Origin of the sequence: Kribbella deserti, from assembly GCF_042434725.1 — a bacterium.
Lineage (GTDB): Bacteria > Actinomycetota > Actinomycetes > Propionibacteriales > Kribbellaceae > Kribbella > Kribbella deserti.
Genome location: NZ_JBHLTC010000041.1, coordinates 170819 through 226089, shown reverse-complemented (window position 1 = coordinate 226089; position 55271 = coordinate 170819). Strand labels below are relative to the sequence as shown.

Genomic DNA, 55271 nt, shown 5'->3' with positions numbered 1-55271 from the left:
GCTGACCCGCTGCCGAGTTGTTTGACCGCTACCCGGCTGCAGCCAGGTAGTCGTACAAAAAGTCGGTAGTCGGCTCAGGTGGACCGCCATCCGGCTCCATCGGGACCGCCGTACGGAAGGGGCGAGCGAATGCAGACCAATCAACGCCAGCGATGGGAGGTGGTCGCCACAAACCGGCACGCTCAAGGGGCTGGGTTATCTGCCGGTGAAGGTGGGGCGTTGTTTGGCTACGAAGGAGGCGACGGCGTTTTTGTGGTCTTGGGTGTCGCCGGTTAGGCGCATCATGTCGGCTTCGAAGGCCAGGGCCTCGTCGAAGGTGTGGGTGGCTGAGTACGCCAGCGAGAGGCGGACAGCGCCATAAGCGGCGGTAGGACCGTTGGCCAGCTTGGTCGCCAACGCGCTGACCTCCGTGGCGAAGTCGGCGGCCGGGACCACCCGGGTGGCGAGGCCGAGTTCCAGCGCCTCGGCGGCCGGGACCGTACGCGGGAAGTAGAGCAACTCCGTCGCCTTCGCCTGGCCGATCAGCCGGGGCAACGTCCACGAGATCCCCGTGTCACACGACAACGCGATCCCGGTGAAGGCCAGGTTGAACCCCGCCGTGTCCGCCAGCACCCGGAAGTCGCACGCGAAGGCCAGTGAGGCGCCCGCGCCGGCGGCGACCCCGTTCACCGCGGCGATGACCGGCTTCGGCATTTCCGCCAGGGCCTTGGCGATCGGCGCGAAGTGGTCCGGCACGGTGTTCCAGAGGGCGTCCATATCGTTGGCCTCGAGCAACTGGATGTGCTCCTTGAGGTCCTGGCCGACGCAGAACGCGCGGCCCGTGCCGGTCAGTACGACACACCGGACGGCGTCGTCCTCGGCCGCGAGTTGTACGGCGGCCTTGAGCTGCTCCTTGGTGGGCGTGTTCAGCGAGTTCATCGCCTCGGCCCGGTCCAGGGTGATGGTGCCGATGCCGTCGGCGACCTCGTACCGGACAGAGATGTCACTCATCGTGGCGAACCCCAAGCTTTCAGTGAGAAATGGACAGGCAGTGGTCCACGAAACGCCCGGCCGCGGGGCCGAGCCGATTCGCGTGATGATCGAAGAACGCGGCCGCGCGTGTCCCGGCCCAATCCGGCGGTAACAGCTCCGCCGGCAGGCCCGGATCGCGGAAGAGGAACTTACGCCACTCGTGCACGAGGTTCGACCGGGCGGCGAAGGCCTGCTCGTCGTCGGCTTCGGGGCCGGCGGCATCGACCAGGACTTTCGCCTCGTTCAGCCATGCGTCGTACGACGCGCCGAGCTCGTCGAGTTTCCAGACCCGCCGGGCGAAGGCCACCGCGTCGCCGTCGATCGGGGCGCGGAAGCGGTCCGCGGGCAGGCCTTCGATCTCCAGTACCTGGTCCACTTCGCTGTCGTGGCGCAGGCCGACCCAGGCGCCGTCGGACAGTGGAGCCCAACCCAGGAAGGCGAGTTGGGACTCGAGCTGGTCGCGGCGGCGGCGGTTCGGGACCTCGCGCAGGATGCCGAGATGCCAGTGCCGGTCCCACTCGCCGTCGCCGGTCCGGTAGATCCGCGCGGCCGCGTCATCGAGGCGGCGGCGCGCCCGGGCGGTCAGGCCGTATCCGGGCTGGCCGTCGATCCGGACCGGTTCGAGCCAGCCTTGCCGGACCATCCGGGACACGGCGGTGCGAACCGCTGGTGGATGCACTCCCAGCGGTGCGAGGAGCCGTACGAGGGCGGCCACCGGTGCCTGCGCGCCACGTGCGCGCAGGTGGTCGCCGTACAGGTCGAAGAGGGCTGAACGGGCGTGCACAGGCCCGAGTCTGCCGTATGGTGCACGGCTCTGGCCCGTGTTCGGGGATAATGGGTGCCGACACACACTGCGATACGCGCCCCAGGCGCATCACCGCACGGCGCCTGCACCCGGGAGGCCGCGTGGTGTCGTCGCTTTATGGATGAGGCTCTACCCGATGAAGAAAGGGGTGCGCGCATGGCGGCCATGAAGCCGCGGACGGGCGATGGTCCGCTCGAGGTGACCAAGGAGGGTCGGGGCATCGTGATGCGGGTTCCGCTCGAAGGCGGCGGTCGGCTCGTCGTTGAGCTGAACGCCGATGAGGCGACCGAGCTCGGGAACGCGCTGAAGGCCGTCGTCGGCTGACGCTCAGCGCGTCGGGCGGCACCCCGTATACCTTTCTTGTTGTGCCTGTGACTGTTCTGACGACCCCGGTGGGTGCTATCCGGCACCGGCCGGGGTCGTTACGGTTGGCTGCACCCGTTTCGTGACAGCTCTGGACATGTGAGGTTCCTGGTGGCCCGTCGTACCCCCGCACGCACTGCCGTACCGGCCGCTCCGGCCGTCGTCTGGCAAGCCGGACTGCCGGCCCATGGCGCCCGCACCTGGGTGATCCTGGTCGGCGCGGCGGGCCTGCCCGACGCCGCGAAGGATGCCGGTGAGCGGCTCGGGGTGGACCTCGAAAGGTTGCTGGAGGCACTGACCGGGACCGGTTTCTCGCCGGGCGCCGGCCGGGTCGCGGCGTACCCGTTGCTGGCCGGTGAGATCACCCAGGTGGTACTCGCCGGAGCCGGTGACGGCAGCCCGCGGGACCTGCGACACGCCGGAGCCGCGATCGCGCGTTTCGGTCGCGGGCACGACGAGCTGACCACCGTGGTTGCCGAGGGCATCGACGACGCCGGACTGCAGGCCTTTGCCGAGGGCGTCGTGCTCGGCTCGTTCACGTTCCACCGCAAGACCGTTGATCCGGGCAAGCCGGTGGCCGGGCGGATCGTTCTCACCGATGGCACCGACACCGACCGTGACGAGGTGGTCGAGCGCGGCCTGGTGATCGGCCGTACCGGGTGCCTCGCCCGCGAACTGGCGACCACGCCGTCGAACGAGAAGGACCCGGCCTGGCTGGCCGCGCGCGCCACGGAACTTGCCAAGGCCAACGGACTCGACGTTCGGGTCTGGGACGAGAAGCAGTTGGCTGCCGACGGGTTCGGCGGAATCCTTGCCGTTGGCCAGGGCTCGGTTCGGCCGCCGCGGCTGATCCGGCTGGACTACACCCCGCCCGGCGCCACCAAGAACACGCCGTACGTCGTACTCGTCGGCAAGGGCATCACCTACGACACCGGCGGTCTGTCGCTGAAGCCGCGTGAGTCGATGGTCTCGATGAAGCGCGACATGACCGGCGGCGGTTCGGTCATCGCGACGATGGCGGCGCTGCGCGATTTGGGTGCCAAGGTCCGGGTCACCGGTCTGGTTTGCGCGGCCGAGAACATGCCGTCGGGTACGGCGTACCGGCCGGACGACATCGTGCGGCATTACGGCGGGCGTACCACCGAGGTGAAGAACACCGACGCCGAAGGGCGGATGGTGCTTGCGGACGGTCTGGCTTATGCGGTCGAGGAGCTCAAGCCGGACGTGCTGGTGGATATCGCCACGTTGACGGGCGCGATCAAGATGGCGCTTGGGTCGATGTTGTACGGCGGATTGTTCGCTACCGATGATGCGTTGGCGGATAATTTGGTCGAGGCCGGGTTTGTGTCGGGGGAGCAATTGTGGCGGATGCCGTTGCCGGTTGAGTATGCGGATTATATTTCCACGCCGGTGGCGGATGCGGTCAATTCGTCGAAGGGGCCGGGATCGATCACGGCTGCGTTGTTCTTGAAGAACTTCAGCGGCGGACTGCCTTGGGCACATCTGGATTTGTCCAGCATCGCGGAATCCCCCCGAGACGAATTCGAATACACCCTAGGTGCCACCGGCGCCGGCGCCCGCCTCCTAACCACCTGGCTAACCTCCCCCAACCCCACCGCCGGCATCTAAACCCCGGCCAGCGATTGCTGGCACCACCCTTGCCATAGGCCGCGGGACTGCTCCGGCCATGATGGTCGATCAACCGGTGAAAGTGGCGCCACTCTCAATGGCTGATCGCCCTTCGTTACCGGGGCGGGGTTACGGGTTGGGGGTGAAGGTGCGGGTGATTTGGGGGTAGGCGGTTAGGGCGGTGGTGTTGTGGTCGGCGTGGGGGATGGGGTGGATGGTGACGCGGGCGCCGCGGTGGGTGAGGGTGGTGGCGCACTTGGTCGCGTTGGCCGGCACCACGTCGGTGTCGGCGGTGCCGGTGTGGAGGTTTACCGGGACGCGGGGAGTCCAGTCGCGGCAGATGCTGTCGGCTTCGCGTAATGCGCGCAGATACGCGCCCGACGGGTTCAGCAGCTTCGCCTTGAACGCCGGCGTGAGGAGTTGGTCCAGGGCCGACGGTAGGGCCATCGCGATCTCCTCGACCTGGTGGTAGCCGTCGAACAGTTCCTCCACGCCGTCCACCGTGAAGGCCTCGCGCGGATCGTCGTACAGGCCGACCGTGCGGTTCCACGCGGTGATGAAGTAGCCCAGGTACAGAACCGCCACCTGCGGATTGACCCTGCCGTCGAAGACGGCGGGTAGTTCCGTCTTCTCCAGGTCGTACGGCCCGGCGACGGCTTCGAGCGCGCCGAGGCGGAAGCCCGGCACCTCCTTGTTCTGCAGGGCCCGTCCGACGCTCAGGGTGGCCCGGCCGCCCTGGGAGAAGCCCGTCACCAGTACATCCCGCTTCAGCTGTACGCCGTACCGCCGGCTGAAGATCTTTGCCGCCAGCAACAAGTCGGTGGACGCCGTGGTCTCGCTGCGCGTGTCGATGTACGGATGCCGCCCGGGCCCGACCCCCAGCCCCAGGTAGTCCGGCGCGACGGCCACGAGGCCGGATCCCGCCAGCATCAGCGCGATGGTTCGATCCGGCCCGGCGGTCATCGAGGCGACCTGGTTCTTCGTGCCGTTGGTGCCGTGCAGGTATTCGGCCACGGACAGGCTGCCGCGCCGCCCATTCGGCAACACCACCAGCCCACTCGCGGTGGTCGGCCGCCCCTCGGGTGTGATCGTGCGATAAACCACCCGGTACGCCGTGACGCCGTTCCGTGCCTGGGGTGGGTTCACGAAGCCCATGGCCTTCGCGGTTTTGTCCACGGCCGCCGCGGACAACCGTTCGAGCTTGACCGCCGAAACAAGCTGTCCCCGGAACGCCGCCGGGACGACCTGGCTGGCAGAAGCCTCCGCAGGCAAGGTCTGCGGAGTCGCGAAGGCGGTGAGGGGCGTGAGGGCCAGTGCCGCGATCAGGGCGCCGGCGGTGGTCTTGGCGAGGAAGTTCGTCATGGCTCAACCCAACCGCCGCGCGGCGTTCGCCACGATCGGCTCAACTCCCCGATCGGGGTGGACCTAACTCCCCAACGGTTCAGCGCAAACTGTTGTACAGGGCCACGGTCTGCTCGGCGACGGCCTGCCAGGCGAAGTGTGTGACGGCCCGTTCGCGGCCGGCGCGGCCCATTGCCTCGGCCTTGGCCGGATCGGCGACCAGCGCGTTGATCGCGTCGGCGATGTCCCGCTCGAAGCCGGTAATGTCGTTCTCGTTGTACGTCACCAGCGTGCCGGTCTCGCCGTCGGTGACCACCTCGGGAATACCGCCGACCGCGCTCGCGACGACAGCGGTCTCGCAGGCCATCGCTTCCAGGTTGACGATGCCGAGCGGTTCGTAGACCGAGGGGCAGCAGAACGCCAGCGCGTGCGTGAGGACCTGGCGGACCTCTTCGCGCGGCAGCATCTCCGACACCACGAACACGCCGTCACGGGTGGCGGTGAGCTCGGCGATGGCCGCGTCGGTCTCGGCCTTCAGCTCCGCCGTATCGGCCGCACCCGCGAGGAGCACGAGCTGGACCGACGGATCGAGCCGCAGGCCGGCGCGCAGCAGGTGCGGTACGCCCTTCTGCCGGGTGATCCGGCCGACGAAGGTGACGTACGGCCGGTTGAGATCGACACCGAGCCGTTCCAGCACATGGGTCGCCGGATCCGGGTGGTAGAACTCCGCGTCGATGCCGTTGTAGATGACCTTGACCTTGTCCGGGTCGATCCCCGGATAGCAGGCCAGTACGTCGTCGCGCATGCCGTTGCTGACCGCGATCACCGCGTCGGCCGACTCGTACGCGGTCTGCTCGGCCCACGACGACAGGGCATAACCGCCGCCGAGCTGCTCGGCCTTCCACGGGCGGCGCGGTTCCAGCGAATGCGCCGTCACCACGTGCGGTACGCCGTACAGCAGCTTGGCCCAGTGGCCGGCCATGTTCGCGTACCAGGTGTGGGAGTGGGCCAGGCCGGTGCCCGCGATCGCGCCGGTCATCTCGAGATCGGTCGACAGCACCCGCAGGGCCGGATTCGCGCCGATCAGCCGGGCGTCGTCCTCGGAGTGCGCGACCGCGCCCAGGCGTGGTTCGCCCATGCAGTGCACGTCCACGGTCAAGAGTTTGCGCAACTCGCGCACCAGGAAGTCGACATGCACCCCCGCCCCGCCGTACACGTCCGGTGGGTACTCACGCGTCAGGATCGAGACATGCATGGCTCCGACACTAATGCCCGGGGCCGCGCCCGCGCGTCAGGTCGTGCGGGTCGCGACCCAGTAGCGCAGTTTGCCGTGCCGGTTGTCGTCGAATTCGCCACCGCAGGCCTCGATCACCTTGCGGGAGGCGACATTGTCCTCGTCGCAGGTGACCAGCGCGGGATCGATGCCGAGCTTGGCCGCATACGGCAGGGACTGCTCGAGCATCTGGGTGGCGTAGCCCTTGCGCCGGGCCGACGGCCGGACGACGTAACCGATGTGGCCGCCGAGTTCGTGCAGTTGCGGGGTCAGCTCGTGCCGGATCGACAACCGGCCGAGCCACTCGTCGTGCTCGACGAACCACAGCGAGGTCATCGGTACCAGATGCGGCAGCCGGGCCCGGAACGGATCGGCCTGCGCCTTCAACTCCGCGACCAGGTGGGCGAAACCTTCCGGGGTGGCGATCTGCGCGCGCGAGAGCTGTTCCTCGGTGAAGCTGTACGCGCCCATCCAGCGCTCGTCTCCCGGCTCCAGCTCGTCCCACGCGGCCAGGTATGACCGGTGCACACGGACAGTAGGCAGAACAAGGCGAGGCATGCCGCCATTGTCGCCGACACTCTCAAGCGGGTTATGGAATCCGGCTCGCGCGGCTAATGTCTGGGCATGGCGAAGGCACCCAGAGTTCTCGGAATCGTGTTGGCCGGTGGCGAGGGGAAGCGGCTGATGCCGTTGACCGTCGACCGGGCGAAACCCGCTGTGCCGTTCGGGGGCAGCTATCGCTTGATCGACTTCGTGCTGTCGAACCTGGTGAACGCGGGCTATCGCAACCTGTGCGTGCTGACGCAGTACAAGTCGCATTCGCTGGACCGGCACGTGACGCTGACCTGGCGGATGTCGACGTTCCTCGGCAACTTCGTCACCTGCGTCCCGGCCCAGCAACGCCTCGGCCCGCAGTGGTACCAGGGCAGTGCCGACGCGATCTACCAGTCGATGAACCTGATCAACGACCACAAGCCGGACATCATCGTGGTGTTCGGCGCGGACCACGTGTACCGGATGGACGCCTCGCAGATGGTCGCGGCGCACCTCGAGCACGGCGCCGGCGTGACGGTGGCGGGAATTCGGGTGCCGCGGGCAACCGCTTCGGAGTTCGGCGTGATCAAGACCGCCGACGACGGCATCACGATCGCGGACTTCCTGGAGAAGCCGGCCGAGCCGCCGGGTCTGCCTGACTCGCCCGACGAGACGTTCGCGTCGATGGGCAACTACGTGTTCAGCGCCGACGTACTGGTGGACGCGCTGCGCCGCGACGCGGAGAATCCGGCCTCCCGGCACGACATGGGCGGCGACATCGTGCCGATGCTGGTTGCCGAGGGCAAGGCCAACGTCTACGACTTCAAGGACAACGACGTGCCCGGCGCGCTGGACCGGGACCGCTCGTACTGGCGGGACGTCGGTTCGCTCGACTCCTACCACGAGGCGCACATGGACCTGGTCTCGATTCAGCCGGTGTTCAACCTGTACAACTCGGACTGGCCGATCTTCACCTCGCACCCGCAGCTGCCGGGCGCGAAGTTCACCGACAACGCGACGGTGGGTGAGTCGATCATCTGCGCGGGCTCGATCATCTCCGGCGCCTGCGTCGATCACTCCGTGCTCGGCGCGAACGTGCTGGTCCATTCCGGCGCGACGATCGAGCGCTCGGTGATCATGGACAACTGCACGATCGGCGCGAACGCCGTACTGCGCAACGTGATCCTGGACAAGAACATCGTGATTCCCGAGGGTTTCAAGATCGGCGTCGATCCCGAGCAGGACCGCGCCCGCGGCTTCACCGTCAGCGCGGGCGGCGTGACCGTGCTGGGCAAGGGCCAGGTGGTCGGCGAGTGACGGCTCGCACTGTCCTCGTCACCGGTGGATCCAGCGGCATCGGCGCGGCCGCGGTACGGCGCTTCGCCGCGGCTGGTGACGAGGTGTGGTTCACGTATCGCTCCGGCAAGGACCGGGCCGCGCGATTGGTGGACGAGGTCGGCGGTCAGGCCTTCGCGTTCGACCAGGGCGCACCGGAAAGCCACCAGGCGTTGCTCGCCGAACTGCCCGGGCCCGTCGACGTACTGGTGAACAACGCCGGTCTCGGCTCGAAGACGGTCGAGGCCTACGCGCCCGGCGATCCGCGTGCGCAGGACCTCGCGCTCCTGCAGGTGGATGCCGCTGGGCCGTTGTGGATCACGCAGGACCTGCTGCCCGGGATGCTCGCGCAAGGCCGGGGCACGGTCATCTTCGTTGCCAGCGTGGGCGGTGGCATCAGCCAGTTCCCGGGGTTCCGGCATGCCGACGGGATGGCCAAGGCCGCCGTGGCGTACCTGACCCGGCATCTGGCGGCGGAGCATACGCACACCCCGATCGACGTGTTCGGGATCTGCCCGGGCGCGGTCGAGACGCCGATGTTCACGGCTTCGACGCTGGAAGGGCTGACCGCCGAAGACCGGACCCAGTTGGAGCAGCGATTGCCGAAGGGCCGGTTGATCCAGGCCGCGGAGATCGCCGAGGTGCTCTGGTGGTTGAGCACGCCAGCCGCCCGGGTACTGCACGGAGCCGTGCTGGACGCCTCGATGGGCCTGGGGGTTCATCCGGGCCTGCTGACCGGAGGTTCCTGATGGGCCTGTCCAACCGTGGCCGGGCGATGCTCAGCGAGGGCTCACCCCTGGTCGAGGCCCACTTCGCGGTTGCGGCGGACCCTTGGTCGCCGGAGAACCCGGACGGCTACATCAATCTCGGCACCGCCGAGAACCACTTGTTGTTCGACCTGCTCGAGCCACGGCTCACGGCGGCCCGTCCGGTGCTGGAGGGCGATACGCACTACCAGCAGCTGTACGGCGCTGCCTCGTTCCGGGCGGAGCTGGCTCGCTTCCTCGGGCAGCTACAGGGCGACGAGGTCGATCCGGAAGACCTGGTGGTGGTCGGCGGGACCAGCGTTGTGCTGGAGATCCTCGCGCACGCCCTGTGCGACCCTGGCGAGGCGATCATCGTGCCGACGCCGTACTACGCGGGGCTGGATGACGACTTCGGCGGCCGCGCCGGCGTGCGGGTGTTCCCCGCGCCGCTGGACGGGTTCACCCTGACCGCGGACGCCATCGCCCGCGCGATCGCCTCAGCCCGGTCGGCAGGCCTGACCGTGCGGGCCGTGTGCCTGCTGTCGCCGGACAACCCGATGGGCCAGGTGTACGACGAGACCACTCTGCGGGCCGTTGCCGAAGTCGTGATGGCCGAAGGCCTTCAGTTGATCGTGGACGAGATCTACGCCGGATCCAGCTATGGCGCGCCGTTCGTCAGCGCCGCCACGCTCGTGCCGGACGTCGTACCGCCCGAGCGCCTGCACCTGGGCTGGGGTTTCGCGAAGGACTTCGGGTTGAGCGGCTTCAAAGTCGGCGTACTGCGCACGCGGGACCCGGAGGTGCGGGCGGTCGCTCGTCAGCTGGCCATGTTCGGCCCGGTCTCGAGCGATACCCAGGTGTTCCTGCGGGACCTGCTGGCCGACGAAGAGTGGACCGCCACGCTGCTGAGGGAGAACGTGGCCCGGTTGGCGGCGGCGTACGAGAACGTGGTGAAGGTTCTCGGCGAGCACGGCATCGACGTACTGCCCGCGGCCGCAGGCTTGTTCGTCTGGATCGACCTGCGGCCGTGGCTGGCCGAGCCGACGTTCGAAGCGGAGCTGGCGCTTTGGCGGCGGTTGTTCGACGAGGCGAAGGTCAACATCTCGCCGGGCGCGGTCTTCCACAGCTCGGAACCGGGCTGGTTCCGCCTGTGCTTCGCCACCTCGGCCGATACCGTGCGCACGGCCGTAGAGCGTCTCGGCCAGACGCTCAGTCAGGCTTGACGGTCGTTCAGTCCGGGCGCTTGACCGCTGCGAGCAGGCCGTCGCCGACGGGCAGCAGGGCCGAGACCAGATCGTCGTCCTCGCGGATCGCGCGGATCAGATCGCGGATCGCGAGCGTGTCCGGATCGCGCTGCGCCGGATCGGCCACCCTGTCGTGCCACAGCGCGTTGTCGAACGCGACCACGCCACCCGGGCGGAGCAGCCGCAGCGCCTCGGCCAGGTAGCCCGTGTACTCCCGCTTGTCCGCGTCGCAGAAGACCAGGTCGTAGTGCCCGTCGGTGAGCCGCGGTACGACGTCCAGGGCCGAGCCGGCGATCAGCCGGAAGCGCTGCGACGGAATACCCGCGTCCAGGAAGGTCTTGCGGGCCAGTCGCTGGTTCTCCGCGTCGAGATCGACCGTCGTGAGCGTGCCGTCCGCGCGCATGCCGCGCAGCAGCGCCAGCCCGGAAACCCCCGTGCCGGTGCCGATTTCGACGACGGCCTTCGCACCGACCGCCGCGGCCAGCAACGTCAGCGCGGCGGCACCACCTGGGCCGATCGGAGACACGCCACTGTCCTCGGCGGCCGCGCGGGCGCCGGTGACGACCTCGTCCTCACCGGTATAGCCCTCGGCATACGCCCAGGATTCGGGCCTGATCCCCGCGATGTTGCTGCCCTCCTCGTACTCAAGACCTAGGGCGAAGCCTAGCGGTGAGCGTTCCACTCCCGCATCACCTGTTCATTCTTGTTCGTAGCCTCATATACTGAGCAGCTATGATCGGGTTTCGTCGAAAGGAGGGTGTGATCGTGCAGGCTGTAGCTCCCCGCTCACGCCCGGATGACGTCGATACCCGCCTCTTTGAAGACGGTCAGCTGCGACTCGTCGGCCTGCGCGTCGGTGACGAGCGTGTCGATCTCGGTGAGTTCACAGATGCGCGCGAATGCGCGTTGGCCCAGTTTCGAGCTGTCGGCGACCACGACCACCTTGGCGGCACGGCTGACGATCAGCTGGTTGATGTTGGCCTCGCCCTCGTGATGGGCGGTGGCGCCGGTCTCGTCGATACCGTCCACACCGATGAACGCGATGTCCAGCGACAGGTCGGCCAGGATCCGGTGCGACAGCGGGCCGATCATCTCGTAGGACTGCGGCCGGGCGACGCCACCGGTGAGCACCATCTTCACGTGCGGACGCACGATCAGCTCGTTGGCGATGTTGAGCGCGTTGGTGACCAGGGTGAAGGCGGGTTCGCCGTGTTCGGCGGACAGCTCCGGCCGGGTGGCCAGCGTGCGCGCCACCTCGGAAATCGTGGTGCCGCCGTTCATGCCGATCACCATGCCCCGGCGCACCAGCGTGGCCGCCGCCTGCGCGATGCGCTGTTTCTCCGAGGCGAACCGCGCGGTCTTGTAGCGCAGCGGCAGGTCGTACGAGACCGCGTTCGCGACCGCGCCACCCCGGGTCCGGGTGAGGAGCTGCTGTTTACCGAGATGGTCGAGGTCCCTGCGAATGGTCGCAGCCGAGACATGCAGCTGCTCCGCCAGTTCGTCGACGTCGATGGCGCCCTTCTCGGCGAGCGACTCGAGCAAGGTGTTCAGGCGTTCATAACGCTTCACCCAGGCTCCTCCTTCACACGTTCGGTCAGTCGGATGACTGCCGGTTCGCACCATTCGATCATGTTCGAGCAGTTTCGACCATCACCATCAGTGGAGAGCCCATGACTGACACCCCTTATGTGAGCGCGGAGATCGTCACCCAGCCCGATCTGTGGCGCCAAATGAACGACTCGATTGCGCAGTACGCAGCGGTGCTGCCGGCCGCCGGGCAGCGCGTCGCGGTCGTCGGGTGCGGTACGTCGTGGTTCATGGCGATGGCCTACGCCGCGCTGCGCGAGGACGGTGGCCACGGGCTGACCGACGCCTTCGCCGGTTCGGAGTTCCCCTTCGGCCGCTCGTACGACGCGGTGGTGGTGATCAGCCGCTCGGGTACGACGACCGAGGTGCTCGACCTGATCAGCCGCACGGACCTGCCGACGGTCGCGATCACCGCGACGCCGGGTTCGCCGATCGTCGGGCTGGCCGATCAGACCATCATGCTGGACTTCGCCGATGAGCAGTCGGTTGTGCAGACCCGGTTCGCCACCACCACGCTGGCGCTGCTGCGGGCCTCCGTCGGTCTCGGCGACGAACTGGTCAAGGCCGCGAAGGACGCCGAGTACGCGCTGACCGTCGACGTGACCGAACTGGCCGCGCTCGAGCAGGTCACCTATCTCGGTACGCGCTGGACCGTCGGCCTCGCGCACGAAGCTGCCCTCAAGCAACGCGAAGCCGCCTCCGCCTGGACCGAGGCCTACCCGGCGATGGACTACCGCCACGGCCCGATCGCGATCGCCCAGCCCGGCCGTGGTGTCTGGCTGTTCGGCGACGCCCCCGAAGGCCTGCTCGACGACGTCGCCGCCACCGGCGCCACGATCGTGCACCACGCCGAGCTCGACCCGATGGCCTCGCTCGTGATCGCCCAGCGCGTAGCCGTCGCCAAGGCCCTTGCCCTCGGCCTCAACCCGGACCAGCCCCGCAGCCTCACCCGCTCCGTAATCCTCACCTGACCCGCGTGCGAGCCCTCCTCGCGGGCCGGTTGTAGGTTTCGGTCGTGGGCATCTACCTGGTCAGCGTTGGTGGGTCCGAGTGGTTCGGTCAGGACGAGGACGGTTGGGGCGAGACCGCCTCGGCGTTGAATGCGGAGCTGGTCCGCCGGGGCCTACCGCCGTACGAGTCGGTGCCCGAGGAACCCGGTTTCGTCCGCGGCTCCGGCCAGTCCTTCAAAGAGAAGCTGAGCCCGTCCATGGCCGGGTTCGATGCGCTCTGCCAGGCGCATCTCTCCCGCGAAGAGTACGAGCTTTTTGCGGGCTGGAGTGTCTTGGTGCCAGTGTCCCTCGAGGAGGAGATCTGGCTGCCGGTCGAGACCGCATATGCGGACGAGACCGTGGTGGCCGGTGCCCCTCAGGTGCTGGCGATCGCGGAACGCCTAGCAGCGATCCTCGATCTCCCCCCAGAGGCTCCGATGATGTGCGACAACCTCGATCTGACCATGTGGTTCCTGGACGGGGCGGCGAAAGAGCTGGCTGCCGGCCGATCGGGCCTGTGGACCACGGATCTCGACACCGCCTTCTACGTCGCCGTCTACCTCAGAGCCGCACAACACTCACTACGCCGCGGCGTCCCGATAGTCCTCACGTAACACCCACGACGTCCCGCTGTTAGCGGCGGACGGTGGCGGTGATGGGGGAGCCGACCGTCCAGCCGAGGGAGTGGTAGAGGGCTCGGCCGTCCTCGGTGGCCACCAGCGCGGCTCGCCGTACGCCGCGTTCGGCGGCGGCGTACTCCAGCGTTGTCATGACCAGCCGGCCGAGGCCGCGCCTGCGACGGGCGGGTTCGGTCTCCACCTGGTCGACGGTCATCACGCCCTGCGCGAATGCTCCCTGCGCGCGGGCGGCCGGTTCGCCCTGGCCGGTGACCGCGACGACCTTCACCAAGGACGTTCCGTCCTCCGTCACCTTCACGTCGTACGACTCGTGCCGTGGTTCCGGCACCGCGGCGAGGTCCTTGCTCATCAGGAACTCGCGCGGCTCGACCCGCCAGCCCTCATCAACGGGCACCGGGGGCGCCGTACCGCGTGAAACCGCCCAGCCGAACACCCACGCCCGCACCACCTCGTCAACGTCCACGGACCAACCCTTCCACCCGCCACCGACAAGACGAGGCGGCCGGGGCAGCGGGGGAATAGGATCGGAGCGTGCCGGGGCCGTCCGGCGAGGGATTGGAGCGCGCGTGAGTCACACCGTGGTGGCCGAGCTGGTGGCGAACGTCTGGAAAGTGACGGCCAAGGCCGGGGACACCGTCGGACCCGAGGACACCTTGGTGATCCTGGAGTCGATGAAGATGGAGATCCCGGTACTGGCCGAGGTGGCCGGCACCATCGTGGCGATGAAGGTCGTCGAGGGTGAGGTTGTCAACGACGGCGACCCGATAGCCGTCATCGAAGCAGACTGATCCAGCCAGGTTCCGAACAAAACGGCCGCTCCGGCGGTCTTATCACCTGGACAGCAGACCAAGAGAAGACTGAACTTCGGCTGAGAGGCCGGAGCGCCGGGAACTTCGGCGTGGAACGCGACGTTCACCACCCGTACAGCCGTACAAGGCATCTCAGGGTTCAGCCCGGGTGTCCCCGACGTGCGCAGAGGACGGTGAACGCGGCACCATGGTGGTCACGCTCATTGCACCGCAGATCGCGGATCGCAGAACGGGAACACAGGGAGGCGCCGTCGTGACAGCATCCGACACCGCCTCTGCCGGGCTGCCCGAGCCGGCTCAGGCGCTGCCGAGCTGGGACGAGATCGTGCGCGATCACTCCGCCCGGGTGTACCGGCTGGCGTATCGGCTGACCGGGAACAAGCACGACGCGGAGGACCTCACCCAGGAGGTTTTCGTCCGGGTGTTCCGGTCCCTGTCGTCGTACACGCCTGGCACCTTCGAGGGCTGGCTGTACCGCATCACCACGAACCTCTTTCTCGACGGCGCCCGCCGCAAGCAGCGGATCCGCTTCGACGGCCTGCCCGAGGACGCGCACGACCGGCTGCCGGCCCGCGGTCACGGCCCGGCGGAGAAGTACGATCACGATTCGTTCGATCACGACGTGCAGAGCGCGCTGGACTCGCTGCCGGAGGACTTCCGCGCCGCCGTGGTGCTCTGCGACATCGAAGGCATGACCTATGACGAGATCGCCGACGTCCTGGACGTGAAGCTCGGCACCGTGCGCAGCCGCATCCACCGCGGCCGTTCGATGCTGCGCAAGCACCTCGAGCACCGGGCGCCGCGCGACGGACAGACCCGGGTCAGCGGCCCACCGGCCGATGGCCCCCTCGTTGCCGGAGGTGACGGCCGATGACGAGCCAGCACCCGCTCGACAAGCTCAGCGCGGCGGTTGACGGCGCGCTTGACCACGAGACCCGGGAGAAGGTGCTCAGCCATCTGGTCGGCTGTGACGCCTGCCGGGCCGAGGTGGACGCGCAGCGCCGGCTCAAGGCCCGCATGCTGGAGCTGGATACACCCGGCCCGTCCGAGGACCTGATGCAGCGTCTGCTCGGCGTGCCCGCGTTCGCGACCGAACCACGCGAGGAGATCCGCCCGGTGCTCACGCCGGCGGTCAGCCTCAGCCCGCAGCGATCGGCCTTTCCGGCCGCACGGACCGGCCCGACCCGCCCCGGCGGTCAGCGCCCGGCCCGCACCACCCGGCGGCGTACGACGGTGCTCGGCGCGGCCGGTTCCGCGGCCGCGGTGGCGACGCTGCTCGGTACGGCTTTTGTCATCGGTGATCCCGCCCGGGAGCAGCAGCCGCCGTTGCTGCAGCCCCCGGTGAGCAGCTTCTCCGCGGACTACGCCAGCACGATGACCGGTTACCCGTTCGGCGATCCGGCCGCGCTCTTGTCGTCGCTGAACGGTTCGGGCTCCGTCCTGCTCCAGCCGGCGGCTTCCTCCGGCCGGTAGTGATGGCCACTTCGACCAAGAGCCTCCAGCGGGTGGCCGTGCTCGTCGGTACGGCGCTGCTGTCGTTCGGCCTGCCCGTACCGCACGCGCAGGCCGAATCCCCGCCGCCGGCGGACCGGGCCGACTCGCCGAGCGCGATCACCTGGCTCGAGCGGGCCGCCTCCGCGCCGGACCGGGTTTCGTTCCACGCCACCCAGCAGGTCACCTCGTGGGGCCCGCAGGGCGCGAGCTCGGCCGTGCTCGACGTGGTGCATGCCGCGCAACAGGGTTCCCAGATCACCGTGCTCGGAACGGGCGAGTCCGACGGCGTGAAGGCCTTCATCCAGCGAACCGAACACAGCCTCGGTCCGACCGTCGACGGCGGCCCGCTGTCCCTGCTCCAGGCGACGTACCAGCTTGTCCTCGCGGGCGAAACCAGCACCATCGGGCGTTCGGCGGTGCTGGTCGAGGCCCGTCGCGACGATCAGACCCTGGCGGCCCGGTTCTGGATCGACAAGGTGACGGGCCTGCTGTTGCAGCGCCAGTTGTTCACCGTCGACGGCACCAAGGTGGTCCGCGCGACCGTCTTCACCGCGCTGGACGTCGGGCCCAAGCAGGAGTTCATCAGCCACCTGCCGCCGATGCTGCCCGAGGGCGGTGAGAGCGCGCTGGGAAAGCACGAGGCGGGCCGCCTGCGCAGCGAAGGCTGGAACTGCGCCGACCAGCTCCCCGCGTCTTTGCGGTTGTACGACGTGCACACCGACCAGGCCTCCGGTTCGATCCAGTTCGCGTACTCGGACGGCCTGTTCAACGTGTCGGTGTTCGAGCAGCGCGGGGCTCTCGATCCGGCCGCGCTGACCGGCTATACCGCCGCCACGACCCACGAGGGCGCGCCGGTCTACCTCCGCTACGGCATGCCGTCGTACGCCGTGTGGGAGTCGAACGGCATCGTCTACACCCTGGTCGGCGATATCCCGTTCGACGTGATGGATCAGGTGGTCGCGGCGTTCCCGCACGAGCTGCCCGAACAACCGCGCGCACTGGATCGCATGGGCAAGGGACTGGCCAAAATGGCGTTGTGGCTCACGCCGATGGGTGCGCTGTCGTCAAAGCTGGGATAATCGTTGAGAGCGGGTGCTGGACAGGCCCGCGACCGGATGAGACGACAACGTGAGGTGGGCCCGATGAGCTGGCACGACTCGGAGCCGACCACTCCTGTCCCGAGCAATCCGGACCAGACCGAGCCGACCCGCGTGCTGCCGCAGCAACCTCTGCACCAGCCTGGCAGCGCCCCGGTCAATCCGAATCTGACCCAGCGCCCCGAGCCGCGTCCGTACCTCAGTGGTCAGGGCGCGCCGACGGAGCCGGTCTTCAAGCCCGTCTACCAGGGCCAGGCGTGGCCGACGGAGCGGCGCGGTATGTACGGACCGCCGCCACCGCCGATCCAGCCCTGGCACCAGCAGCAGGCCGTCGCGTACACGCCACCGTCGAACAGCAACAAAAGCGGCCGGGTGATCGTGCTGGCCGCGGTTGTCGCGTTGCTGGTCGGCCTGATCGGTGGCGCGGCCGCCGCGCTCGGTGTGGTCGCGCTCGACGACAACGTGTCCAGCGAACCGCCGCCCGCTATCGGAAACGGCGCCGCGCCCCGGCTGCGAACCGGTTCCGTGTCCGCGGTGGCGGCCAGTCTGTTGCCGAGCGTGGTTCAGCTCAAGGTGCAAGGTGGCGGTGACGCGGGCACCGGCTCGGGCTTCGTGATCGACGGCGAGGGGCACGTCCTCACCAACAACCACGTGGTCTCCCCGGCGGCCGAGCCCGGCGGCAAGATCCAGATCGTCACCGACAAGGGCGCCACCGCCTCCGCGCGTTTGGTCGGCCGCTCCCCGGCGTACGACCTGGCCGTGGTGCAGGTGACCGGCCTGACCGCGCCGGCGGTGCAGTTCGGCCGCTCGGACGTCGCGGTGGTCGGCCAGGACGTGCTGGCCATCGGTTCCCCGCTCGGCCTCGCCGGTACGGTCACGGCCGGCATCGTCTCGGCCAAGAACCGGCCCGTCACGGCGGGTGGTGAGGGCGAGATCTCCTACATCAACGCGCTGCAGACCGATGCCGCGATCAACCCGGGCAACTCCGGCGGCCCGCTCGTCGACATGAACGGCCGCGTGATCGGCGTGAACTCGGCCATCGCCACCGTGCGGGGCACCAGCGCGGGCAGCAGCGGCAACATCGGCCTCGGGTTCGCCATTCCGATCGACCAGGCCCGCCGCACCGCCCAGCAACTGATCGCGACCGGTAAGGCGTCGTACCCGGTGATCGGGGCCAGCGTCGACATGCAGTTCGAGGGCGGTGCCAAGGTCAGCGGCGTGAACCCGGCCTCACCGGCGCAGAAGGCCGGCTTGCGGACCGGGGACGTCATCACCGAGATCGAGGGCAAGGCCGTGACCAGCGCGGAGGCCTTGATCGTCGCCATTCGCGCCCACCAGCCGGGGGAGAACGTGCGGCTGAGTTATCAGCGCGACGGCCAGACGCGGCAGGTTTCGGTCAAACTGGGCCAGCAGACGGGCTGATCCACCGGCGGTCGTTGCCAACGGCTACCCTGGCTGCGGCTCGCCCGCGCCGCGCGGCCGATCGGGAGTGAGGAGGGGACATGTTCGGTATCGGGGTTCCCGAGATGATGGTGATCGGTGTGGTCGCCATTCTCGTGTTCGGCCCGGACCGGTTGCCGGAGTTCGCCCGGACCGCCGGTCGCCTGCTGCGCCAGATGCGCCAGATGGTCACCAACGCACAAACCGATCTGCGTAACGAGCTGGGCCCGGAGTTCGCGGACCTGGACGTGCGCGACCTCAACCCGCGCAGCTTCGTGCGCAAGCACCTGCTCGAGGGCATCGACGATGACGACGCCGACGCGCTGGACAAGCCGGTCGGCTCCTCGATGGACCTGATGGGCGACCGTCCGCGCCTGCCCGCCGGGCAGCCCGCGCCGTACGACTCCGAGGCGACCTAACCTTTAAGCAGGTCGTAGACGACCTTGTCGTCGACCGTCCCGTCGCCGAGCGGGAAGGCGGCCCGCTCGGTACCGACATGTTCGAAGCCGGCCGCCTCGGCCACGCGACGGGCCGCCTGGTTGGACGCGGCGGTCCCGATGAACAGCCTCTTACCGCCGAAACCGCCCTCCGCCGCCGGCGTGAAGTACCACTCGGCGATGCGTCGTACGGCGGCCGACATCAGGCCTCGCCCGGCCCCTTCGGGGTGGCCCCAGTAGCCCAGCTCGCCCTCACCGGGGAAGTTGCCCTCGACCGGCGGCACCGGATCGCTCAGCCGGAACAACGTCACGTTGCCGAAGGCAACATCCGTGTCCGGATCGGCGACGCACCAGTTGAACCGCAGCCCCTGCGCGGCCTGCAACCGGACGTGCCCGAGTAGCCAGCGACTCGCCGCGAGATCGAACGGCTGCCGGATGAACGGCAGGAAATGAGCGGTCGCGTCGTTCGTCCGAGCCTCGCTCATCCGGTCGAGCTCGTCCTCACGCCAATCCCGCAACCGCACCCGCGGTGTCTCCAGCACGGGGTTCACGAACCAGGGCGTCTGCGGTTCGCGCTTGTCCTTCGGGCCGATCCACCCTGTCCACGCGTCGTGCCGCGCGCCGCGCTGTTCCAGCATGCCGGGGATCGTGGCCCCGAAGTGGAAGCCGGTCGCCCAGGCCACTCGCCGCGAACCCCAGTTGCCGGCATACGCCCGCCAGTGCACGACCGAATAACCGCGACTGGTGAATCCCCAGTCCAGCAACAGCCGCACCGCGCGCTTCGCGACACCCGAGCCGCGGGCCCAGCCGGACAGCCCGAAGGCGATCTCGGCATTGCCGCCACCTTCTGGCCGGAGCTCGACCGAACCGGCGAACCGGCCGTCGTAGTCGATGGCGAAAACGAAGCCGGTCTCGGCCGTCCACGCCGCCGGGATCGACGTGCTGAGCCACGCCAGCGCCTGCTCCTCGCCGTACGGCTGCGGTACGCCGGTCCACCGGATGCTCACCGGGTCATTGCACTGGGCAACAACTCCGGCGGCGTCGGACGGACTGGGCGCGCGTAGCGTGACGACACCATCGGACAGGACCGGGACCTGCGCGGGAAACTCCACCCGCGCAGTTTCACCCGGTCAAACCGGTGGCCGCAAACCGATTAGCGACCGGCGGGGGAGAGCCCGAGCTGGCGGCCGAGCAGACCACGCGGCTTACCGCCGAGGCGGTCCGCGATCTGCGCGAGTTCCATCGCGGCCGGGGTTTCGGGATCGGCCATCGCCAGCGGCTGGCCGTTGTCGCCGCCACTGCGGAGGCGCTCGTCCAACGGGACCTGGCCGAGCAGCGGGATGGGGTAGCCGAGGCGGGTGGACAGGGTCTCGGCGACCCGGGCGCCACCGCCAGAGCCGAAGATCTCGATCCGGTGCTCGGGACCACAGTGCGGGCAGGGCAGGAACGACATGTTCTCGATCACGCCGGCCACCCGCTGGTGCACCATCTGCGCCATCGTGCCCGCACGCTCGGCCACCTCGGCGGCGGCCTCCTGCGGCGTGGTGACCACGATGACCTCGGCGCTGGTCAGCCGCTGGCCGACCGAGATCGCGATGTCACCGGTGCCTGGCGGCAGGTCGAGCAGCAGCACGTCCAGGTCGCCCCAGTAGACGTCGGCGAGCATCTGCACCAGTGCGCGGTCCAGGATCGGTCCACGCCAGGCGACCACCTGCTCGCGCTTCGGCTTCAGCATGCCGATCGAGATCACCTTCACGCCGTGCGCGGGCACCGGCATGATCATGTCCTCGACCGAGGTCGGCCGCTCGTCCGCGACGCCGAACATGGCCGGAATCGAGTGACCGTAGATGTCCGCGTCCAGCACGCCGACGGACAGACCGCGGCGCGCCATCGCGACGGCCAGGTTCACCGTCACCGAGGACTTGCCGACACCACCCTTGCCGGAGGCGATCGCGAAGACCTTGGTGAGCGAGTCCGGCCGGGAGAACGGGATCTCCTTCTCCGCGTGACCACCGCGGAGCTGGGTCTGCAGGGCGGCACGCTGCTCGGTGGACATCACGCCGAGCTCGATCTCCACCCCGGTGACACCCTCGACGGACTGCACCGCGGCGGTGGTGTCCCGGCGCAGCGTGTCCTTCATCGGGCAACCGGCGACGGTCAGCAGGATTTTCACCGCGACAACGCCATCGGTACGGACGACGACGGACTCGACCATGCCAAGTTCGGTGATCGGCTTCTTGATCTCGGGATCGATCACCGAGCCCAGTGCGGCGGTCACCTGGTCTGCAGTTGGGGACATGCTCACCAGGCTACGCGGTGCCACCCAGCCACCCCACCACGGTCCATGTGACGTACGTCGTCACCCGGTAAGTTGGCCGCTGTGCCTGTCGTCGCCGTAACGGTCTGCCCACACCCCCCGATCCTCGTTCCGCAGGTCGCGGCCGGCGCGGCGCCCGAAACCGGCGACCTCCGGGCGGCGGCCATCGCGGCGGTCAAATCCCTGGCCGACGCCGAGGCTGTCCTGATGATCGGTTCCGGTCCGACCACCGGGCTCGAGTTCGGCCCGGGGCAGACCGACTTGGCGGCGTACGGCGCGCGCGAGGTCGATCTCGGCATCGAGCCGGACGCGCCGTTGTCCCTGTTGATCGGCGCCTGGCTCCTGCGCGAAGCGGGCATCCCGGTCTGGTCAGGCCTGACCGTCGCGGCCGACGCGGCACCGGCGGATTGCGTAGAACTCGGCCAACGGCTGGCGGCGGATCCACGTCGGCTGGGCCTGCTCGTGATGGGCGACGGCTCGGCCCGGCAAAGCGAGCACGCCCCGGCCCACCTGCATCCCCGGGCTGTGGCCTTCGATGACGCGGTCGCCTCGGCGCTCGCGACGGCCGACACCGCCGTACTGGACGCGCTCGATCCGTTCATCGCGGCCGAGGTCCAGGCGGCAGGCCGGGCGCCTTGGCAGGTACTGGCCGGAGCCGCCGAGGGATGCGAGTGGGACGCCCGGCTGGACTACGCGGCGGCGCCGTACGGCGTGGCCTACTTCGTCGCGCGCTGGTCCCTGTCGCGGGCCTCGATCGCTTCGGCTTGAGTAGCGAACGGTCCGGCCCAGCGGCAGGCCGCGTCGCCGACCACCCAGCCGTCGGGCGCCTCCCACACGGTCAAAGCCGACTCGCCTTCCAACGGTTCCAGGTACACCGCGTCCGTCCGAACGAACCGGTAGCCCTCCGGAGCCTGCTGTGCCAGCCACTCGAACGCCTTCGCGGCGGTCGCAGCAAGCCGTTCGGCGTTCTCGGGATCGGCCAGCGTGTGTACGCCGCACAACCGGGTGTGGGTGGGCCGTAGTTCGTTCTGCCAGAGGCGAACCTGAAGTTCCTCGGGCCCGGACAGGCGCCGGCCCAGGATGCGTGCGAGGCCGATGATGTCGAAGTTCAGCTCGTCAGGCGTACGGCGCCTGCCGGGTTGGAGTGGTTCGCCCGGCGCGGTACCGCGAGCGGTCCAGGGGCCGACGTGCCAGCGGGTCAGCGTCATACCAGCCCCCGGCGAATCCCGGCCGGCTGAGCCGTTCCACGCAGTACGGCGACCATGTCGAGGGTTTGCCGGGCCGCGGCGACATCGTGCACCCGGAACACCCGGGCACCGAGCCAGGCCGAGACCGTCAGCGCGGTGAGGGTTCCGACGCCACGCTGCGAGGGCGGTCGTTCCAGGGTTTCGCCGATGAAGTCCTTGTTCGAGACCGCCACCAGTACGGGCCATCCGGTGGTCACGAGTTCGTCGAGCCGGCGCGTCAGCTCCAGCGAGTGCAGGCTGTTCTTGCCGAAGTCGTGGGTGGGATCGATGACGATGCCGTCACGCCGTACGCCCAGGCCGACGGCCCGTTCGGCCAGTCGGCTGACGGTTTCGATCACGTCCGCAACCACATCGCGGTAGGCGACCCGGTGCGGATCGGTCCTTGGCACGGCGCCACCGGTGTGACTGCAGACCAGCCCCGCGCCGTACTCGGCGGCGGCCTCGGCGAGCCCGGGATCGGCGCCGGACCAAGTGTCGTTGAGCAGATCGGCGCCCGCGGCACAGACCCGCCGGGCGACTCCGGCCCGCCAGGTATCGACCGAGATGACCAGGTCCGGGTGGCGTTCGCGCACGGCCGCGACGAAGTCCACCGTGCGGCGGATCTCCTCTTCCTCGCTGACGGGTTCGCCGTAGCCGGCCTTGACGCCGCCGATGTCGATCAGGTCGGCGCCGTCGGCAACCGCCCGGTCGACGGCCTCGAGGGCGGCCGTGTCGGCGAATGTCGCGCCGCGGTCGTAGAACGAGTCAGGCGTACGGTTCACGATCGCCATCAGGGCGAACTGCTCCGGAGCGAAGGTCCTTCGCCCCAGCCTCAGCGTGCTGGTCACCGCTGCTCAGCCCGCTTCTGCTCCGGCCGTTTGCCCTCGGGCCGCTTGCCGGGGTTCGGGCCGTCCAGCTCCTGCAGTAGCGAGCGCAGCTCCGAACGCAGGAAGTCGCGGGTGGCCACTTCGCCGATGGACATCCGCAGCGCCGCCATCTCCCGGGCCAGGAACTCCATGTCGGCCCGAGTACGAGCGTCCACGTCACGGTCCCGCTCGTACTGCACCCGGTCGCGGGCCTCCTGCCGGTTCTGCGCGAGCAGGATCAGCGGAGCGGCGTACGACGCCTGCAGGCTCAGAGCCAACGTCAGGAAGATGAACGGGTACTCGTCGAAGCGCAGGTCCTTCGGCCCGACGATGTTCCAGCCGACCCAGAACAACACCGTCACGGTCATGTAGACCAGGAACTGCCCCGTGCCTAGGAACCGGGCGATCCGCTCCGACAACCTGCCGAACGCATCCGCGTCGTAGGCCCGTCGCCGTACCAGCGTGCGCCGTAGTTCGCGGGGGATGTCCAGCCGGTCCGCCGCCCGGGTGAGCCGCAGATCCCGGTGGTCGTCGTTCCTGTCGTCACGAGCCATTTCGGTGCACCCCCTCGACCTTGGAAGGCTCCCGCCAGTCCTCCGGGAGCAGGTGGTCCAGCACGTCGTCGACGGTAACGGCGCCGAGGAGCCGTCCTTCCTCGTCGACCACCGGCGCGGCCACCAGGTTGTACGTCGCCAGGTACTTGCTCACGGCCTGCAGACTGTCGTCCGCGTGCAGGCCGTCGAGATCGGTGTCGAGAACGCCCGAGACCAGCGCGGAAGGTGGTTCCCGCAGCAGGCGCTGGATATGCCCGACGCCGATGAACCGGCCCGTCGGGGTCTCCAGCGGCGGACGGCACACGTAGATCATCGCGGCGAGAGCCGGGCTGAGATCCGCGTTGCGCACGTGTGCGAGGGCGTCCGCCACAGTGGCGTCCGCAGGCAGGATGACCGGCTCGGACGTCATCAGTCCGCCCGCGGTGCGTTCCGAGTACGTCAGCAGCCGGCGGACGTCGTTCGCCTCTTCCGGCTCCATCAGGGTCAGCAGCCGTTCCGCGGTATCGGTCGGCAGTTCCGCGATCAGGTCGGCCGCGTCGTCCGGCGACATCTCCTCCAGCACGTCGGCCGCGCGCTCGGTATCGAGGCTGGCCAGGATCTCGACCTGGTCGTCCTCGGGCAGTTCCTCCAGTACGTCGGCAAGCCGCTCGTCGTCGAGGGCGCCGGCGATCTCGCTGCGCCGCTTCGACGACAACTCGTGCAGTACGGCGGCCAGGTCGGCGGGTTTCATCGTCTCGAACGCGGCCAGCAGGTGCGTCGCTCCCTGGCCTTCCTCGATCACCGCGAACCCGCTCACGTCGGACCAGTCCAGCACGTGCGTCTGGCCGCGGCGGCGGAACCGCTTCGCGCTCTCGGCGACGGCCACCTTCGCCAGCACCCAGTCCCGGGTCCGCCATTGCTCCATCGCGGCGTCGAACACCACGGCCGAGGTCCCGCTCTCACGGATCGTGACGGTTTTGTCGAGCAGTTCGCCGAGCACGAGTACCTCGGTCGGCCGCTGCTCGAAGCGGCGCATGTTCAGCAGGCCGGTAGTGACGACGTGGCCGACGTCCACCGAGGTGACTCGCGTCATCGGCAGGAAGATCCTCCGCCGGGTGAAGACCTCGATCACCAGTCCGAGCACTCGAGGTGGCTTCGTGTCCTGCCGGAGCATGACGACGACGTCGCGAACCTTGCCGACCTGGTCCCCGTTCGGGTCGTAAACGGGAAGACCGGCCAGCCGGGCGACATAGACGCGCGACGGGGCTCCACTCACACTGCGAAGGCTAACCCCTCCCGGCCAACCGGACCGGCCCACTCGCCCGTACGGCGGTGGACCGGCCAGTGCTGACAGGACTTCAGCGGCCCGACAGCGCCGGGTCCTTGACGGCAGCGATCAACTGCTCCTCAGTAACGTCGAGCTTCGACAGAGGCCGCTTGAGAAGCTGCCGCTCGGAGGTGTTACCGGCACCGCCGAAGACCGCCACAAAGGTCGATTGGCCGTCAGGACGGACGTAGTAGGCGAACCGGCTCGGGATGTTCTTGTAGGTAACGCCCTTGTAGACGCCGCTACTCGTCGCCTGGCCGACCTGAACCTTCGTCCCGTCGGGCAGGGTCTTCCACTGGCAGCTGAACTTGAGGATGCTCGGTGATTCGGCCTCTGGGCCGCAGTGAAGGTTCGTCTCTTTTTCCTTGGCCACGTGGATGCTCAGCATGCCGCTACCGCCGTCCTGCTCCCAGCTGCCGTGGCTGTACCACGCGGTCCAAACCTGGCCGGTCGCTGTCGAATCGGTCTGGCCCGAGCCGAGTCTGATGTCCGAGGTGTACTCCTTCTGTGGATCGATGTGCTTGACCACCGCCGCAGCGTGAATGGCCGCCCGCTTCCGCGGCTCCACGAACTTCGCCGTAATACTGGCGTTCGGGGTCGGAGTGTTGACGGCGAGCGGCGGCGTGCCGGCCGCGCCCACATCGTTGCCGAACTGCCCGGCTACCGCGTTGACGCCGAGGGCGGCCACGGCGACCGCCGACATCGCGGTGAGGCCCACACCGACCCGGCGTCGCCTGAGCCGCGAGCGGCCGCGCTCGATATCACCGGTCACGTCGGAGCTGGTGAGCTCCGTCCAGGCGGCACTACCCGCCATCCGGTCCTGCAGATCTTGTTCGTTCATGCTGATTCCTCCGCCAGTTCTTCGAATCGGGTGTCGGTCAACTGACGCCGGAGGTTGTCGAGTGCCTTGGAGGTTTGGCTTTTCACCGTGCCGCTGCTGATCTGCAGGTCAGCAGCGACCTCCTCGATGGTCAGCCCGAGCCAGTACCGCAGCACGAGGATCCTGCGCTGCCGCGGCCCGAGGGTGGCCAGTGCCTGGACCAGCTCGTCCCGCTCCTCGCTACCGAATGAGGATTGCGCCGGGTTGTCCGGAAGTTCACTGGCCGGCAGCTCTTCCCGCCGCCAGGGCCGGCGGTGGGCGTCGATGCTGGCGTTTACCAGGATGCGGCGTACGTAAGCGTCCTCGCCGCCACTACGCCGAATTCGCGGCCAGGCCACGTACAGCTTGGCAAGCGCCGCCCTCTTCGCGAGAATGTTGCCCAGGATCCTAAGAAAGTTTCGGTCTCCGTTTGGACCGTCGGTGCAGGGTGAACGGCCTCTTGCCCTTGGTGGTCGCCGGACTCCCCGGAGGCGTCTCAGCCCGCTCGCGCTCGTCGTACCGCCCAGCGGCCTCGGTGATCTCACCCGTCGGCTCAAGTACCAGCAGGTCGGCCGAGGCCTCCCAGCGTTCTAGCTGGTCGTCGAGGTTCGAGGCGTTCAAACGTTCCGTACGAAGCACCTGCGCGGCGGCAGTCCACTCGTCCGACCCGGGCTCCAGGCGCCGTACCGAGGCCTTCCAGCTGGCAAGGCGGCTAGTGGCGGGTTTAGCCGGTACGACGACCTCGGCCGCTCCGGCCTCGGCTAAACCCGGCAGCGGCTGCTCGTCCCCGTCTGACCCGTCAGCCAATACGACGTACGCGCCGTCGACCGTGGCGAACCAGGCGGGCGCGGGCCGGCGTCCGTCCCAGGACAGCCAGACCAGGCCGGCCTTCTTCATCACCCCGGCGATCTCCGCCTCTGCCTCGCTCACCCGCTCAGCCTGCCACAGGTCGGACCCGCGTGGCTGGCGGTGACACCGGCCACATCGCGGGCCCGGGGTGAGCGATGTCACCGGGTCCACCGGGGTGCATTCGCCGTACGCTGCGAATCAGCACACAGACGGTGTCACAGTGACGATGGAAGGTACGGCGATGGCTGAGCAGATTCCGGCCGGTAGGGCGTTGCGTTCCAGGCGTTCCTGCCTGGCCACCCCCGGATCCAACCCGCGCTTCCTGGAGAAGGCCAAGGGCCTGGACGCCGACCAGGTGTTCCTCGACTTGGAGGATTCGGTCGCGCCGATCGCCAAGGTCGACGCCCGCAAGAACATCGTGGCCGCGCTCAACGAGGGCGGCTGGGGCGAGAAGACCCGGGTGGTCCGGGTGAACGACTGGACCACCGAGTGGACGTATGCCGACGTGATCGAGGTCGTCTCCGGCGCCGGCGCGAACCTGGACTGCATCATGCTGCCGAAGGTGCAGACCGCCGAGCAGGTGGTGGCGCTCGACCTGCTGCTGACCCAGCTGGAACGCGTCCACGGCCTCGAGGTCGGACGCCTCGGCATCGAGGCCCAGATCGAGAACGCCCTCGGCCTCACCAACGTGAACGCCATCGCGCAGGCCTCGCCGCGGGTGGAGACCATCATCTTCGGGCCGGCCGACTTCATGGCCAGCATCAACATGAAGTCGCTGGTGGTCGGTGAGCAGCCGCCGGGCTACGACGTCGGCGACGCCTACCACTACATCCTGATGCAGATCCTGATGGCGGCCCGGGCCCACGGTAAGCAGGCGATCGACGGGCCCTACCTGCAGATCAAGGAGGTCGAGGGCTTCCGCCGGGTGGCCGGTCGTTCGGCCGCGCTCGGTTTCGACGGCAAGTGGGTGCTGCATCCGGACCAGATCGCCGCCGCGAACGAGGTCTACTCGCCCCGGCAGGACGACTACGACCACGCGGAGAACATTCTCGACGCGTACGACCACTTCACCTCGGCCGCCGGTGGCGCGCGCGGCGCGGTGATGCTCGGCGACGAGATGATCGACGAGGCCTCCCGCAAGATGGCGCTGGTCGTTTCCGCCAAGGGCCGCGCGGCGGGTATGACCCGCACCAACGTCTGGCAGGCGCCGGCCTAGTTCGTACCTGGTTGTTCGTTAAGGCGCGGGCAGGTCTTCGGCGGGACCGTCGGGGGCCTGCTCGCCGCGTTCGTCCCGGGGCGCGATCATGGCGGCCTCGGCGACGGCGCCGATCGTGAAGAGCACGCCGATCGCGTAAACGCCGAGCAACAGCCAGCTGCCGCCGAAGTTCGCGCTGCGAATCATCAGCCCGGTGAGGATCAGCAGCCAGGTCACCGACATGGCCAGGCCGCGGCGACTCCGGGCTTCGATCGGATGATCCTTGGACGCGCCGCGGAACTGGCCGCGGGACCACCACAACAAGCCGGCGAAAAGAATCAGCAGCGCGACCGGCCAGGCGATCCACCACCGGGGCCGGTCGTTCTGCACGAGCAGCACGATCTGAAGCAGGATCACCACAACGGTGAAGACCACCCCGATCACGCGGCCGGCTTGCCGCCAGCGCGGAACTACGGGAGCTGTCATGACGGCATGCTGCCAGAACGCGGGCGTTTTGTCGGCCACGCCACTTCGGCCGGGTGGTCCCGGTCACTGCGCGCCGGGTAGACCACCGGCCATGCTGGACCGCGATACTCGGGAGTAAGGCACGGCGGTTTCAGAGGCGACGAGAAGGCGGACAGCGATGAGCAGGCTGCAGCAGACCGAAGGGCTGACCGACGTCCAGGAGGAGATCCTGAAGACGGTCCGGGCCTTCGTCGAGTCCGAGATCATGCCGGTGGCGACCGAGCTCGAGCACAAGGACGAATACCCGACCGAGATCGTCGAGGGCCTCAAGGAACTCGGCCTGTTCGGCCTGATGATTCCCGAAGAGTACGGCGGCCTGGGCGAATCCCTGCTCACGTACGCCCTTTGCGTCGAGGAGATCGCCCGCGGCTGGATGAGCGTCTCCGGCATCATCAACACCCACTTCATCGTCGCGTACATGCTGTTGCAGCACGGGACCGACGAGCAGAAGCAGAAGTACCTGCCGCGCATGGCGACCGGCGATGTCCGCGGCGCCTTCTCGATGTCCGAACCGGGCTGCGGCTCCGACGTCGCGGCGATCAAAACGAAGGCCGTGCGGTCCGGTGAGGGCTACATCGTCAACGGCCAGAAGATGTGGCTGACGAACGGTGGTTCGGCCAATCTCGTCGCGGTGCTGGTCAAGACCGATGAAGGTTCGGACTCGGTCTACAAGAACATGACCACCTTCCTGGTCGAGAAGGAGCCGGGCTTCGGTGAGGTCCGCCCGGGTCTGACCGTGCCGGGCAAGATCGAGAAGATGGGCTACAAGGGTGTCGACACCACCGAGCTGATCTTCGACGGCTTCGAGATCGAGGCCGGGCAGATCCTGGGTGGCGTACCGGGCAAGGGCTTCTACCAGATGATGGACGGCGTCGAGGTCGGCCGGGTCAACGTCGCCGCGCGTGGCTGCGGGGTGGCGCGGCGGGCGTTCGAGCTGGGGATCGCGTACGCCCAGCAGCGGGAGACCTTCGGCAAGAAGATCGCCGAACACCAGGCCGTTCTCTTCCGCCTGGCCGACATGGCGGTCAAGGTCGAGGCCGCGCACGAGCTGATGGTGAAGGCCGCGCGTAAGAAGGACTCGGGTCTCCGCAACGACTTCGAAGCCGGGGTAGCGAAGTACCTGGCCAGCGAATACTGCTCCCAGGTCGTCGAAGACTCCTTCCGAATCCACGGCGGCTACGGCTTCTCCAAGGAATACGAAATCGAACGCCTCTACCGAGAAGCCCCCATGCTCCTCATCGGCGAAGGCACCGCCGACATCCAACGCATGATCATCGGCCGCCGCCTACTAGAAGACTACAAACTCTGACCCGAGCGTAGAACCGCTCCGGCCCTGAGGGGCGAGCCTCGCTGTACTTCTGGGAATGGGAGAACGGCCAAGATTCACCGAGCACCTTGGCCGTTCGTTGTGGGGAGCTAGGCAAATCTCAGCCGGTTAGGCGTTGGTCTGGGGGGAGGTGGCGGGTGGTGCCGGAGCCGTGGCCGGACAGGAGCCAGATGCCTAGTTGGGTTACCTCGTGCAGGACTGACGCACCAGCGCGGCGGGTGGTGATCAGGCCGGCCTCGCGGAGCACCGTGGCCTGGTGACTTGCCGCGGCCGGGGAGATCTTGCAACGACGCGCCAGCTCCGTCGTCGTACAGCCACTAACCGCAGCCTCGAGCGCCGCCGCCCGGGTGGACCCCAGCAACGATCCCAGCGCCTCCGAACCACTCGACGACGTTTCCGCACCGGCCGGCCGCAGTATTCCCGGCGCATGCTGAATCGGATACACCAGGATCGGCCGCAACTCCGGATCCTGCAGCTTGGTAGGCGCTCGCCAGCAGAAGGCCGACGGCTGCAACTCGATGCCACGCCCATCCAGATACAGATCCCGGTCGTTCATATCGAGCACCTGCAGAACCGGCGGTGCCCAGCGCACGCGCGGATGCAACGTCGACAGCAACTGGTCGACGCCGTGCCGGGCCAGCGATTCGCCGCGGTGACTGTGGTCCGCGCTGACGTGGGTGCCGATCGACTTCCAGTACGGCGCGATCGCCGCGTCGTGGTACGTGCGCAGGGCCCGGCCGAGCCGGTTCATCGCCGCGCGATCACCACTGGCGAGTTCCCGGGTCCACGGCGAGACCGGGCGGTACTTGCTGAGCAGAGCCAGCTGGTTGCGAACCGCCTGCCGCGGTGTCGACAACGCCATCTCCAGCGCGGAGTCGAAGTCCGACGGGGCATCCGCCGGGGTCAGGAAGTCCGGCGAATATCCCCAGGCCGGGGTGAGCTCCAGCAGCAGGCGCATCTGGTCGGGCGCGACGGTGGCACGCACATGCCGCCGCCAGTCCTCGAAGACCAGTCGTCCGTCCTGGTGCTGCAGCATGTGCAGACTGAGCAGAATCTCCCAAAGTGGTGCTGGACTCGTCGAGACCGTCGTCCGTGCGAGGTCCCGAGGAGTGAAGTGAATGCGAAGCACGACGCTCTCCTCCCGGCTACCGGCTCATTGCCACGCCCCCATGCCGGTCGGTCGCTGACCGTGAAGACCTGCTGACCGAACGCGATGCAGGCATTCAAACAAAGCGCCGGGAGCATCCACAAGGAGGGATGGCACGTCCTGAGGGAGCAATGCTGGCCATGGCACGCTGTTGCCAGGTTGGAAAAGTTGTGGCAGGTAGCTGCCATGACCGGCACAGGCCGGGATTAGACCAGTCCTACAGCCAGCGGTTCCGCTTGAACAGTACATACAACGTTGCACACGCGGCGGCCATGACGGCCAGCACGACGAAATATCCGTACTGCGTACGGGTCTCCGGCATGTTCTTAAAGTTCATCCCGTAGACACCCGCGATCATCGTCGGCACGGCCAGGATCGCCACCCACGCGGAGATCCGGCGCATGTCCTCGTTCTCCGCGACCTGCACCTGGGCCAGGCCCGCCTGCAGGATCGAGGTGAGCAGTTCGTCGAACGAGGTGACCTGTTCCTTGACCCGCAGCAGGTGGTCGTCCACATCGCGGAAATAGGTCCGCGTCTCGTCGGTGATCAGTGGGTGCCGACGGAACGCCAGCACCCGCATCGGCGCGGTCAGCGGGGCCACCGCGCGTTTGAGTTCGAGCACCTCTCGTTTGAGCTGATAGACCCGCTCGATGTTGCGCCAGCCGCGCGGCGAGAACATCTCCACCTCGATCAGGTCGATATCGGCCTGGACCCGTTCGGCCACGTCGAGATAGGTGTCGACCACGTGGTCGGCGATGGCGTGCAGGACACCGCCCGGGCCGGCGGCCAGGCGATCCGGTTCGGCCTCGAGTTGCTGCCGGATGCCCTTGAGCTCGCTGTGATCGCCGTGCCGGATGGTGACCACGAAGCCGGTGCCGCAAAAGACCAGTACCTCGCCGGACTCGACCACCTCGGAGGTGTCGGTCAACGTCGTATGCGGCACATAGCGAACCGTCTTCAGTACGGCGAACAACGTCTCACCGCGATCGCCGTACAGCTCGACCTTGGGCCGTTGGTGGGCTTCCGCGGCATCTTCGAGCGCCAGTTTGTGCAGGCCGAACTCGGCGCCGACGGCCGCGAGCTGACGGACGTCCGGCTGGAACAGGCCGATCCATACGAAGCCGTCGCCCCGGCGGGCGTGGGCCAGCGCGTCGGCGTACGAGCTGATGTCGCGGTCGCGCCGGCCGTCGCGGTAGTACGCCCAGTCCACCAGCGCGCCGTCGAGCTTGCCGTCGCTGACGATGTCCACGACCGGCTCGGTGCCACGGCGGGAGGGGCGCGTGAAGACACGTCCTACCCGGCGTGTCGCCCCCATCTCCCACCTCCGTCCGGTTCTAGGCGCGAGGCTACAACGTGTCGTTCCCGCGCGTCGGGGATGATGGACGGGAGAGCTTGATGAGAGGAACGACGATGACCACGCAGGGCATGCCCTCGATGGACCCCAGGCCGAGCGGCTTCACGATCGGCACGTACGACACCTATCTGGAGGCGCAGCGAGCGGTCGACTACCTCTCCGACGAGAAGTTCCCGGTCGAGCACACCACCATCGTCGGCAACAACCTGCGTCAGGTGGAGAAGATCACCGGCCGGCTGACCTGGGGCCGTGCGCTCAGCGCGGGGCTGGCCAGTGGCGCCTGGTTCGGTCTGTTCGTCGGTTCGCTGCTCGCGATCTTCTCGCCCGAGGGTGCCAGCTGGATCGCCGCGCTGGTCACCGGTGTGGTGCTGGGCGCGATCTTCGGCATGATCTTCGGCGCCATCGGGTACGCCCAGCTCGGCGGCCGCCGCGACTTCACCTCGCGTACCTCGGTCGTCGCCACCACGTACGACGTGCTCTGCGACCACCGGTTCGCCGAGGAGGCCCGTAACCACCTGGCCAAACTGGCGCTCAAGGGCGAGGTCTCGCCGCGCCTGCCCGACCAGCGCCCGGAGCAGACCCCGGACCACATCCAGGGCCAGCCGGGCCAGTAAGTCAGGCCGGCGAGTCAGGGCCAGTGATCAAGGCAACACCGCGGGGGTGAGCGGCCCCACTCCACTACTGGGCCGGCTCCGGCAGCATGGGCCTACCCAGTGGTAACGGACCAGGAGGACGCGCATGCAGTTCGGACGTAGTTACGAGGAGTTCGAGGTCGGCGCCGTCTACAAGCACTGGCCCGGCAAGACGGTCACCGAGTACGACGACCACCTGTTCTGCCTGCTGACGATGAACCACCACCCGCTGCACCTGGACTCGAACTACGCCGAGCAGTCCACCCAGTTCAAGCAGAACGTGGTCGTCGGCAACTACATCTACTCGCTGCTGCTCGGCATGTCCGTTCCGGACGTGAGCGGCAAGGCGATCGCCAATCTGGAGATCGAGTCGTTGCGCCATGTCGCGCCGACCTTTCACGGCGACACGATCTACGGCCAGACGACCGTCCTGGACAAGTGGGAGTCCAAGTCCAAGGACGATCGTGGCGTCGTTTACGTCGAGACCAAGGGCTACAAGCAGGACGGCACGCTGGTCTGCGTTTTCAAGCGCAAGGTGATGGTTCCGAAGAACTCCTACCTCGAGGCCCGCGGCGGCGAGCAGCCCGGCCGTCCCACTTTGATCGAGCCCGACCCCAGCTAGTCGAGGAACAGCTCGATCACCGGTACGGCGACGTCCGGGCGCTGGATCGGCAGGTGCAGCGTGAGCGTGCCCTCGGGCTGTCCGCCCATCGTCGTGTTCTGCGCGGCCCGGTTCGGGTCCTCCACCGTCCGGAGGATCTCGGACGCGTCGTGCAGGAGTTGCGCGTAGCGGACCTTGCCGGCCAGTCCAGGCAGGTGCACGTGCTGCATCGGCCAAGCGAACAGGTGCAGGTACAAGCGGTTCCCGCGCTGGGTGTAGCGGCAGTCGGTCGGCGGCACGAATTCGCTTGGACCGGCCCCACGCACTGAGCGCTCGTGCTGCCGGAACCACCGGCCGATCTGGTCCAGCGTCGCGACGGCGCGTGAGTCGAACTCACCGCGTCCGGTCGGGCCAACATTCAGCAGCAGGTTCCCGCCCTTGGAGACCGAGTCGATCAGCATTCGCACCAGCAGGTCGGGCGACTTCCAGTCCAGGTTGTCCCGGTCGTAGCCCCAACTGCCGTTGAGCGTCTGGCAGGCTTCCCACACCACCGGCTTGCCGTCGCGGGTCATCGGCCCGGCGGGCTGGTACTGCTCCGGCGTGGTGAAGTCGCCGGGTACGTCGGCCCGGTCGTTCACCAGGATGCCCGGCTGCAACTCCCGAACCATGGCCAGCAGTTCCTCGGAACGCCAGTCGTCCTTACCCTTGCCGAACCCCGGCCGCCCGTCGTCGAACTTCCAGTCCGGGTACGAGAAGTCGAACCACAGGATGTCGATCGGCCCGTACCGCGTGAGTAGCTCCCGCACCTGCGCGTGCAGGTAGTCCGCGTACACACTGATGTCGCGGTCATCCGTCCCGGCCTGGTCCCGCTGCGGGTGGTTCACGTCGATCGGGAACTCCGGGTGATGCCAGTCGATCAACGAGTGGTAGAACCCGACCCCGAGGCCCTCGGCCCGGCAGGCGTCCACGAACGGCCCGATCAGGTCCTTGCCGTACGGCGTGTTCGCAACGGTGTAGTCCGTCACGGCCGAGTCCCATAGGCAGAACCCGTCGTGATGCTTCGTGGTCAGTACGACGTACCGCATTCCAGCCGCGCGAGCGGTTCGCGCCCAGGCCACCGGGTCGTACAGATCGGGGTCGAAGTGGTCGAAGTAGACCTGGTAGTCCTCGTCCGTCATGCGCTCACGGTTCTTGACCCACTCGTGCCGCGCGGGCAGTGCGTACAGCCCGAAGTGCACGAAGAGACCGAACCGCCAGTCGGTGAAGCTCACGCGTTCCTCCTTTTCGCCCACTTCAGTAGGCAAGGTCATCCGATCTCTATCTCACAGTAGGTCATAAACTCCTGGTTTTCGTTATAGTCTATCGCGACACATCGGATCTTTGACCAGAGGTTCAGGCGAAGGCCCGTGCGACGATGGAGCGGTGACCTCAGGCGAACGCGACGACAGACTCTGGCTGGTCCGGCACGGCGAGACCGAGTGGAGCAAAAACGGCCGCCACACCAGTACGACGGACCTGCCGCTGACCCCCGAAGGCGAGCGCATCGCCGCCTCGCTACGAGAGCGGTTGACCGCGCACTCGTTCGATCTCGTGCTCACCAGTCCGCGCGAACGGGCCCGCCGGACGGCGTTCCTGGCGGGCTTTCCCGACGCCGAGGTGGACGAGGACCTGGTCGAGTGGGACTACGGCAAGTACGAAGGCATTACCACGGTGGAGATCCGCGAAACCGTGCCCGGCTGGACCGTGTGGTCCGCCCCGACGCCGGGCGGCGAAACCCCGGCACAGGTGGCCACCCGGCTGGACCGGGTCAACCGCCGCATCGCCGCGGTCGACGGTGACGTTCTCGTTTTCGGCCACTCCCACGCGCTCCGCGCCCTGACCGCCCGCTGGCTCGAACTCGACGTCACCGAAGGCCGCCACTTCGTACTCGGCACCGCCACCATCTCCGTACTCGGCTGGGACCGCGGTTCCCCCGCCATCCACCACTGGAACAGCTGAGTCGCGGCTGGAGGCTCAGCCGGGCAGGGCTGGGATCAGCCGGGCAGGGCGTTCCATTGGGCGAGGGTGCTGGCCAGCAAGGTGGCCTTGGGCAACGCGTCGAACTCGTCGCGGTTGACGAAACGGGCGTCGCGGGCGTCGTCGCCGGGTTTCAGCGTGCCACCGGTTCGCTCCGCCTCGTAGTCGCGGATCAGGTAGAGCGTGCCGTTGGGGCCGTGGCGTTCGACGGTGCCGACCAGATCGCCCACCTCGATCGTGATTCCGGTCTCTTCGGCGACCTCGCGCACGACGGCCTCCGGATCCGACTCGCCCGGTTCCACCCGGCCGCCGGGCAGTGACCAGCTGCCCTCGTCCGGCGCGTGACCTCGCTGAATGAGCAACAGCCGGCGCTGCTCGTCGTACACCAGGGCGCCGACGCAGTCGACCGCCGAACGGTCCGGATCCGTGTCCATGGTGGAAAAGGGTAATTCTCGTCGGTGTGCGCCGATAGCATCAGTGGTGACACTTGTCCAGAGAAAGGACCGCGACCCCTCGTGCGCATCGACCTGCACACCCATTCGAACCGCTCGGACGGTACCGATCCGGTCGCCGATCTGATCGCCAAGGCGAAGCGGGAGGGCCTGGACGTGATCGCGGTCACCGACCACGACACGACCGACGGCTGGGTCGAGGGCCGGACCGCCGCCGAGGAGTTCGGTATCGGCTTCGTGCCGGGCATCGAGATCTCCTGCAAGCTGGACGGCACCAGCGTGCACCTGCTGGCGTATCTGCCCGACCCCTCGTTCGGGCCACTGGCCGATGAACTGACCCTGGTGCGCGAGGGCCGGACCGACCGGGTGCCCGCGATCGTGGCCCGCCTGAACGCGGCCGGCGTCGACCTGACCGTCGACCAGGTCCTCGCCCAGGCGACCGGCACGCCGTCCGTCGGGCGGCCGCATGTCGCCGACGCACTCGTTGCCAACGGCACCGTCGCGGATCGTGGTGAGGCGTTCGACCGGTTCCTGGCCGACGGCCGTCCCGGCCACGTCTCGCACTACGCGATCGATCCGGGCCGGGCGATCGAGCTCGTGCGCGCCGCCGGTGGTGTGCCGGTGATCGCGCATCCGTGGGGCCGGTCGAGCCATCGCGTGCTCAAGCCCGAGGTGATCGCCCGCCTGGTCGCCGATCACGGCCTGGCCGGGCTCGAGGTGGACCACCAGGACCACTCGCCGTCGTCGCGAGAGACGCTGCGCGGGATCGCGAACGACCTCGGCCTGATCATCACCGGATCCAGCGACCACCACGGCGCGGGCAAGGTCGACCATGACCTCGGGGTGAACACCACCGCCCCGGACCAGTTCGAGGCGCTTCTCGCGCTGGCGAAATCCAATGCCGCGGCAGGTGCGGCCAACCCACCAGAGGCCTACCTTCCGTGAACGATCTCATCAACCTCGGTCTGCTCTCGGAGGTCTTTGTCACGCTGTTCGTGATCATGGACCCGCCGGGCACGGTGCCGGTTTTCATCTCGCTGACCGCGGGCCAGTCCCGCGCGGTGCGCAAGAAGGCCGCCTGGCAGGCGGTGCTGGTCGCCTTCGGCGTGATCGTGGTGTTCGCCGCGTTCGGCCAGCAGATCCTGCACAACATGGGCATCACGCTGCCGGCGCTCCAGGCCGCGGGTGGTCTGCTGTTGCTGCTGATCGCGCTGCAGTTGCTGACCGATACCGCCGAGGACCCGGTCCAGACCAAGAACGTGAACATCGCCTTCGTCCCGTTGGGTACGCCGCTGCTGGCCGGCCCCGGCGCGATCGTGGCCACGATGGTCTTCGTACAGCGCGCCGACGGCGCGTTGCCGGATGTGCTCGCCATCTCGATCGGCATCGTGCTGATCCACTTCGTGATGTGGCTGACGCTGCGTTTCTCCGGCCTGATCATGAAGGTGCTCGGCGAGAACGGCGTCCTGCTGGTCACCCGGATCGCCGGTCTGCTGCTGAGCGCGATCGCGGTTCAGCTGGTCGCGGACGCCGTCGCGGACTTCATCCGGGCGGGCTGAGGCATGTTGCCTGGGATGCCGGCGCGGCTCTTCGTCGCCACCCCGACCAAGCTGCTGAACTTCGCCGACTGCAAGCGGAAGTACCGCTACACCTATCTCGAGACACCGCGCCCACCGAAGGGCCCGGCCTGGGCGCACAACACGGTCGGGGCCTCGGTGCACGAGACCCTCGCCGACTTCTGGCGCTGGCCCGCCGGACGCCGTACGGCGATGGAGGCTGTCAACCGGCTCCGGTCGAACTGGCGGCACGAGGGCTTTCGCGACGACGCCCAGTCGGCCCGTTGGCGCGAGCGTGCCGCCGACATGGTTGGCCTGTACCTGAAGGACATCGACCCGTACTTCGAACCGCGCGGCGTTGAACGCACGGTCTCGTTCACGACGGCCCGGGCGTCTTTGCGCGGCCGCGTCGACCGGATCGACGAACGGCCCGCGCGCGACGGCAGCGGCGGAACCGAACTGGCCATCGTCGACTACAAGACCGGCCGTCGCCCGCTGACCCCGACCGACGCGCGTTCCTCGCTCGCGATGGCGTTGTACGTGCTGGGCGCGCGTCGCGTGTTGCGCCGGGCGTGCACCCGCGTCGAGCTGCACCACCTGCCGACCAACACGATCGCCGCCGCGGACCATGACGAGGAATCGCTCGCGCGCCACCAGCGCCGGGCCGAGTCGATCGCCGACGACGCGGCCGCCGCCGAGGAGCGCTGGCATGCCGGTTTGACCCCGGCCGAGGCCGACGAGTTGTTCCCACCCGAGCCGTCTCCGCTCTGCGGCTGGTGCGATTTCGCTCGCGTCTGCCCGCAAGGCCGCCGCGCGGCGCCCACCAAGGAACCCTGGGCCGGCCTCGACGAAGGCGACGGTCCGCCCTTGGTTTCCGAGGACCTCTGACGGGGTGGAATCGAGTTGACGGTCTGACCTGGGCGGGCGTAGCGTCCCAGGTCTTCCTTTGACAACCGGCACGTGCTTCGTGCCCGAACAGTGGTGTCCGAACCCCCGGTCCTGACGGATTCGGGGCAGTTCTGCGTGTGCGCTCGCACCGGCCCACTGGTTTCGGCACCACGGATTGGAGGTCTGATGGGGCTGTACTGGTCGATCGCGTCACGCTCGTTTCGCCGCTTCTCGACCTACCGGGTAGCCACGGCGTCCGGGATCTTCACGAATACCGTGTTCGGCTTCATCTTCTGCGGGATCTACCTGACCCTATGGGATCTACGGCCGGGATTAGGTGGGTACGACGTCTCCCACGCGATCACGTTTGTCTGGCTGCAGCAGGGGTTGTTGATGCCTGTCGGGATCTTCGGCGCCTCCACTACCAGCGAACTGGCCGAGCGGGTCCGGACCGGCGAGATCGCGGTCGACCTCTACCGGCCGGCGCACCTGATGTCCTGGTGGCTGTCGATCGATGCCGGCCGGGCGGCTTACCAGTTGCTCGTACGCGGAGGAGTGCCGCTCCTGGTGGGCGGACTCGTTTTCGACCTGACCTTTCCGGCGGAGGCGGTGCAGTGGCTCGGGTTCGCTGTCGCGGTGACGTTCGGCATCCTGGTCAGCTTCGGATTGCGTTATCTGGTGGCGTTGTCGGGCTTCTGGATCACCGACTCGCGCGGTGTCGAGAACTTCGCGATGCTGCTCTCGCTGTTCTTCTCGGGCGCCATCCTGCCGCTGGTGGTCTTTCCAGGGGGCATCGGTGAGGTGGCCCGGTCGAGCCCCTGGGCGGCGACCTTGCAGGTGCCGATCGACATCTGGCTCGGGCGGACCACGGGCGGACTCGCCGGCGCGCTGTGGTTCCAGCTCGGCTGGATCGTCGTGCTGCTGGTGGCGGGATGGTGCGCGACCACGGTCGCGACCCGCCGGGTGGTGATCCAGGGTGGTTAGCCTGCGCCGTTTGACGTTGTGGCCGTCGCAGTACTGGATGCTGGTCCGGATGTGGATTCGCTCCGCGCTGGCCTATCCCTTGTCGTTTGCGCTGATGCTGATCAGCGGCATGCTCATCACCTGCACGGACTTCTTCGCGGTACTGATGATGTTCTCGCACATCACGGCCTTCGGTGGTTTCTCGCTGGGCGAGATGGCCGTCCTGTACGGCACGGCTGCGATGGCCCTCGGTATCGCGGACCTGCTCTTCGGCTCGGTCGAACGCGTCGGCCAGCGGATCCGCAAGGGCGAGGTCGACGTCTGGCTGATCCGCCCGGTACCGGCCTTCATCCAGGCCGCCGCGGACAACTTCGCCCTGCGCCGCCTCGGCCGTCCGATGCAGGCCACCGGCGTACTGATCTTCGCCCTGGTGTCGCTCGACCTCGACTGGACCGTGGGCAAGGCCCTGCTGCTCGGGTTGTCGATGATCACCGGCAGCATCATCTTCAGCACGATCTTCGTGCTCGGCGCGGCGTTTCAGTTCATCTCGATCGACTCGGCCGAACTGGCGAACTCGTTCACCTACGGCGGCCAGGCACTGACGCAGTACCCGCTGGCGATCTTCGGCAAGGAGATCCTGCGCGCGGTCACGTTTGTCGTACCGCTTGCCTTTGTCAACTACTACCCGGTGCTGCACGTGCTCGGAAAACCGGCGCCCCTGGGCCTGCCGTCGTGGACCGGCCTGCTGGCAGCACCCGTCGCCGCGCTGATGGTCGTGGTGGCATCCCTGGCCTGGCGGGGCGGACTCCGTCGATACCGAAGCACCGGGAGCTGAACCCATGCCTGTGATCGAACTCGAGAACGTATCCCGCGCCTTCACCGTGCGGTCCCGAACCGGTCTGCGCCGCACGAGCCGGGAGGTACGCGCCGTCGACGACCTGTCCTTCTCGGTCGAACCCGGCGAGATCGTCGGGTACATCGGCCCGAACGGCGCCGGTAAATCCACCACCATCAAAATGCTCACGGGCATCCTCGTCCCTTCGGGCGGCTCGATCCGGGTCGCGGGCGTGGACCCGTCGCGACACCGGCTGAAACTGGCCAAGCGCATCGGCGTGGTTTTCGGCCAGCGCACGACGCTGTGGTGGGACCTTCCGTTGCGCGACTCCTTCGCCGTACTGCGCCGGCTGTACGACGTCCCGAAGGCGCGTCATCAGGAGAACCTCGCCACCTTCGTGGACCTCCTGGACCTCGGCGACCTCCTCGACGTACCCGTACGGCAGTTGTCCCTCGGCCAGCGCATGCGCGGCGACATCGCGGCGGCCCTGCTGCACGACCCGGAGATCGTCTACCTGGACGAACCGACGATCGGCCTCGACATCATCAGCAAGACGCGGCTGCGCGAATTCCTCAACCAGGTCAACGCCGAACGCCGTACCACCGTCATCCTCACCACGCACGACCTCGACGACATCGAGGCCCTCTGCAACCGGGTGATGGTGATCGATCACGGCCACAAGGTCTACGACGGAACGCTCGAAGGCCTTCGCGCCAGCCAAGGCGCACCGCGCACCCTGGTGGTCGACCTGGCCACCTCGGCCGGCCCGATCAGCATCGACGGCGCCACCGTGCTCAAGGTGGACGGCCCGCGCCAGTGGCTCTCCTTCCCGGCCGGCACCTCCGCCGCCCCCTTGGTCGCCCAGGTCGCTGCCAACTACCCCCTGGTCGATCTCTCGGTCGCCGAACCAACCATCGAAGAGGTAATCGCCCGCATCTACGCCTCCTGATTCGCCTTCTGGACACCTTCCGGGCGGTGGCTAGTTCAGGTCGGCGACGGAGGCGGCAAAGACGGTCTCGGGGGAGAGCGCGCTGTCGTCGTCCTGCCAGTTGGCGAGCACGTCGGCAGAGCTCTCCTCGTCGACCAGGCCGACGTTCTCGGCGATGAGCCTGGTGGCTTCACCTACGCCGATCTCGGTGTAGCTGTAGTCACTGGTGAAGAAGTAGTCGTGGCGAAGTCCCTCGTTGCGATGGAACTTGCCGGTGTTGACCACGTAGGACCAGACGTCCTCGTCGATCAATGCCAGCACCCACACCACCCGGTCATCGTCCGTGGCCATAAAGAGCTTGGTCATGTGATCATCCTGCCGTCCTGGCCACCCCGCCGCGGAAACCGAGCCACGCGGCTCGACCGCTCCGCCACGCTCCCAGCCCTCACGACGGTCGAGCTGTCCGTTCCTGCGATGCGCCCGGCCTCCACGACGTTCGAGCTGACCGTTTGTGCGGCAGCGGGGCGCTCGGCGCGCGGGTTGGCCCGGCGGCCGTAGCAGCGGGCGGCGACCGGCGTACCGTGCAGCTCGGTGAACCGCTCGATCCCGGCCGGCAAGGCCATCGCGGCGGAGAGGCGGACGCACTCGCGGCGCGCCTGCTCGCGTTGCTGCCGGGGTTGTCGTGGATCGCGCTCTATCTCGTACAACCTGGTGGTCAGCGCCTTCACCTGAGCCGATTCGGGCGAATGGAACTGGACCTCCACCTGCTGCCGGCCGGGGTCTCGCATGATCACGTGCACTCCTTTGTACCGGCTTTGATCGACATACGAATGGTGGGCCGAATCGACCGTCCAGCCCTGCGCCACGAGGCGGCCCACCGTTGCGCGGGTGGAATCCACCAGGGTGTCCGGCGACGACGCCAGCACGGTGAAACGAAGCACGTCGTCGGTCAGCGCGGGCCGGTTCCGCTCGGCGGCGGTCCAGAACTTGCGGGCCAGCGAATCCGGCGCTTTGACCCGGTGGTCCAGCTGATGCGCGTGGTCGCCGGGCGGGATCGCCGATATCAAGGCGGCGGTCACGCGATCGTGCCGCCCGGCGGCGGATTGCAGCAGGTCGAGAGCCCGCGTGGTCGCGTGTGGACCGAAAGCGGCTGCCAGCTCAGCTTTCGTGGGCAGCGGATCGCCCCAATCGAGTGGATGTTGCCGCGACAGCTCGGCATGCAGCGCGGCGGGCTCGGGAAGGTGGTGAAGCGGACTCGGCATCGGAACCCCCTGGTGGTCTGGTGCCGAGAAAGTACTGGTCGAGGCCCTCGCTCCGGACGCCTTTCTTCCGCGCTGTGGATAAGCACCGGCCTGTGGAAAACGCGTCCGGCCCGAAGCCGCCGCAGGAGAAGGTGGGTGAAAAGTATGGCGAGCGGCCCAACCGGATGGGCCGCGGCGAGGTAGATAGGGTGTGGCAACGATGATCGATGAGCCGAGCGCGCTGACGGCTCCACCGGATGACGGACGCGAGTTCGTCGAGTGGGTCCGGCCGTACCTGTCCGCGATGGCCCGGCTGGCCTCGCGACTGGCGGTCGGCGCGGATCGCGACGACATCGTGCAGGAGGCGCTGGCGCGGGCGTGGTCGAAACGTCACCAATACGACGCGGACCGGGGCTCGCCCTCCGCCTGGCTGATGGCGATCACCGCCGACCAGGCGCGGAAGGCGGCGCGACGGCTGCGGCCGGTCGCCGAGCTCGATGACGAACGCGCCGAGGCCGAAGGCGATCCCGTCCGGCAGGCCGATCCGGATGCGCGGATCGATGTCGCCAACGCGCTGACCGGTCTTTCCGAGCGGCAACGGCTGGCGGTCGACTGCTTCTACTTCGCGGATCTGTCGGTTGCCGACACCGCCGCGGTGATGGGCTGCTCCGAAGGCACCGTCAAATCCACACTTTCCGACGCGCGGGCTCGCCTGCGTTCGATGCTGGAGGTCACCGAATGAACGCGCCCGACGAGGTCGACGACCTGCTGCGACGGGCCGGTGCGCAGTGGCGCGCCGGGCAACCGTCCCCGCCCGAGCCGGATCTGGCCCGCATCACTGGTGCGACGCGACCGGGGCGTGATGTCCGGCGCTGGGTGCCCGCGCTGGCGGCGGCGAGCGTCGCGGCCATCGCGATCGGCGCGCTGATCGTGCTGCCAGGCCGCGGTGGATCGGCTGGTCCGGCTTCACAGCCGCCCGCCGCAACGCCGAACGCCGGCGGTACCAGCGATGTGTCGGCGTTGACCGTTCGCGACGGTGATCTGGTCGAAGCCCAGGGCAAGGTCATCGCCGCGCCTGGCAAGCCCGTCATCTTCTGCGCTCCGTTCGCGCAAACGGTGATCAGAAACGTGCCGGCCGCCAATCCAGTACCTACCTGCCCGGCTGGTCATCGCGTGGTCCTTACCGGTCTGGACGTCGGCAAACTGACCGATGTGATCCAAGGCGTTCGGTTCGACTCGGTGCGCATCATCGGTACCTGGCTCGGCGGCACGATCGCCGTCCAGCAGCAGTTGCCCGTCGAGCCGGAAACGTCCGGTCCGGGCGACGATCCGGCGGACGCATTTCTCAACCAGGTTCCCTGCGAGCGGCCCGACGGCGGATGGAAGCCCGGCAACCACCAGATCCCCGCGACCGTTTCGGCGTACGTGAGCCAGAGGCCGGATCAGCTGGCCGAGCTCTGGATCGGCTGGCCAGAGGGCACCGGCAGTACGCCCGGCTCAATCGCGGCCGGCAAGCCGAGCGTCGCCGTGGTCGAGGTCGTGCAAGGTGACGTCGACCAGGTCCGGGCTGACCTGGCGAAGCTGTTCAGCGGGAACCTCTGCGTCGTGCCTGGGCGGTTCAGCCAGACCACCAGTCGAACAGTGCAGAACCAGCTGGCCAAGCTCGTCGGCGATCCGCGCATGGGCATCAGTACTGCCGGTTCAATGATGGGCAACCGCCCAGCCACGGTCGAGCTGACGGTCGTCACCAACAACGTGCTGGCAGCGCTCAGCCCCATCGGCCTGGACAAGCTCGACCTCAGGCCGGCGGTCCGCCGCATCCGCTGACAAGCCGCCCGACCGAAAGCTGCTCGACCCAAGAGCCGCTCGACCGAGACCCCGCTACGGGCATTCGGTCGGGCGGCCCTTTCGAGCGCCATCGAAACGATGCCGCCGCACGCCATCCCCATGCGATCGTGATCCCGACGTGACTCGGGGCCGCTAGTGAGGATGACGGTGATCGTTGTGCGCTTAAACGGAAGACGGCTCCTACTCGCATCGTTGGCGGCGGTGATCGCACTGCCATTGACCGCGATGGCCTCCACGGCCGAACCAGCCGGCGGCACAACGCAGGAGCCACCGGCCCTGCCGACGCAGCAGGCGGCCGCCGACGGCCCGGCCGAGAAGGCGAAGCAGACCGGAAAACCGGTCGAGCTGGTCGACCGGCGGACCGAAACCCAGCAGGTATTTGTCGAGCCATCGGGCAACCACCGTCTCGAGCAGTACGCGCACCCGGTCCGCGCCCGCAAGGGCACCGGCTGGGCGCCGATCAACACCACGCTGAAGGTTCAGCCCGACGGCACGGTCCGGCCGGTATCGACCGTGATCGACCTCCGGCTGTCCGGTGGTGGCGACGGCAAGAAGCTGGTCGCCATCGGCGAGAACGGCGGCCAGGTCCGGATGGGCTGGCACGGGCGACTGCCCAAGCCGGTGCTCACCGGTGACACCGCGACGTACCCAGAGGTCCTGCCCGGGGTCGACCTGCGGATCCGCGCCAGCTCGACCGGATTCGGGCAGGTGCTGGTGGTCAAGAACCGCCAGGCCGCGCTCAACCCAGCTCTGCGCCAGGTCCGTTTTCCCCTCATGGGCGCGGGCTTGAGCCTGACGACAAAACCTGACGGTACGACGATCGCCAAGGACGGCAAGGGCCGAACCGTCTTCACGGCCGGATCCGCCGTCATGTGGGACACCCCGGCGCCCTCCGCCGAAGCGACCGAGAAGGCCGCCGCCGCGAAGATTGACGGTTCGTCCGCCTCCAAGCACGCCACTATCGCGACCAAGCGGTTGGGCCAGGACCTGGTGATCACGCCGGACGTCGCGCTGCTCACCTCCCCGGCCACGCGGTTCCCGCTGTACATCGACCCGAGCGTGGCCAGCGGCGCGTACCTGTGGACCCACGTCAACCAGATGGCGCCTGACCAGTCCTACTGGAACTACGACCGCGGTGAAGGTGCGAAGGTCGGCCTGTCGTGGGACCTGGCCGTTCGGTACCGCTCGTTCTTCCAGATGCACACCGGCGTGATCGGTGGCGCGCGCGTCATCGGCGCGTCGTTCGACATCGTGCTCGACCACAGCCCGTCCGGCTCGGCGACACCGACGGACCTGCACGCGAGCCGCGCGATCGACCCGGGCGCTCCGCTGACCTGGAACAACTCCGGCGGTCACTGGATCGGCTATCTCGCCTCGGCGAGCGGAAACGCCTGGACCAACGGCGGCCAGCCCGACATGGGTATGCGCTTTGCCGGGCCCAACCTGCATAACCTCGTACAGACCGCAGCGAACAACAAGACCCCGACGCTGGCGTTCGCGCTGCGAGCGCCCGACGAGGGCAACAAGTACCAGTGGAAGAAGTTCCACCCTGGCACGGCGAAGCTCGTTGTCACGTACAACAACGTTCCCCGCGCTCCTATCAAGGTGAACTTCTCCCGGCCACGCCCGTGCGGTACGGCGGCCGCGCCGGTGCTGATTTCCACCACCCAGCCGTCGTTCGCCGCGGTGGCAAGTGATCCCGACAACGACAACATCGTCAGCCGGTTGCTGATCCGCCGGGCCTCCGACAACGTTCTCGAATACGAGCTCGACTCCAGTCCGACGACGTCCGGGGCAGCCTTCGCCTGGCCGCAGGTTCCGGCCGGTGAGCTGGCCAACGGCGGCACGTACTACTTCACCGCTCGCAGCGACGACCGAGTGGCCGACGATGGCGCGGACTTCGGTCCGGAGAGCGGCAGGTGCTACTTCAAGGTCGACGGCGTAAAGCCTCTGACACCGTCTCTGAGCTCCACCGACTTCCCTGACGCCGAGCCGATGCTCAACGTGGGCGAGCCCGGCGTAGTGACGGTCAAGCCGGCCGCCACGGACACGGACGTGGCCGAGTACCTCTACGGGTTTCAGCAGGACAAGGTCACCTTGCGGATCCGAGCCGGCTCGGACGGCTCGGCGAACATCCCGCTGACGGTGTGGCCTGGCGCGGACAATGTGCCGCAGAAGCGCTTGTACGTGAAAGCGGTCGACAAGGCGGGCAACGTCAGTGACGCGACCCGCGCCTGGGACCTCAGCGCATACGAGCTCCCCCCGGGTACGCCGGTTCCGCACGTGCGCGGCGACATCAACGGGGACGGCCGGGCCGATCTCAACGCGGTGCTCGATCACGGCTTCGGCCGTACGACGGTCTGGAACATTCCAGCCAAGGCCGGCGGCTTCTACACGGGCAATATCGCCTTCGACACGGGCGACAGCGGTGGCTTCGCGCTCTACCGGACCCGCCAGGTGCAGGGCGATTTCGATGGCGACGGCCGGGCCGACGAGGCCTTGTTCCGTGAGGAGGCCGGTCGCCGGGTCGCGCTCTACATCCTGAAGTCCGACGGCAACCGGTACGACGCCGCCTCCACGCCGGTCTGGCACAGCGGTGGCGCGGCCTGGGCGTTGAGCACGGCCCGGGTGTTCTCCGGTGACGTCAACGGCGACAACAAGGCCGACATCGCGGTCCAGCTCAACAACGGCAACGGCACCTGGAAGCTCGACCTGTTCCTGGGCGGTAACCTGGGCGCCCCGGTGACGTGGATCGCGGCCGGTGCGGGCCAGTGGGCGCAGAGCGCGCCGCTGCTCGCGGACATCGACGGTGACAACAAGGACGACCTGGTCAACATGAAGAACGCCGGGGCGTGCCGCACGGTGACGGACTACTTCAAGTCCAGCGGTACCGCCTTCGCGAGTACGCCGGTCCAGCTCAACGACAGCGCGTCGTACTGCTGGGACCGCAGCAAGCCGGTGGTAGGCGACGTGGACGGTGACGGTCTCGACGACATCGTCGCGATGTACGAGAACGGCGCCTCCGACACCTCGCTGAAGGTCTTCCGCTCGACTGGTACCGCCTTGACGCTCGGCGAGTGGTGGCGTGACCCGAGCCGGTTCGACCCGTCGAAGGCCGCGCTGAGCGTGGGGGACTACACGGCCGACAAGAAGGATGACGTTGGGCTGGTCTACTCACTGGATGGCGGCGGCCGCGAGGTCCTCACGCTGGCCTCGACCGGTACGGCGTTCGCAGCGCCTGTAACCGGCTGGAAGGAGACGGCCGTCGGCGCCAGCACCGGGCCCAAGTTCGACATCGAGCACCGGACGTACGAGTTGGTCGCGCGGCACAGCGGTCGCTGCCTGGACGTGTGGAACGCAAGCCAGACCGATCCCGCGCCGCTGGTCCAGCACGACTGCCTGAACGGGCTCAACCAGCGGTTCCGGCTGCAGCAGATCGCCGGCACGGAGCAGTTCGAACTGCGCATGGTGCACGGCGACGGCCGGGCGGTTGACGGACTGGCCCGCTGCGCTGACGTCGAGGACCAGCTGGTTGACGACAACCGGCCGCTGCTGCAGTGGAAGTGTGCCGGTCAGGCCAACCAGCAGATGACCCTGGAGTACGTCGAGGGCAGCAGCTATGACACGGTCGTCCGGCTCAAGTTCGCCCATAGCGGTAAGTGCGCGGGCGTTCGTGATGGTGCGCTCGGCAACGGCGCGGCAGTCGTCCAGCAGACGTGTGCGGCGGTGGCGAGCCAGCAGTGGGTGTTGCGCGCCGCGCTGAACGCCAACCAGCTCAACAACCGTTACCGGATCAGTGCGGTCAACGGCGGCAAGGTCGTCGATATCGCGAACTGCGTGATGACCGAGGGCCAGAACGCCCGGATGTGGGACTGGGTCCCGGGAAGTCCGTGTGAGGTCTGGACCTTCAAGCCGCTCGGCGACGACATCTACAACATCGTGGCGCCGTCCACGGGACAGATGCTTCAGGTCGAAGGCTGTTCCCAGACGAACGCGGCACCGGTGGAGATCCTGCAGGCAGGCGGATCCGATTGCCAGCGCTGGCGGGTTGAACCGGCCGCTGGCGGTAGCTGGTCGATCCACGAGGTCAAGACCGGAAAGTCGTTCGACGTGGCTGGCTGTAGTTCGGCGGCTGGGGCGAACCTAATCGTCTGGCCGTACTGGAACGGCTCGTGCCAGCGGTTCGTGTTGGACGTCTTCTAATGGCGCGCCGGGGCGGTCTGCTACTTAGCGCGCTTGCTGCGGTTGCAGTGCTGGGTACGACGCTGCAGGGTCCTGTTGCGGTTTCGGCCGCTTCAGCCCCGGCGCCGTCCAGCGCGGCGCAGGATCTGCCTGCGAGACCTAATACGCTCCGGAACCCGCTGCGCGAGAACGCGGCGGATCCGTGGATGGTCTACGAGAACGGCAACTACCACCTGCTCTACACGCACGGAGACAGGCTGGTGGGTGCGAGCGCCGCATCCGTTACCGGCCTGTCGACCGCGCCCCAGCAGACTCTGTGGACTCCGCCGCCCGGAGAGGCCTGCTGCAACCTCTGGGCTCCGGAGATCCACAAGCTGAACGGTAAGTGGTACCTCTACTACACGGCCGACGACGGGCACGACGGCAATCACCGGATGTTCGTGCTGGAGTCGGACCAGCCGATGGGCCCGTATGTCTTCAAGGCCAAGCTGGACACCGGCCCCTTCCACTCCATCGACGGCACCGTGCTGAAGTTGCCGGACGGCCGCCTGTTCCAGGTCTGGTCCAGTGGCCGTCACGACGGGCAGCACCTGTACATCGCCCCGATGAGCGATCCGTGGACTATCAGCGGTCCACCGGTTCTGCTCGCCAAAGCCGACCAGCCATGGGAACGCCACGGCCGGCTGGTGGTGGAAGGTCCGGTCGCGTTGATCAAGAACGGTCGCGTATTCCTCTACTACTCGGGCAGCGCCTGCGAGACGCCTGACTACGCACTAGGCGTGCTAGAGCTCACAGGCTCCGACGTACTCTCGCCCTCTTCCTGGACCGAGTCGCCGACTGCGCAGTTCCGCCGCAACGACGCGGGCTGGGTCTTCGGGACTGGGCACAACGGCTTCTTCACCTCGCCAGACGGTACGGAGACGTGGATCGTCTACCACGGTGTGACGAGCTCGTCCGGCGCAGTCGTTGGCAGCTGCAGTGCAGGTCGTTCGATCCGGATCGGCAAGGTCACCTTCGATGCCACTGGCCGCCCGCAGCTCGGTGAACCCAAAGCGGCCTGGCAGTCGATCTCGTTGCCCTCGGGCGATCCCGGGGCCGACATTGTTGCTGACGGCACTTACAAGCTCTTGCCGAGGAACAACCCGGCAAACGCCCTTGATGTGATCGGCTGCTCCACCCAGGACGCTGCCAACGTACGGCTCTGGCTGGACGTCGGCAGTCCTTGCCAGAAGTGGAAGGTCGAGTACCTCGGGGACGGCTCCTACAAGCTGCTAGCGAGCCACAGTGGCAAAGCCCTCGACGTAGCTGGGTGCTCCGCGGAGAACAACGCGGACGTCATCCAGTGGCCTTACTGGGGTGGCGACTGCCAGAAGTGGTACCTGGACGCGTTACCCGACGGGCACTACAAGATCACCTCGAAGGTCGGTGGAAAGGCTCTAGACGTCTCAGCGTGCTCGACCGCCCATGGCGCCGACGTACGGGTCTGGCCGTACTGGGGCGGTTTCTGCCAGCAGTGGAAGCTAGTACGGGTGTGAGGCGGTTAGCAGCGGCATTGACCGGTCTGGGAGGACCTGCGTAAGGAGTTCACCCACTGGCGAAGGCCGCCGGATCCACATGCTGGGCATGGAATCATCTGTCGGCATCGCGAGCCAAAATCCCTTGTATATAAGGCGTCTGGGTTTGGCTCTACGGGATTGCTTGTCTACAATCGAATACATGTTCGATGTTGCGCTTGCTGGCCTCGGTCCCGAGGAGATCCTCTCCTTCGGGGCAGAGTGCCATGCGGTGCGAGAAGAGGCAGACGCGTACTTCTTGGCGACGGTCTCGGCCTATGCCCACCACCACACCGAACTTGTTGCTGCCTCGGACACACAGGGCCTACCCGAGACCGTCGAAGGCTCGGAACGGTTGAAGGTGTACGGCGGTGAGGGCTGCCCGGGCGTCGGGGAGTTCGCCGTGCTGGAGCTTGGCTGCCGCTTCGGATTGTCGCCAGGTGCCGCGTCGGATCTCGTCAGCGAGGTGCTCGCTCTGCAGTACCGGTTGCCACGAACGTGGCGGCGGGTGATGGCCGGCGAGGCGATCGCCTGGCGTGCGCGGAGAATCGCCCGCGCCTGCATGTCGCTGTCCCAGGAAGCGGCGGCGCTGGTGGATCGCCGCGTCGAGGCGCTGGTGAATTCGCTGACGCCGAGACGCCTGATGATGATCGTGAAGGCCGCCATGATGGAGGCCGATCCGGAGCTGGCCAAGGCCGCCGCGGACCTGGCCGCGCGCTCGCGTGGCGTGTGGATCGGACGCTCCGACAACAACGGTACGAAGACGGCCGCGGTCCGCGCCTCCACCGGCGACATCGCCCGCTTCGACGCCATCCTGCAGGAAGTCGCCGACCTCCTCGCGTCCTTCGGCGACCGCGATTCCGTCGACGAACGCCGCGCCAAAGCCCTCGGCTGGCTAGCCGACCCCCGCGCCGTCCTCGAGCTCCGCAACGAACGCCCAACCGCACCGCCACCCGACCCCGCCACACCCACAACCGCCACTCCCACACGTGCGCCCGCAACCGCTACTCCTGCGCGTGCGCCCGCAACCGCTACTCCTGCGCGTGCGCCCGCAACCGCCGCTGCTGGCCACGAGGTGCACTCCGATGAGCAGCCGGGCGTCGATAGCTGCGCGGACGCTGACGACCGTGTGGACGTTGACGACCGTGTGGACGTTGAGGCGAACGCAACCGATGGTGCGGACGAGCGGACCGATCAAGTGGCGCAGCGGCTCGCTGACGTGAAGGACCGGGCACGCGCTCTGGAACGCCAGGAGGCGCGCCAAGCCGGAAGGCCACTGAGGGGAGGAGTAGGCGGCGGGGGATATCCCACGATCTACGTGTTCCTCAGCGATCTCACCTTGGCTGAAGGGGAGGGAGTCGTGCGCGTTGAAGGGTTCGAGTCGCACCTTGCCTCACAAGTACGCGAACTAGTGGGCCACGACAAGGTGATCGTCAAGCCGGTCATCGACTTGCGAGAGCAGGTGAGCGTGGACGCATACGAAATCCCGCAGCGAATCCGGGACCGGGTCCGCCTGCTGAACCCGATCAGCCCGTTCCCCTGGTCCAACGCTGAGACCACCCTGCGTACCGACCTTGACCACATCGAGCCGTACGACAAAAACGGCCCGCCAGGCCAAACCAACGACCACAACCTGGCGCCACTGCCGCGAACGCCCCACCGAGCCAAAACCCTCGGCGGCTGGCGGTACAGCCGCCTGCCCGACGGCTCCTACGAATGGGTCACCCGAGCCGGCGCCGTATACCGCGTAGACCACACCGGCACCCACCGCATCACCATCCCCTGCCCTCCCGCACCCGGCTCTGCCACGCTTCGACCGTCCGCGCCCGGCTCTGCGACGTCACGCCCGGCCGCACCTGGTCCTGTGGCGCCGGGCTCTGCCGCGCCTCGCCCTGCGGCGTCCAGACCTTCTGCGTCCCGGCCGTCCGAGCCAAGCCCCGCCACGTCCCGTCCATCCACACCTGGTCCTGCTGTGCCTCGCCTTTCCGCGCCTGGCTCTGCGCCCCGACCACCCGCGCCCCGCTCTTCTGAGGCCCGTCCACCCGTCCAGCCCCCGCCTCCGCCCCCGCGCCCGCGTGAGACGCAACCTCCTGATTCGCGGTCGGCCCTTGTCCGCGCGCCCGTTCGCCGGTCCAACCAACGCAACCAACGCAACCAACGCAAGCGGTCCAACCGGTCTCGGCGGCCTTCGCGTACCACCGGGGGCGGCTAGTGGGGAGCCGTCGTACCGGTGGATGGGCCGCCAGGGATGTCTGGCGAACCGGCCAGTCCGCTCGACCGTTCGCGAAGGCCTGCTCCGCAGCGCGTGGCCAGCAGCGGGAACAGCGAGGGCTGGCGTCCCTCACCCGCGTCGGGGAGCGCCGAGGTCCCGGATCGTCGTTGAAGTGCGTGCGCGAACCGGCGGTGATACCTCGGCTACTAGTGAGGACCTGTACCGGACCGGAAGCGTCGGGACTGGATCTTCGCTGAGGTAGGCCTGCGGTTAAGCGGTGGTTAACTGGCCGTTGGTGGAAGGCTGCTCGCGATAACGGCCAGCCGAGAGTTGTTGTCGCCGAACCGACGGATGCGCCCGGATAGCGGCGGATCAGCGCCCGAATAGCGGCGGATCAGCGGACTGTGCTTGGGGTGATCGAGGGTGGCGGCGGACTGGCTGCGCGGGCTGTTCAGCGGGGTAAGCCACCCAGGGCGGCTCATGGTGGCGAGAAAGGTGGTGGGTGCCGGTGGGAGGTGGCGGGGTCAGGTGGCGGGGTCAGGTGGTGGCTTGGTGGAGGAGGGTGGTGATGCGGGTGGTTGTTTCGGGGGTGACTTGGGTTAGGGCGAAGGCGGCGGGCCACATGGTGCCGTCGTCCAGGGAGGCGTGGTCGCTGAAGCCGAGGGTGGCGTAGCGCGCTTTGAACTTTTCGGCGCTCTGGAAGTAGCAGATCATCTTGCCGTTGAGGGAGTAGGCGGGCATTCCGTACCAGAGCTTTGGCGCCAGGGCAGGGAAGGTGCTCGTGATGATGTCGTGTACGGCCTCGGCCATGGCGCGGTCCGAAGGCTGCATCTCGGCGATCTTGGCGAGTACATCGCGGGTTGCCTCGGCGGCCTTGTCCGCTTGGGAGACGCGTTGGGAGGCGCGGCGGGCGGCCTTCTTCTGGTCCTGGGCGTGCTCCTTCATGGCGGCGCGTTCTTCGGCGGTGAATCCCTCGTACGTGCTGGTTTTGGCGTTGCTCATTTCAGAAATCTCCTCTGCGAATTTGTGGATTTGCGACTTTGCTACGGGAGGCGCAAGGCCCAGGGAAGGCCTCGGTTGGACAGCGCGGTTCAGGCGGCGGCGGTGGGTTCCCAGGTGAAGCCGTCGGGGTCGGTGAGGGGGCCGGCGTCGCTGGTGAGCACGAGGCGGTGGGAGCCGGTGCCCTCCTGCGGCATGCCCGTGTCCTTGGCGAGCGCTCGGCGCGGGTAGAGGGCCAGGGTGACGGTGGATGAAGGGGTGTCGAACTCCACGTACTTGCCGCCGAAGCTCTTGCCGACCGCCAGACCCTGCTCCACGTAGAACCGCTTGCTGGCCTTGACGTCTTCCACGCCCAAGAGCAATGCGACCTGGTCGATACGCCGTGCGGCGGGGGCGGTGTCCTTCTTCTTCGAAGTGGCGACCTTGATGATCGTGCCGTCCGGGGTGCGGACGACACCGCCGTACCCCCAGAAGCTCTTGGTGGCGGGTTTCAATGTGGTGGCGCCGGCCGAGACGGTGGCGTCGATGATCGCGTCGACGTCGCCCGGCTGGGACGCGACCAACGAGAGTGCGAAGCCGCGGAAGCCGGTCGATTCGGCGTCGGTGCCGCGTACGGTCACGTAGGAGTCGAGGCCGGCCGCCTGGTAGAAGGCCTCAGCGGCGGCGGGGTCGGCGGCTTCCAGGGTGATGGAGTCGAACGTGGTCATGACAGGTCCTTTCCGAACGAAGTGGTTGAGAGGGCTTACTGGTCCTGCAGAAGTCCGAGTACGTTGCCGTCGGGATCGGTGACGGTGGCCACCAGCCGGCCGGCGCCAACTTCGTGCGCGGGCTCCTGCACGGTGGCGCCCGCGGCGGTCAGCTCGGTGAGCTTCGCCTCGATGTCAGGCACGTGCCAGTAGGCCACCGGCGAGGTCATGCCCTGCGGTCCGCCGTCCGGTACCAGGCCGATGTGCTGGCCCTCGGCGTCGAAGCCGACGTAGTACGGCGAGTCGGTCTGGGGCTGGATGCCGAGCAGAGCCGCGTACACCGCCTTGGCCTTCGCCAGGTCTGACACGGGGTGCAGCACGGTCTTGATGCCCTGGGTGGATGAGCTGGTCACGGTCACTCCTGTGGTGGTGGTTTCTGGTAGTCACAGCTTGTCGCTCAGCCCCACCGACCCACATCCGTGCCGACCACGGATCCCACCACGGAAAGACCGGCACGGAGAGACCACCACCGAGAGACCGGCACGGAGAGACCACCACGGAGAGACCACCACGGAGAGAGAGTCACGGGGTGGCCCGCAGGGAGTGCTGATAAGCGAAGATGAGCGCGTGACGGCAGCTACGGATATCTCGCCTCGCGAGGGCGAGGTGCTGGACCTGGTCGGTGCGCATCTCAGTAATGCCGAGATCGCGGCCCGGCTGTACATCTCGGTGCGCACAGTGGAGAGCCACGTCTCCTCACTGCTGCGCAAGCTCGACGTGCCGGACAGGCGCGCGCTAGCCCAGCGCGCCGCTACCCCGGTCAGCGACGGGCCATCCCGCCCGGCGCCGGTTCTGCCGTCTCTGCTGACCTCGTTCATCGGCCGGGCCACCGAGCAGTCCGAGCTGACCGAACTGCTCAAGGCATACCGAGAGGTGACGGCGGTCGGGCCCGGCGGAGTGGGCAAAACCCGGCTCGCGCTGGCGGTGGCCGCTGAAGCGACTAGTGAGTTCTCGGACGGCGTGTGGTTCGTAGACCTCGTACCGGTCACGGATCCGGACATGATCGCCACGGCGGTCGCAGGGACGCTTGGTCTCGGGGAACAGCCCGGACGCGATATGACCGAATCCGTGATCGCGGCGCTGGCGGATCGCCACGCGTTGTTGGTGCTCGACAACTGCGAGCAGGCCGTAGACGGCGTCGCGCTGTTCGTGGAGCGGTTGCTGGCGACCTGCCCGCGGGTGACGGTGCTGGCGACTAGCCGGGCGCGGCTGATGGTGCCGTTCGAGCGGGTGTACCAGGTGCCGCCGCTGTCGTTGCCCACCGATGGCGAGTCAGACGCGGTCGCGTTGTTCCTGGAGCGCGCAGCGGCCGTCGGGTCTCC

Annotated in this window: 59 protein-coding genes (1 of these 59 cut by a window edge); 31 read left to right on the top strand and 28 right to left on the bottom strand. The window is 68.0% G+C overall.

All coding sequences use genetic code 11. The annotated features are described in order from the left end of the window. Positions 1–195: 195 nt before the first annotated feature. Together ACFFGN_RS34100 and ACFFGN_RS34095 are read right to left on the bottom strand one after the other, a co-directional pair. Positions 196–990 carry an enoyl-CoA hydratase/isomerase family protein gene (locus tag ACFFGN_RS34100; protein ID WP_380056706.1) on the bottom strand — a complete coding sequence of 265 codons (795 nt, stop codon included), beginning with the start codon at positions 988–990 and terminating at the stop codon, positions 196–198. A 19-nt stretch (positions 991–1009) separates the two neighbouring features. Next, complete coding sequence (locus tag ACFFGN_RS34095) at positions 1010–1795, bottom strand: PaaX family transcriptional regulator (RefSeq protein WP_380056703.1); 786 nt, start codon at positions 1793–1795, stop codon at positions 1010–1012. A gap of 177 nt (positions 1796–1972) precedes the next feature. Between ACFFGN_RS34095 and ACFFGN_RS34090 the strand changes: the two genes are divergently transcribed. Then, complete coding sequence (locus ACFFGN_RS34090) at positions 1973–2140, top strand: DUF3117 domain-containing protein (RefSeq protein ID WP_012923066.1); 168 nt, start codon at positions 1973–1975, stop codon at positions 2138–2140. A 150-nt stretch (positions 2141–2290) separates the two neighbouring features. Beyond that, positions 2291–3808, top strand: a complete 1518-nt coding sequence (locus ACFFGN_RS34085) for a leucyl aminopeptidase family protein (protein ID WP_380056696.1) — start codon at positions 2291–2293, stop codon at positions 3806–3808. Positions 3809–3937: 129 nt separating this feature from the next. Here the strand turns inward: ACFFGN_RS34085 and ACFFGN_RS34080 are convergent, their stop codons facing one another. The 3 genes from ACFFGN_RS34080 to ACFFGN_RS34070 form a co-directional block, all read right to left on the bottom strand. Beyond that, positions 3938–5170 carry an alpha/beta hydrolase family protein gene (locus tag ACFFGN_RS34080; protein ID WP_380056693.1) on the bottom strand — a complete coding sequence of 411 codons (1233 nt, stop codon included), beginning with the start codon at positions 5168–5170 and terminating at the stop codon, positions 3938–3940. Between the two features lie 79 nt (positions 5171–5249). Next, positions 5250–6404 (bottom strand): glycogen synthase, encoded by a 1155-nt coding sequence (gene glgA, locus ACFFGN_RS34075; RefSeq protein WP_380056690.1) that lies wholly within the window; start codon positions 6402–6404, stop codon positions 5250–5252. 36 nt (positions 6405–6440) lie between these two features. Then, the gene (locus tag ACFFGN_RS34070) at positions 6441–6980 is read right to left on the bottom strand and encodes a GNAT family N-acetyltransferase (protein WP_380056688.1); all 540 of its coding nucleotides are present in this window, start codon (positions 6978–6980) and stop codon (positions 6441–6443) included. Between the two features lie 66 nt (positions 6981–7046). Between ACFFGN_RS34070 and glgC the strand changes: the two genes are divergently transcribed. The 3 genes from glgC to ACFFGN_RS34055 are packed head-to-tail and all read left to right on the top strand — an operon-like array spanning position 7047 to position 10260. Then, a complete protein-coding gene (gene glgC, locus ACFFGN_RS34065; protein WP_380056685.1) occupies positions 7047–8273 on the top strand; it encodes a glucose-1-phosphate adenylyltransferase in 1227 nt (408 codons plus the stop codon). After that, a complete protein-coding gene (locus ACFFGN_RS34060; protein ID WP_380056682.1) occupies positions 8270–9040 on the top strand; it encodes an SDR family NAD(P)-dependent oxidoreductase in 771 nt (256 codons plus the stop codon). Before glgC ends, ACFFGN_RS34060 begins: the two co-directional genes overlap by 4 nt. Beyond that, on the top strand, positions 9040–10260 hold the full coding sequence (locus ACFFGN_RS34055) for an aminotransferase class I/II-fold pyridoxal phosphate-dependent enzyme (RefSeq protein WP_380056680.1): 1221 nt from the start codon (positions 9040–9042) through the stop codon (positions 10258–10260). The genes ACFFGN_RS34060 and ACFFGN_RS34055 overlap by 1 nt, the downstream gene beginning before the upstream one ends. 7 nt (positions 10261–10267) lie before the next feature. Here the strand turns inward: ACFFGN_RS34055 and ACFFGN_RS34050 are convergent, their stop codons facing one another. Together ACFFGN_RS34050 and ACFFGN_RS34045 are read right to left on the bottom strand one after the other, a co-directional pair. Further along, on the bottom strand, positions 10268–10897 hold the full coding sequence (locus ACFFGN_RS34050) for an O-methyltransferase (RefSeq protein WP_380056772.1): 630 nt from the start codon (positions 10895–10897) through the stop codon (positions 10268–10270). A gap of 170 nt (positions 10898–11067) precedes the next feature. Next, a complete protein-coding gene (locus tag ACFFGN_RS34045; protein ID WP_380056677.1) occupies positions 11068–11850 on the bottom strand; it encodes a DeoR/GlpR family DNA-binding transcription regulator in 783 nt (260 codons plus the stop codon). A 101-nt stretch (positions 11851–11951) separates the two neighbouring features. Here ACFFGN_RS34045 and ACFFGN_RS34040 point away from each other — a divergent pair, with 101 nt between their 5' ends. Both ACFFGN_RS34040 and ACFFGN_RS34035 read left to right on the top strand, forming a co-directional pair. After that, the gene (locus ACFFGN_RS34040; RefSeq protein ID WP_380056674.1) at positions 11952–12839 is read left to right on the top strand and encodes an SIS domain-containing protein; all 888 of its coding nucleotides are present in this window, start codon (positions 11952–11954) and stop codon (positions 12837–12839) included. A gap of 44 nt (positions 12840–12883) precedes the next feature. After that, complete coding sequence (locus ACFFGN_RS34035; RefSeq protein WP_380056672.1) at positions 12884–13471, top strand: hypothetical protein; 588 nt, start codon at positions 12884–12886, stop codon at positions 13469–13471. Between the two features lie 19 nt (positions 13472–13490). On the opposite strand, the gene ACFFGN_RS34030 is transcribed toward ACFFGN_RS34035, so the two are convergent. Then, the gene (locus tag ACFFGN_RS34030; RefSeq protein WP_380056670.1) at positions 13491–13958 is read right to left on the bottom strand and encodes a GNAT family N-acetyltransferase; all 468 of its coding nucleotides are present in this window, start codon (positions 13956–13958) and stop codon (positions 13491–13493) included. A 103-nt stretch (positions 13959–14061) separates the two neighbouring features. Here ACFFGN_RS34030 and ACFFGN_RS34025 point away from each other — a divergent pair, with 103 nt between their 5' ends. From ACFFGN_RS34025 to ACFFGN_RS34000, 6 genes are all read left to right on the top strand, one after another. Then, entirely contained in the window at positions 14062–14283 is a 222-nt protein-coding gene (locus ACFFGN_RS34025; protein WP_380056667.1) for a biotin/lipoyl-binding carrier protein, read from the top strand. A gap of 208 nt (positions 14284–14491) precedes the next feature. Next, positions 14492–15178 carry an RNA polymerase sigma factor SigE gene (sigE, locus tag ACFFGN_RS34020; protein WP_380056665.1) on the top strand — a complete coding sequence of 229 codons (687 nt, stop codon included), beginning with the start codon at positions 14492–14494 and terminating at the stop codon, positions 15176–15178. Then, a complete protein-coding gene (locus tag ACFFGN_RS34015) occupies positions 15175–15777 on the top strand; it encodes an anti-sigma factor family protein (protein WP_380056662.1) in 603 nt (200 codons plus the stop codon). The genes sigE and ACFFGN_RS34015 overlap by 4 nt, the downstream gene beginning before the upstream one ends. Positions 15778–15779: 2 nt before the next feature. Then, positions 15780–16877 (top strand): sigma-E factor regulatory protein RseB domain-containing protein, encoded by a 1098-nt coding sequence (locus tag ACFFGN_RS34010; protein ID WP_380056659.1) that lies wholly within the window; start codon positions 15780–15782, stop codon positions 16875–16877. 63 nt (positions 16878–16940) lie between these two features. Beyond that, positions 16941–18317 carry a S1C family serine protease gene (locus ACFFGN_RS34005; RefSeq protein WP_380056657.1) on the top strand — a complete coding sequence of 459 codons (1377 nt, stop codon included), beginning with the start codon at positions 16941–16943 and terminating at the stop codon, positions 18315–18317. A gap of 80 nt (positions 18318–18397) precedes the next feature. Further along, positions 18398–18754, top strand: a complete 357-nt coding sequence (locus tag ACFFGN_RS34000) for a sec-independent translocase (protein ID WP_380056654.1) — start codon at positions 18398–18400, stop codon at positions 18752–18754. Here the strand turns inward: ACFFGN_RS34000 and ACFFGN_RS33995 are convergent. Beyond that, positions 18751–19884, bottom strand: a complete 1134-nt coding sequence (locus ACFFGN_RS33995) for a GNAT family N-acetyltransferase (protein WP_380056651.1) — start codon at positions 19882–19884, stop codon at positions 18751–18753. The two genes, ACFFGN_RS34000 and ACFFGN_RS33995, sit on opposite strands and share 4 nt — an antisense overlap. A 41-nt stretch (positions 19885–19925) precedes the next feature. After that, on the bottom strand, positions 19926–21071 hold the full coding sequence (locus ACFFGN_RS33990) for an Mrp/NBP35 family ATP-binding protein (protein ID WP_380056648.1): 1146 nt from the start codon (positions 21069–21071) through the stop codon (positions 19926–19928). An 81-nt stretch (positions 21072–21152) separates the two neighbouring features. Here ACFFGN_RS33990 and ACFFGN_RS33985 point away from each other — a divergent pair, with 81 nt between their 5' ends. Further along, positions 21153–21857 (top strand): class III extradiol dioxygenase subunit B-like domain-containing protein, encoded by a 705-nt coding sequence (locus ACFFGN_RS33985; protein ID WP_380056645.1) that lies wholly within the window; start codon positions 21153–21155, stop codon positions 21855–21857. Here ACFFGN_RS33985 and ACFFGN_RS33980 read toward each other — a convergent pair. The 7 genes from ACFFGN_RS33980 to ACFFGN_RS33950 all read right to left on the bottom strand — a co-directional run bounded on the left by ACFFGN_RS33980 (position 21806) and on the right by ACFFGN_RS33950 (position 26830). Continuing rightward, the gene (locus tag ACFFGN_RS33980) at positions 21806–22297 is read right to left on the bottom strand and encodes a hypothetical protein (protein WP_380056643.1); all 492 of its coding nucleotides are present in this window, start codon (positions 22295–22297) and stop codon (positions 21806–21808) included. The genes ACFFGN_RS33985 and ACFFGN_RS33980 overlap by 52 nt on opposite strands. Next, positions 22294–23163: a dihydropteroate synthase gene (gene folP, locus ACFFGN_RS33975; RefSeq protein WP_446685232.1), complete on the bottom strand. Its 870-nt coding sequence runs from the start codon at positions 23161–23163 to the stop codon at positions 22294–22296. The genes ACFFGN_RS33980 and folP overlap by 4 nt, the downstream gene beginning before the upstream one ends. Further along, the gene (locus ACFFGN_RS33970) at positions 23160–23735 is read right to left on the bottom strand and encodes a DUF1003 domain-containing protein (protein WP_380056640.1); all 576 of its coding nucleotides are present in this window, start codon (positions 23733–23735) and stop codon (positions 23160–23162) included. The genes folP and ACFFGN_RS33970 overlap by 4 nt, the downstream gene beginning before the upstream one ends. Further along, on the bottom strand, positions 23725–24990 hold the full coding sequence (locus ACFFGN_RS33965; RefSeq protein WP_380056637.1) for a magnesium transporter MgtE N-terminal domain-containing protein: 1266 nt from the start codon (positions 24988–24990) through the stop codon (positions 23725–23727). Before ACFFGN_RS33965 ends, ACFFGN_RS33970 begins: the two co-directional genes overlap by 11 nt. An 82-nt stretch (positions 24991–25072) precedes the next feature. Continuing rightward, a complete protein-coding gene (locus ACFFGN_RS33960) occupies positions 25073–25882 on the bottom strand; it encodes a hypothetical protein (RefSeq protein WP_380056635.1) in 810 nt (269 codons plus the stop codon). Continuing rightward, positions 25879–26265 carry a sigma-70 family RNA polymerase sigma factor gene (locus tag ACFFGN_RS33955; protein WP_380056766.1) on the bottom strand — a complete coding sequence of 129 codons (387 nt, stop codon included), beginning with the start codon at positions 26263–26265 and terminating at the stop codon, positions 25879–25881. The genes ACFFGN_RS33960 and ACFFGN_RS33955 overlap by 4 nt, the downstream gene beginning before the upstream one ends. A 43-nt stretch (positions 26266–26308) precedes the next feature. Beyond that, positions 26309–26830 (bottom strand): hypothetical protein, encoded by a 522-nt coding sequence (locus ACFFGN_RS33950; protein ID WP_380056632.1) that lies wholly within the window; start codon positions 26828–26830, stop codon positions 26309–26311. A 160-nt stretch (positions 26831–26990) separates the two neighbouring features. Here ACFFGN_RS33950 and ACFFGN_RS33945 point away from each other — a divergent pair, with 160 nt between their 5' ends. After that, positions 26991–27965, top strand: coding sequence for an HpcH/HpaI aldolase/citrate lyase family protein (locus ACFFGN_RS33945; RefSeq protein ID WP_380056629.1), 975 nt, complete (start codon positions 26991–26993; stop codon positions 27963–27965). An 18-nt stretch (positions 27966–27983) separates the two neighbouring features. Here ACFFGN_RS33945 and ACFFGN_RS33940 read toward each other — a convergent pair whose 3' ends face one another. Continuing rightward, a complete protein-coding gene (locus ACFFGN_RS33940) occupies positions 27984–28430 on the bottom strand; it encodes a hypothetical protein (RefSeq protein ID WP_380056626.1) in 447 nt (148 codons plus the stop codon). 157 nt (positions 28431–28587) lie between these two features. Here ACFFGN_RS33940 and ACFFGN_RS33935 point away from each other — a divergent pair, with 157 nt between their 5' ends. After that, the gene (locus ACFFGN_RS33935; RefSeq protein WP_380056623.1) at positions 28588–29778 is read left to right on the top strand and encodes an acyl-CoA dehydrogenase family protein; all 1191 of its coding nucleotides are present in this window, start codon (positions 28588–28590) and stop codon (positions 29776–29778) included. Positions 29779–29896: 118 nt separating this feature from the next. On the opposite strand, the gene ACFFGN_RS33930 is transcribed toward ACFFGN_RS33935, so the two are convergent. After that, positions 29897–30925, bottom strand: a complete 1029-nt coding sequence (locus ACFFGN_RS33930) for an ArsR/SmtB family transcription factor (RefSeq protein WP_380056620.1) — start codon at positions 30923–30925, stop codon at positions 29897–29899. A 235-nt stretch (positions 30926–31160) separates the two neighbouring features. Beyond that, positions 31161–32258 carry a magnesium and cobalt transport protein CorA gene (locus ACFFGN_RS33925; protein ID WP_380056617.1) on the bottom strand — a complete coding sequence of 366 codons (1098 nt, stop codon included), beginning with the start codon at positions 32256–32258 and terminating at the stop codon, positions 31161–31163. 80 nt (positions 32259–32338) lie between these two features. Between ACFFGN_RS33925 and ACFFGN_RS33920 the strand changes: the two genes are divergently transcribed. Next, positions 32339–32911 carry a YflT domain-containing protein gene (locus ACFFGN_RS33920; RefSeq protein WP_380056614.1) on the top strand — a complete coding sequence of 191 codons (573 nt, stop codon included), beginning with the start codon at positions 32339–32341 and terminating at the stop codon, positions 32909–32911. Positions 32912–33035: 124 nt separating this feature from the next. Then, a complete protein-coding gene (locus ACFFGN_RS33915) occupies positions 33036–33551 on the top strand; it encodes a MaoC family dehydratase (RefSeq protein ID WP_380056611.1) in 516 nt (171 codons plus the stop codon). On the opposite strand, the gene ACFFGN_RS33910 is transcribed toward ACFFGN_RS33915, so the two are convergent. Beyond that, on the bottom strand, positions 33548–34801 hold the full coding sequence (locus ACFFGN_RS33910; protein ID WP_380056609.1) for an alpha-L-fucosidase: 1254 nt from the start codon (positions 34799–34801) through the stop codon (positions 33548–33550). The genes ACFFGN_RS33915 and ACFFGN_RS33910 overlap by 4 nt on opposite strands. Before the next feature lie 151 nt (positions 34802–34952). Between ACFFGN_RS33910 and ACFFGN_RS33905 the strand changes: the two genes are divergently transcribed. Next, positions 34953–35528 (top strand): histidine phosphatase family protein, encoded by a 576-nt coding sequence (locus ACFFGN_RS33905; RefSeq protein ID WP_380056607.1) that lies wholly within the window; start codon positions 34953–34955, stop codon positions 35526–35528. A 35-nt stretch (positions 35529–35563) separates the two neighbouring features. Here the strand turns inward: ACFFGN_RS33905 and ACFFGN_RS33900 are convergent, their stop codons facing one another. Beyond that, complete coding sequence (locus tag ACFFGN_RS33900) at positions 35564–35980, bottom strand: NUDIX hydrolase (protein WP_380056605.1); 417 nt, start codon at positions 35978–35980, stop codon at positions 35564–35566. An 81-nt stretch (positions 35981–36061) separates the two neighbouring features. Between ACFFGN_RS33900 and ACFFGN_RS33895 the strand changes: the two genes are divergently transcribed. The 6 genes from ACFFGN_RS33895 to ACFFGN_RS33870 all read left to right on the top strand — a co-directional run bounded on the left by ACFFGN_RS33895 (position 36062) and on the right by ACFFGN_RS33870 (position 41189). Next, positions 36062–36943 (top strand): PHP domain-containing protein, encoded by an 882-nt coding sequence (locus tag ACFFGN_RS33895; RefSeq protein ID WP_380056603.1) that lies wholly within the window; start codon positions 36062–36064, stop codon positions 36941–36943. Beyond that, positions 36940–37557: a MarC family protein gene (locus ACFFGN_RS33890; RefSeq protein WP_380056601.1), complete on the top strand. Its 618-nt coding sequence runs from the start codon at positions 36940–36942 to the stop codon at positions 37555–37557. Before ACFFGN_RS33895 ends, ACFFGN_RS33890 begins: the two co-directional genes overlap by 4 nt. A 15-nt stretch (positions 37558–37572) precedes the next feature. Beyond that, positions 37573–38442 (top strand): RecB family exonuclease, encoded by an 870-nt coding sequence (locus ACFFGN_RS33885; protein WP_380056598.1) that lies wholly within the window; start codon positions 37573–37575, stop codon positions 38440–38442. A gap of 186 nt (positions 38443–38628) precedes the next feature. Next, positions 38629–39426 (top strand): ABC transporter permease, encoded by a 798-nt coding sequence (locus tag ACFFGN_RS33880; protein ID WP_380056595.1) that lies wholly within the window; start codon positions 38629–38631, stop codon positions 39424–39426. A 10-nt stretch (positions 39427–39436) separates the two neighbouring features. Continuing rightward, positions 39437–40240, top strand: a complete 804-nt coding sequence (locus ACFFGN_RS33875) for an ABC transporter permease (RefSeq protein WP_380056592.1) — start codon at positions 39437–39439, stop codon at positions 40238–40240. A gap of 4 nt (positions 40241–40244) precedes the next feature. Further along, the gene (locus ACFFGN_RS33870) at positions 40245–41189 is read left to right on the top strand and encodes an ABC transporter ATP-binding protein (RefSeq protein ID WP_380056589.1); all 945 of its coding nucleotides are present in this window, start codon (positions 40245–40247) and stop codon (positions 41187–41189) included. Between the two features lie 30 nt (positions 41190–41219). Here ACFFGN_RS33870 and ACFFGN_RS33865 read toward each other — a convergent pair whose 3' ends face one another. Together ACFFGN_RS33865 and ACFFGN_RS33860 are read right to left on the bottom strand one after the other, a co-directional pair. Then, a complete protein-coding gene (locus tag ACFFGN_RS33865; RefSeq protein ID WP_380056586.1) occupies positions 41220–41534 on the bottom strand; it encodes a hypothetical protein in 315 nt (104 codons plus the stop codon). Beyond that, a complete protein-coding gene (locus tag ACFFGN_RS33860) occupies positions 41531–42430 on the bottom strand; it encodes a hypothetical protein (protein ID WP_380056584.1) in 900 nt (299 codons plus the stop codon). Before ACFFGN_RS33860 ends, ACFFGN_RS33865 begins: the two co-directional genes overlap by 4 nt. A 199-nt stretch (positions 42431–42629) precedes the next feature. On the opposite strand from ACFFGN_RS33860, the gene ACFFGN_RS33855 reads away from it, so the two are divergent. The 5 genes from ACFFGN_RS33855 (at position 42630) to ACFFGN_RS33835 (ending at position 52204) form a co-directional block, all read left to right on the top strand. After that, positions 42630–43151, top strand: a complete 522-nt coding sequence (locus ACFFGN_RS33855; protein ID WP_380056581.1) for an RNA polymerase sigma factor — start codon at positions 42630–42632, stop codon at positions 43149–43151. Further along, complete coding sequence (locus ACFFGN_RS33850) at positions 43148–44236, top strand: hypothetical protein (RefSeq protein WP_380056579.1); 1089 nt, start codon at positions 43148–43150, stop codon at positions 44234–44236. The genes ACFFGN_RS33855 and ACFFGN_RS33850 overlap by 4 nt, the downstream gene beginning before the upstream one ends. Positions 44237–44458: 222 nt before the next feature. Further along, positions 44459–48460 (top strand): RICIN domain-containing protein, encoded by a 4002-nt coding sequence (locus ACFFGN_RS33845; protein WP_380056576.1) that lies wholly within the window; start codon positions 44459–44461, stop codon positions 48458–48460. Further along, the gene (locus ACFFGN_RS33840) at positions 48460–49974 is read left to right on the top strand and encodes a family 43 glycosylhydrolase (protein ID WP_380056574.1); all 1515 of its coding nucleotides are present in this window, start codon (positions 48460–48462) and stop codon (positions 49972–49974) included. Before ACFFGN_RS33845 ends, ACFFGN_RS33840 begins: the two co-directional genes overlap by 1 nt. 181 nt (positions 49975–50155) lie before the next feature. Continuing rightward, positions 50156–52204: a 13E12 repeat family protein gene (locus ACFFGN_RS33835; protein WP_380056571.1), complete on the top strand. Its 2049-nt coding sequence runs from the start codon at positions 50156–50158 to the stop codon at positions 52202–52204. 281 nt (positions 52205–52485) lie between these two features. Here ACFFGN_RS33835 and ACFFGN_RS33830 read toward each other — a convergent pair whose 3' ends face one another. The 4 genes from ACFFGN_RS33830 to ACFFGN_RS33815 all read right to left on the bottom strand — a co-directional run bounded on the left by ACFFGN_RS33830 (position 52486) and on the right by ACFFGN_RS33815 (position 54302). Beyond that, positions 52486–52686 (bottom strand): hypothetical protein, encoded by a 201-nt coding sequence (locus ACFFGN_RS33830; protein WP_380056568.1) that lies wholly within the window; start codon positions 52684–52686, stop codon positions 52486–52488. Positions 52687–52741: 55 nt separating this feature from the next. Beyond that, entirely contained in the window at positions 52742–53206 is a 465-nt protein-coding gene (locus tag ACFFGN_RS33825; RefSeq protein ID WP_380056566.1) for an iron chaperone, read from the bottom strand. A gap of 89 nt (positions 53207–53295) precedes the next feature. Beyond that, positions 53296–53910: a glyoxalase gene (locus tag ACFFGN_RS33820; RefSeq protein WP_380056564.1), complete on the bottom strand. Its 615-nt coding sequence runs from the start codon at positions 53908–53910 to the stop codon at positions 53296–53298. A 35-nt stretch (positions 53911–53945) separates the two neighbouring features. Continuing rightward, complete coding sequence (locus ACFFGN_RS33815) at positions 53946–54302, bottom strand: VOC family protein (protein WP_380056561.1); 357 nt, start codon at positions 54300–54302, stop codon at positions 53946–53948. 214 nt (positions 54303–54516) lie between these two features. Here ACFFGN_RS33815 and ACFFGN_RS33810 point away from each other — a divergent pair, with 214 nt between their 5' ends. Continuing rightward, positions 54517–55271, top strand: partial view of an ATP-binding protein gene (locus ACFFGN_RS33810; RefSeq protein ID WP_380056559.1) — the 5' end (the start) only. It continues 2008 nt past the right edge of the window; only the first 755 of its 2763 coding nucleotides appear in the window; the start codon lies at positions 54517–54519; the stop codon falls past the right edge of the window.

Bases quoted from the DNA above. Each gene is read 5' to 3' on its own strand.
- ACFFGN_RS33870 (WP_380056589.1), top strand. From the start codon at position 40,245: ATGCCTGTGATCGAACTCGAGAACGTATCCCGCGCCTTCACCGTGCGG.
- ACFFGN_RS33835 (WP_380056571.1), top strand. From the start codon at position 50,156: ATGTTCGATGTTGCGCTTGCTGGCCTCGGTCCCGAGGAGATCCTCTCC.
- ACFFGN_RS33825 (WP_380056566.1), bottom strand. From the start codon at position 53,206: ATGAGCAACGCCAAAACCAGCACGTACGAGGGATTCACCGCCGAAGAA.
- ACFFGN_RS33990 (WP_380056648.1), bottom strand. From the start codon at position 21,071: ATGTCCCCAACTGCAGACCAGGTGACCGCCGCACTGGGCTCGGTGATC.
- ACFFGN_RS33885 (WP_380056598.1), top strand. From the start codon at position 37,573: ATGCCGGCGCGGCTCTTCGTCGCCACCCCGACCAAGCTGCTGAACTTC.
- sigE (WP_380056665.1), top strand. From the start codon at position 14,492: ATGGTGGTCACGCTCATTGCACCGCAGATCGCGGATCGCAGAACGGGA.
- ACFFGN_RS33925 (WP_380056617.1), bottom strand. From the start codon at position 32,258: ATGGGGGCGACACGCCGGGTAGGACGTGTCTTCACGCGCCCCTCCCGC.
- glgA (WP_380056690.1), bottom strand. From the start codon at position 6,404: ATGCATGTCTCGATCCTGACGCGTGAGTACCCACCGGACGTGTACGGC.
- ACFFGN_RS33960 (WP_380056635.1), bottom strand. From the start codon at position 25,882: ATGAACGAACAAGATCTGCAGGACCGGATGGCGGGTAGTGCCGCCTGG.
- ACFFGN_RS34010 (WP_380056659.1), top strand. From the start codon at position 15,780: ATGGCCACTTCGACCAAGAGCCTCCAGCGGGTGGCCGTGCTCGTCGGT.
- ACFFGN_RS33850 (WP_380056579.1), top strand. From the start codon at position 43,148: ATGAACGCGCCCGACGAGGTCGACGACCTGCTGCGACGGGCCGGTGCG.
- ACFFGN_RS33945 (WP_380056629.1), top strand. From the start codon at position 26,991: ATGGCTGAGCAGATTCCGGCCGGTAGGGCGTTGCGTTCCAGGCGTTCC.
- ACFFGN_RS33830 (WP_380056568.1), bottom strand. From the start codon at position 52,686: ATGAGCCGCCCTGGGTGGCTTACCCCGCTGAACAGCCCGCGCAGCCAG.
- ACFFGN_RS34005 (WP_380056657.1), top strand. From the start codon at position 16,941: ATGAGCTGGCACGACTCGGAGCCGACCACTCCTGTCCCGAGCAATCCG.
- ACFFGN_RS33840 (WP_380056574.1), top strand. From the start codon at position 48,460: ATGGCGCGCCGGGGCGGTCTGCTACTTAGCGCGCTTGCTGCGGTTGCA.
- ACFFGN_RS33865 (WP_380056586.1), bottom strand. From the start codon at position 41,534: ATGACCAAGCTCTTTATGGCCACGGACGATGACCGGGTGGTGTGGGTG.
- ACFFGN_RS34080 (WP_380056693.1), bottom strand. From the start codon at position 5,170: ATGACGAACTTCCTCGCCAAGACCACCGCCGGCGCCCTGATCGCGGCA.
- ACFFGN_RS33935 (WP_380056623.1), top strand. From the start codon at position 28,588: ATGAGCAGGCTGCAGCAGACCGAAGGGCTGACCGACGTCCAGGAGGAG.
- ACFFGN_RS33880 (WP_380056595.1), top strand. From the start codon at position 38,629: ATGGGGCTGTACTGGTCGATCGCGTCACGCTCGTTTCGCCGCTTCTCG.
- ACFFGN_RS34070 (WP_380056688.1), bottom strand. From the start codon at position 6,980: ATGCCTCGCCTTGTTCTGCCTACTGTCCGTGTGCACCGGTCATACCTG.
- ACFFGN_RS33860 (WP_380056584.1), bottom strand. From the start codon at position 42,430: ATGCCGAGTCCGCTTCACCACCTTCCCGAGCCCGCCGCGCTGCATGCC.
- ACFFGN_RS34040 (WP_380056674.1), top strand. From the start codon at position 11,952: ATGACTGACACCCCTTATGTGAGCGCGGAGATCGTCACCCAGCCCGAT.
- ACFFGN_RS33970 (WP_380056640.1), bottom strand. From the start codon at position 23,735: ATGGCTCGTGACGACAGGAACGACGACCACCGGGATCTGCGGCTCACC.
- ACFFGN_RS34090 (WP_012923066.1), top strand. From the start codon at position 1,973: ATGGCGGCCATGAAGCCGCGGACGGGCGATGGTCCGCTCGAGGTGACC.
- ACFFGN_RS33920 (WP_380056614.1), top strand. From the start codon at position 32,339: ATGAGAGGAACGACGATGACCACGCAGGGCATGCCCTCGATGGACCCC.
- ACFFGN_RS33980 (WP_380056643.1), bottom strand. From the start codon at position 22,297: ATGACGCTGACCCGCTGGCACGTCGGCCCCTGGACCGCTCGCGGTACC.
- ACFFGN_RS33820 (WP_380056564.1), bottom strand. From the start codon at position 53,910: ATGACCACGTTCGACTCCATCACCCTGGAAGCCGCCGACCCCGCCGCC.
- ACFFGN_RS33915 (WP_380056611.1), top strand. From the start codon at position 33,036: ATGCAGTTCGGACGTAGTTACGAGGAGTTCGAGGTCGGCGCCGTCTAC.
- ACFFGN_RS33900 (WP_380056605.1), bottom strand. From the start codon at position 35,980: ATGGACACGGATCCGGACCGTTCGGCGGTCGACTGCGTCGGCGCCCTG.
- ACFFGN_RS33855 (WP_380056581.1), top strand. From the start codon at position 42,630: ATGATCGATGAGCCGAGCGCGCTGACGGCTCCACCGGATGACGGACGC.
- ACFFGN_RS34000 (WP_380056654.1), top strand. From the start codon at position 18,398: ATGTTCGGTATCGGGGTTCCCGAGATGATGGTGATCGGTGTGGTCGCC.
- glgC (WP_380056685.1), top strand. From the start codon at position 7,047: ATGGCGAAGGCACCCAGAGTTCTCGGAATCGTGTTGGCCGGTGGCGAG.
- ACFFGN_RS34015 (WP_380056662.1), top strand. From the start codon at position 15,175: ATGACGAGCCAGCACCCGCTCGACAAGCTCAGCGCGGCGGTTGACGGC.
- ACFFGN_RS34100 (WP_380056706.1), bottom strand. From the start codon at position 990: ATGAGTGACATCTCTGTCCGGTACGAGGTCGCCGACGGCATCGGCACC.
- ACFFGN_RS34055 (WP_380056680.1), top strand. From the start codon at position 9,040: ATGGGCCTGTCCAACCGTGGCCGGGCGATGCTCAGCGAGGGCTCACCC.
- ACFFGN_RS33940 (WP_380056626.1), bottom strand. From the start codon at position 28,430: ATGACAGCTCCCGTAGTTCCGCGCTGGCGGCAAGCCGGCCGCGTGATC.